At 74.6% G+C, this 57,671-nt stretch carries 50 protein-coding genes (2 of these 50 running past the window's edge); 34 read left to right on the forward strand and 16 right to left on the reverse strand.

Annotated elements, in window-relative coordinates; translation table 11 throughout:
• Together ACF068_RS05640 and ACF068_RS05645 are read right to left on the reverse strand one after the other, a co-directional pair.
• Positions 1–906, reverse strand: the 5' portion of a protein-coding gene (locus tag ACF068_RS05640; protein ID WP_392272867.1) for a DUF418 domain-containing protein. 324 nt of this gene lie to the left of the window's left edge; only the first 906 of its 1,230 coding nucleotides appear in the window; it begins with the start codon at positions 904–906; its stop codon lies beyond the left edge, outside the window.
• Positions 903–1,964 carry an alpha/beta hydrolase family protein gene (locus ACF068_RS05645; RefSeq protein WP_392272868.1) on the reverse strand — a complete coding sequence of 354 codons (1,062 nt, stop codon included), beginning with the start codon at positions 1,962–1,964 and terminating at the stop codon, positions 903–905. The genes ACF068_RS05640 and ACF068_RS05645 overlap by 4 nt, the downstream gene beginning before the upstream one ends.
• A gap of 122 nt (positions 1,965–2,086) precedes the next feature.
• Between ACF068_RS05645 and ACF068_RS05650 the strand changes: the two genes are divergently transcribed.
• The 21 genes from ACF068_RS05650 (at position 2,087) to ACF068_RS05750 (ending at position 24,138) form a co-directional block, all read left to right on the forward strand.
• Positions 2,087–2,725, forward strand: a complete 639-nt coding sequence (locus ACF068_RS05650) for a GNAT family N-acetyltransferase (protein ID WP_392272869.1) — start codon at positions 2,087–2,089, stop codon at positions 2,723–2,725.
• 125 nt (positions 2,726–2,850) lie between these two features.
• A complete protein-coding gene (locus tag ACF068_RS05655; RefSeq protein WP_392273268.1) occupies positions 2,851–3,681 on the forward strand; it encodes a PaaX family transcriptional regulator C-terminal domain-containing protein in 831 nt (276 codons plus the stop codon).
• Between the two features lie 831 nt (positions 3,682–4,512).
• Positions 4,513–5,448: a nucleoside-diphosphate kinase gene (locus tag ACF068_RS05660; RefSeq protein ID WP_392272870.1), complete on the forward strand. Its 936-nt coding sequence runs from the start codon at positions 4,513–4,515 to the stop codon at positions 5,446–5,448.
• Positions 5,441–6,196: a YqcI/YcgG family protein gene (locus tag ACF068_RS05665; RefSeq protein WP_392272871.1), complete on the forward strand. Its 756-nt coding sequence runs from the start codon at positions 5,441–5,443 to the stop codon at positions 6,194–6,196. Before ACF068_RS05660 ends, ACF068_RS05665 begins: the two co-directional genes overlap by 8 nt.
• Positions 6,193–7,314, forward strand: coding sequence for a GNAT family N-acetyltransferase (locus ACF068_RS05670; RefSeq protein ID WP_392272872.1), 1,122 nt, complete (start codon positions 6,193–6,195; stop codon positions 7,312–7,314). Before ACF068_RS05665 ends, ACF068_RS05670 begins: the two co-directional genes overlap by 4 nt.
• Positions 7,311–7,832: a hypothetical protein gene (locus tag ACF068_RS05675; protein WP_392272873.1), complete on the forward strand. Its 522-nt coding sequence runs from the start codon at positions 7,311–7,313 to the stop codon at positions 7,830–7,832. The genes ACF068_RS05670 and ACF068_RS05675 overlap by 4 nt, the downstream gene beginning before the upstream one ends.
• A 7-nt stretch (positions 7,833–7,839) precedes the next feature.
• Positions 7,840–8,433, forward strand: a complete 594-nt coding sequence (locus ACF068_RS05680) for a thiamine pyrophosphate-dependent enzyme (protein WP_392272874.1) — start codon at positions 7,840–7,842, stop codon at positions 8,431–8,433.
• Complete coding sequence (locus ACF068_RS05685; RefSeq protein WP_392272875.1) at positions 8,430–10,445, forward strand: alpha-hydroxy-acid oxidizing protein; 2,016 nt, start codon at positions 8,430–8,432, stop codon at positions 10,443–10,445. The genes ACF068_RS05680 and ACF068_RS05685 overlap by 4 nt, the downstream gene beginning before the upstream one ends.
• Positions 10,442–11,131 carry a class I SAM-dependent methyltransferase gene (locus tag ACF068_RS05690; RefSeq protein ID WP_392272876.1) on the forward strand — a complete coding sequence of 230 codons (690 nt, stop codon included), beginning with the start codon at positions 10,442–10,444 and terminating at the stop codon, positions 11,129–11,131. Before ACF068_RS05685 ends, ACF068_RS05690 begins: the two co-directional genes overlap by 4 nt.
• Positions 11,128–12,399, forward strand: a complete 1,272-nt coding sequence (locus tag ACF068_RS05695; protein ID WP_392272877.1) for an MFS transporter — start codon at positions 11,128–11,130, stop codon at positions 12,397–12,399. The genes ACF068_RS05690 and ACF068_RS05695 overlap by 4 nt, the downstream gene beginning before the upstream one ends.
• On the forward strand, positions 12,396–13,241 hold the full coding sequence (locus ACF068_RS05700) for a hypothetical protein (protein WP_392272878.1): 846 nt from the start codon (positions 12,396–12,398) through the stop codon (positions 13,239–13,241). Before ACF068_RS05695 ends, ACF068_RS05700 begins: the two co-directional genes overlap by 4 nt.
• 2 nt (positions 13,242–13,243) lie before the next feature.
• Entirely contained in the window at positions 13,244–14,119 is an 876-nt protein-coding gene (locus ACF068_RS05705) for a hypothetical protein (protein ID WP_392272879.1), read from the forward strand.
• A 17-nt stretch (positions 14,120–14,136) separates the two neighbouring features.
• Positions 14,137–15,198 carry an amidohydrolase family protein gene (locus tag ACF068_RS05710; protein ID WP_392272880.1) on the forward strand — a complete coding sequence of 354 codons (1,062 nt, stop codon included), beginning with the start codon at positions 14,137–14,139 and terminating at the stop codon, positions 15,196–15,198.
• Positions 15,199–15,215: 17 nt separating this feature from the next.
• Positions 15,216–16,388, forward strand: a complete 1,173-nt coding sequence (locus tag ACF068_RS05715; protein WP_392272881.1) for a hypothetical protein — start codon at positions 15,216–15,218, stop codon at positions 16,386–16,388.
• Positions 16,381–17,655: a hypothetical protein gene (locus ACF068_RS05720; protein WP_392272882.1), complete on the forward strand. Its 1,275-nt coding sequence runs from the start codon at positions 16,381–16,383 to the stop codon at positions 17,653–17,655. The genes ACF068_RS05715 and ACF068_RS05720 overlap by 8 nt, the downstream gene beginning before the upstream one ends.
• Positions 17,652–18,431 (forward strand): inositol monophosphatase family protein, encoded by a 780-nt coding sequence (locus tag ACF068_RS05725; RefSeq protein WP_392272883.1) that lies wholly within the window; start codon positions 17,652–17,654, stop codon positions 18,429–18,431. The genes ACF068_RS05720 and ACF068_RS05725 overlap by 4 nt, the downstream gene beginning before the upstream one ends.
• A complete protein-coding gene (locus ACF068_RS05730; RefSeq protein ID WP_392272884.1) occupies positions 18,428–19,741 on the forward strand; it encodes an ATP-dependent carboxylate-amine ligase in 1,314 nt (437 codons plus the stop codon). Before ACF068_RS05725 ends, ACF068_RS05730 begins: the two co-directional genes overlap by 4 nt.
• Before the next feature lie 77 nt (positions 19,742–19,818).
• Positions 19,819–20,586 (forward strand): metallophosphoesterase family protein, encoded by a 768-nt coding sequence (locus tag ACF068_RS05735; protein WP_392272885.1) that lies wholly within the window; start codon positions 19,819–19,821, stop codon positions 20,584–20,586.
• A gap of 246 nt (positions 20,587–20,832) precedes the next feature.
• Entirely contained in the window at positions 20,833–21,924 is a 1,092-nt protein-coding gene (locus ACF068_RS05740; RefSeq protein WP_392272886.1) for a sugar ABC transporter substrate-binding protein, read from the forward strand.
• A 130-nt stretch (positions 21,925–22,054) separates the two neighbouring features.
• Positions 22,055–22,834: an ATP-binding cassette domain-containing protein gene (locus ACF068_RS05745; protein ID WP_392272887.1), complete on the forward strand. Its 780-nt coding sequence runs from the start codon at positions 22,055–22,057 to the stop codon at positions 22,832–22,834.
• A complete protein-coding gene (locus ACF068_RS05750; RefSeq protein WP_392272888.1) occupies positions 22,831–24,138 on the forward strand; it encodes a sugar ABC transporter permease in 1,308 nt (435 codons plus the stop codon). Before ACF068_RS05745 ends, ACF068_RS05750 begins: the two co-directional genes overlap by 4 nt.
• 48 nt (positions 24,139–24,186) lie before the next feature.
• Here ACF068_RS05750 and ACF068_RS05755 read toward each other — a convergent pair whose 3' ends face one another.
• Genes ACF068_RS05755 through ACF068_RS05770 form a run of 4 tightly spaced genes read right to left on the reverse strand, consistent with a single transcriptional unit; the run spans position 24,187 to position 29,373 of the window.
• Positions 24,187–25,218 carry a DUF5914 domain-containing protein gene (locus ACF068_RS05755; protein ID WP_392272889.1) on the reverse strand — a complete coding sequence of 344 codons (1,032 nt, stop codon included), beginning with the start codon at positions 25,216–25,218 and terminating at the stop codon, positions 24,187–24,189.
• Positions 25,215–26,246: a phytoene/squalene synthase family protein gene (locus ACF068_RS05760; protein ID WP_392272890.1), complete on the reverse strand. Its 1,032-nt coding sequence runs from the start codon at positions 26,244–26,246 to the stop codon at positions 25,215–25,217. The genes ACF068_RS05755 and ACF068_RS05760 overlap by 4 nt, the downstream gene beginning before the upstream one ends.
• A complete protein-coding gene (crtI, locus tag ACF068_RS05765) occupies positions 26,243–27,829 on the reverse strand; it encodes a phytoene desaturase family protein (protein WP_392272891.1) in 1,587 nt (528 codons plus the stop codon). The genes ACF068_RS05760 and crtI overlap by 4 nt, the downstream gene beginning before the upstream one ends.
• A complete protein-coding gene (locus ACF068_RS05770; RefSeq protein WP_392272892.1) occupies positions 27,826–29,373 on the reverse strand; it encodes a polyprenyl synthetase family protein in 1,548 nt (515 codons plus the stop codon). The genes crtI and ACF068_RS05770 overlap by 4 nt, the downstream gene beginning before the upstream one ends.
• 238 nt (positions 29,374–29,611) lie before the next feature.
• On the opposite strand from ACF068_RS05770, the gene ACF068_RS05775 reads away from it, so the two are divergent.
• From ACF068_RS05775 to ACF068_RS05790, 4 genes are all read left to right on the forward strand, one after another.
• Positions 29,612–30,907 carry a lycopene cyclase family protein gene (locus ACF068_RS05775; protein WP_392272893.1) on the forward strand — a complete coding sequence of 432 codons (1,296 nt, stop codon included), beginning with the start codon at positions 29,612–29,614 and terminating at the stop codon, positions 30,905–30,907.
• Positions 30,908–30,961: 54 nt separating this feature from the next.
• A complete protein-coding gene (locus ACF068_RS05780; protein ID WP_392272894.1) occupies positions 30,962–31,732 on the forward strand; it encodes a methyltransferase domain-containing protein in 771 nt (256 codons plus the stop codon).
• Positions 31,729–33,291, forward strand: coding sequence for an FAD-dependent oxidoreductase (locus ACF068_RS05785; protein ID WP_392272895.1), 1,563 nt, complete (start codon positions 31,729–31,731; stop codon positions 33,289–33,291). Before ACF068_RS05780 ends, ACF068_RS05785 begins: the two co-directional genes overlap by 4 nt.
• A 151-nt stretch (positions 33,292–33,442) precedes the next feature.
• Positions 33,443–34,687 (forward strand): NAD(P)/FAD-dependent oxidoreductase, encoded by a 1,245-nt coding sequence (locus ACF068_RS05790; RefSeq protein WP_392273269.1) that lies wholly within the window; start codon positions 33,443–33,445, stop codon positions 34,685–34,687.
• 133 nt (positions 34,688–34,820) lie between these two features.
• On the opposite strand, the gene ACF068_RS05795 is transcribed toward ACF068_RS05790, so the two are convergent.
• From ACF068_RS05795 to ACF068_RS05805, 3 genes are all read right to left on the reverse strand, one after another.
• The gene (locus ACF068_RS05795) at positions 34,821–35,084 is read right to left on the reverse strand and encodes an HU family DNA-binding protein (RefSeq protein ID WP_392272896.1); all 264 of its coding nucleotides are present in this window, start codon (positions 35,082–35,084) and stop codon (positions 34,821–34,823) included.
• A 267-nt stretch (positions 35,085–35,351) separates the two neighbouring features.
• On the reverse strand, positions 35,352–36,209 hold the full coding sequence (locus ACF068_RS05800; protein ID WP_392272897.1) for a hypothetical protein: 858 nt from the start codon (positions 36,207–36,209) through the stop codon (positions 35,352–35,354).
• Positions 36,206–36,556, reverse strand: coding sequence for a hypothetical protein (locus tag ACF068_RS05805; RefSeq protein ID WP_392272898.1), 351 nt, complete (start codon positions 36,554–36,556; stop codon positions 36,206–36,208). Before ACF068_RS05805 ends, ACF068_RS05800 begins: the two co-directional genes overlap by 4 nt.
• A 106-nt stretch (positions 36,557–36,662) precedes the next feature.
• On the opposite strand from ACF068_RS05805, the gene ACF068_RS05810 reads away from it, so the two are divergent.
• A complete protein-coding gene (locus ACF068_RS05810; protein ID WP_392272899.1) occupies positions 36,663–39,689 on the forward strand; it encodes a CHAT domain-containing protein in 3,027 nt (1,008 codons plus the stop codon).
• A gap of 18 nt (positions 39,690–39,707) precedes the next feature.
• Here the strand turns inward: ACF068_RS05810 and ACF068_RS05815 are convergent, their stop codons facing one another.
• From ACF068_RS05815 to ACF068_RS05830, 4 genes are all read right to left on the reverse strand, one after another.
• The gene (locus tag ACF068_RS05815; protein ID WP_392272900.1) at positions 39,708–40,373 is read right to left on the reverse strand and encodes a DUF5825 family protein; all 666 of its coding nucleotides are present in this window, start codon (positions 40,371–40,373) and stop codon (positions 39,708–39,710) included.
• A gap of 73 nt (positions 40,374–40,446) precedes the next feature.
• Positions 40,447–42,396 (reverse strand): RiPP maturation radical SAM C-methyltransferase, encoded by a 1,950-nt coding sequence (locus tag ACF068_RS05820; protein WP_392272901.1) that lies wholly within the window; start codon positions 42,394–42,396, stop codon positions 40,447–40,449.
• A gap of 144 nt (positions 42,397–42,540) precedes the next feature.
• A complete protein-coding gene (locus ACF068_RS05825; protein WP_392273270.1) occupies positions 42,541–44,367 on the reverse strand; it encodes an alpha/beta hydrolase family protein in 1,827 nt (608 codons plus the stop codon).
• Positions 44,368–44,429: 62 nt separating this feature from the next.
• A complete protein-coding gene (locus tag ACF068_RS05830) occupies positions 44,430–45,671 on the reverse strand; it encodes an MFS transporter (RefSeq protein ID WP_392272902.1) in 1,242 nt (413 codons plus the stop codon).
• A 595-nt stretch (positions 45,672–46,266) separates the two neighbouring features.
• Here ACF068_RS05830 and ACF068_RS05835 point away from each other — a divergent pair.
• Positions 46,267–46,629 carry a hypothetical protein gene (locus ACF068_RS05835; RefSeq protein WP_392272903.1) on the forward strand — a complete coding sequence of 121 codons (363 nt, stop codon included), beginning with the start codon at positions 46,267–46,269 and terminating at the stop codon, positions 46,627–46,629.
• Positions 46,630–46,762: 133 nt separating this feature from the next.
• A complete protein-coding gene (locus ACF068_RS05840) occupies positions 46,763–48,571 on the forward strand; it encodes a serine/threonine-protein kinase (protein WP_392272904.1) in 1,809 nt (602 codons plus the stop codon).
• A 25-nt stretch (positions 48,572–48,596) separates the two neighbouring features.
• Here ACF068_RS05840 and ACF068_RS05845 read toward each other — a convergent pair whose 3' ends face one another.
• Positions 48,597–49,580 carry a LuxR family transcriptional regulator gene (locus ACF068_RS05845; RefSeq protein ID WP_392272905.1) on the reverse strand — a complete coding sequence of 328 codons (984 nt, stop codon included), beginning with the start codon at positions 49,578–49,580 and terminating at the stop codon, positions 48,597–48,599.
• A gap of 209 nt (positions 49,581–49,789) precedes the next feature.
• Here ACF068_RS05845 and ACF068_RS05850 point away from each other — a divergent pair, with 209 nt between their 5' ends.
• Positions 49,790–51,202 (forward strand): aminopeptidase P family protein, encoded by a 1,413-nt coding sequence (locus tag ACF068_RS05850; RefSeq protein ID WP_392272906.1) that lies wholly within the window; start codon positions 49,790–49,792, stop codon positions 51,200–51,202.
• A gap of 99 nt (positions 51,203–51,301) precedes the next feature.
• On the opposite strand, the gene ACF068_RS05855 is transcribed toward ACF068_RS05850, so the two are convergent.
• Positions 51,302–52,291 (reverse strand): cholesterol oxidase substrate-binding domain-containing protein, encoded by a 990-nt coding sequence (locus ACF068_RS05855; RefSeq protein WP_392272907.1) that lies wholly within the window; start codon positions 52,289–52,291, stop codon positions 51,302–51,304.
• Positions 52,292–52,912: 621 nt separating this feature from the next.
• Between ACF068_RS05855 and ACF068_RS05860 the strand changes: the two genes are divergently transcribed.
• Genes ACF068_RS05860 through ACF068_RS05880 form a run of 5 tightly spaced genes read left to right on the forward strand, consistent with a single transcriptional unit; the run spans position 52,913 to position 57,127 of the window.
• Positions 52,913–54,319, forward strand: a complete 1,407-nt coding sequence (locus ACF068_RS05860) for a sensor histidine kinase (protein WP_392272908.1) — start codon at positions 52,913–52,915, stop codon at positions 54,317–54,319.
• Between the two features lies 1 nt (position 54,320).
• A complete protein-coding gene (locus ACF068_RS05865) occupies positions 54,321–54,728 on the forward strand; it encodes a roadblock/LC7 domain-containing protein (RefSeq protein WP_392272909.1) in 408 nt (135 codons plus the stop codon).
• Positions 54,725–55,081: a DUF742 domain-containing protein gene (locus tag ACF068_RS05870; RefSeq protein WP_392272910.1), complete on the forward strand. Its 357-nt coding sequence runs from the start codon at positions 54,725–54,727 to the stop codon at positions 55,079–55,081. Before ACF068_RS05865 ends, ACF068_RS05870 begins: the two co-directional genes overlap by 4 nt.
• Complete coding sequence (locus ACF068_RS05875; RefSeq protein WP_392272911.1) at positions 55,062–55,685, forward strand: ATP/GTP-binding protein; 624 nt, start codon at positions 55,062–55,064, stop codon at positions 55,683–55,685. The genes ACF068_RS05870 and ACF068_RS05875 overlap by 20 nt, the downstream gene beginning before the upstream one ends.
• On the forward strand, positions 55,682–57,127 hold the full coding sequence (locus ACF068_RS05880; RefSeq protein ID WP_392272912.1) for a cytochrome P450: 1,446 nt from the start codon (positions 55,682–55,684) through the stop codon (positions 57,125–57,127). Before ACF068_RS05875 ends, ACF068_RS05880 begins: the two co-directional genes overlap by 4 nt.
• Positions 57,128–57,187: 60 nt before the next feature.
• Here the strand turns inward: ACF068_RS05880 and ACF068_RS05885 are convergent, their stop codons facing one another.
• Positions 57,188–57,671, reverse strand: partial view of a hypothetical protein gene (locus ACF068_RS05885; protein ID WP_392272913.1) — the 3' portion only. 545 nt of this gene lie beyond the right edge of the window; the window shows 484 of its 1,029 coding nt (coding positions 546–1,029); its start codon lies off the right edge, out of view; it ends in the stop codon at positions 57,188–57,190.

Below are 57,671 nucleotides of genomic sequence, written 5' to 3' on the forward strand. Positions count from 1 at the left end.
CGCGGCGGCCAGCAGCGGCGCGGTGACCACGTCGACGCCCACGGCGAGGAGGTGGTAGGCGCTCCCGGGGCGGGTCGAGGCGGCGTGGGCGTAGACCGCGCCGCCGCCCAGTCCCACGGTGAAGCCCCAGACCTGGAGGCGTTTCAGCACCCGGGTGTGCGGGGCGATGCCGTCCAGCGCCCGGTGCTTGCCCGCGGCCAGGCCGAGGAGGAAGGCGGCGAGCGCCGCCGGCGCCTGGAAGAACACCAGCATGAGCACGACGTCCGGCAACTGCTCCAGGTGGGCCGCGACGACCGAGGCGGCGTCCCCGCGCAGGGCGTCGGTGGCCGCGGCTCCCTCGGCCGCCGCCGCGGCCCGGTCCGGGCCGCCGCCACCGGCCGCGCGCAGGGCCATCGCGAGCAGCGCGAAGGCGGCGGCGGTGACGGTGAGCAGCGCCACCGCGAGACGTACGGCCGTACGCGGTGCGATGCGCCGGAGCGCCAGCAGGACCAGGCCGAGGACGGCGTAGGTGGTGAGGATGTCGCCGGGGAACAGCAGCACGGCGTGGGCGACGCCCAGGAGGAACAGCCCGGCCAGGCGGCGGAGGAAGCGGGGGGCGAACCGCGCCCGGGCCCGCGCGGCGGACGCCAGTTGCAGGGTGAAGCCGTAGCCGAACAGGAACGAGAACAGCAGGAAGAACTTGGCCTCGAAGAACATCGCCACCAGTGCGCGTACCGCGTGGTCGACGGGGCCGTCGAAGCCGGGGTCCTCCACACCGGTGCCGTGGTGGGCGGAGGCGAGGTAGGTGATGTTCACGATCAGGATGCCGAAGAGGGCGAAGCCGCGCAGCGCGTCCACCGCGGCCAGGCGCCCGGTGGCCGTCCCCGGGGCGCCGGCCGGGGGAGCGGTGCCGGTGGTGCTGGTCATGCCGCCCCCTTCCGGACGCCCAGGCGCGCGACGTACCCGGACTGGTCGGCGAGGAACCCGTCGGTGTACAGCTTCCTGGGTGCGAGGACGGCGGTCAGCGTCAGACGCCACTCGGACCCCTCCACGTCGTGGTCCACCAGGGAGTGGGTGGCGCCGGGGTAGCGGGCGACCCGGAGGGAGGCGGCCGGCAGGACCCGGCGGTAGACGGCCTCGGTCTCGGCGACGTCCACGTTGACGTCGTGGCCGGCCAGCACCAGCAGGACGGGTGTGCCGCGCATGGCCCGCAGGTCCGCAGTGGCGTCCGACGTGAAGTTCCGGGCGATGAAGGACCATCGCGCGGCTGTCATCCCGTCCCCGTCGCCGACCGTGTCCCGGTACTCGGCGAAGGGCGCGCCCCGTTCGAGCAGGCGCAAGGTGGTCTCCCGGCGGCGCAGCGCCGCTCGTGCCTCACGGGGCGTGGCGCCGTCGCGCCGCAGCTCGGCGAGGAGGTTGTACCGGCCCTGGCGCAGCCAGTTGACCGCCGGGGAGACGGCGATGACGAACTGGAGGCGCGGGTCGCGCGCGGCGACCTTGGGCAGCACCCAGCCGGCCTGGCTGGCGCCCCACAGCCCGACCCGCCGCCCGTCGATGTCCGGGCGGCTCCGCGCCCAGGCCACCGCGGCCAGCGTCTCCGACGCCCGGTCCGCCATGCTCTGGTCCAGCCAGTCGCCCTCGGAACCGCCGGTACCGGGCTTGCTGAACGACAGCGAGGCGTACCCGGCCCGGGCGAAGGACTCCCACATCGGGCGGTAGAACGTGTCGTGCGTGGCGTCGACCGGTCCGTCCCCGTGGACGAAGACGACCACGCCGAACGGCCCGTCACCCGTCTCGGGAAGGGCGAGCACGCCCTGGAGCAGTTTCCCCGCGTGCCGCAGCGACACCTTCTCCTCCCGTAGCGCGTAGGTGTTCTGCCACACCGTCACCCCGGCGAGCCCGGCGGTCACCACCAGGGCGGCCACCACCGCCCGCACCGTCCAGCGCCACCGGCGTCGTTCGGGCATCCGCAGTCGCACCGACATCCCCACCCCTCAAATCGTTCGTGTTTGAAACGCTCGTTGTCAGCATGAACGTATTACACTCGACCATGCAAGGGCGATCCGCGCAAGGGCGCCCGTGGAGAAGGCGGAAGGGGAGGAGCGGCATGGTGTCGACGGAGGGCAGGAGGCCGGCGGCGGTACGCAGGGGCGTGCCCGAGGGTGAGGAGGAGCGGGTGGCGGCGCTGTACTGGGAGGCGTTCGGCCGCAAGCTCGCCCCCGCCCTCGATCCGCCCGAGGTGGGGCGCCGGTTCATCGCGGACCACCTGCGGCACGACCGGGGCGTGACCGCCCTCGTCGGGGGCCGGGTGGTCGGAGTGGCGGGATACCGGCTCGGTGACCGGGCGCTGACCGGCGGCGGCGTGAAGGACGTGCTGTCGGCCTACGGCCTGTTCCGCGGCCTGCCCCGCCTCGCGGTCCTCGCCCTGTTCGAGCGGACGCCCGCCGAGGGCGAACTGGTGATGGACGGCATCGCTGTGGACGCCGCGCACCGCGGCGGCGGCATCGGCGGTCTGCTCCTGGAGGAGATCGCGGCGGTCGCGGCCGACCACGGCTGCCGCCGCGTCCGGCTGGACGTCATCGACGTCAACCCCCGGGCCAAAGCGCTGTACGAACGGCACGGGTTCACCACCGTCCGTACCGAGCGGACCCCGTACTTGCGCGGCCTGATGGGGTTCGGCGCGGTCGCGACGATGCACCGCCCGGTCACCGGAGCGGACGCCTCCGCGACGGGAGGGTCCCGGTGAACGCCCGCCCCACCACCCCGCGGACCACCGCGCCGGGCGGTTCGGACGCCGCCGCGCCGGGCGGCCCGGACGCCGCCGCCCCGGGTGCCGCCGACCCGGCCGGCGGTCCGGAGATCCCCACGCGACTGCTGGTGCACGCCCTGGTCCGCGAGGACGGCACCGTCGACGCCGGCGAGCTCTACACCGTCGCCGGGCTGCTGGGCATGACGGACCAGCAGGTCAGACTGTGCGTCAAGCGCCTCGTCGGCGAGGGTCGATTCACCCAGGAGGGCCGTGGCCGCAAGGCCGTCCTCCGTGCCGTCGCCGACGTCACCGGGGCCCTGGCGCCGGACGCCGCGTACGTCCGCCACGCCTACCGGCAGGACGCCGGGCTCGCCCCGTGGGACGGAACCTGGCACCTGTTCGCCTTCGCCGTCCCCGAATCCCGCCGCGCCGCGCGCGACGCCCTGCGCGAGCACCTCCTCCACCTCGGTGCCGCCCCCATCCAGAGCGGGCTGTACGTCACCGCCCACGCCGTCACCGAACTCGTCCGGGCCCACGCCGCCCACCTCGGCGTCCTCGACTCGCTGAGCTGCCTCAGCAGTACCGACCTGCGGATCGGCGACACCGCCGAACCGCGAGCACTGGCGGCCGCCCTGTGGCCACTCGACGAGATCGCCGACCGGCACACCCGTCTGGCGGCCTTCGCCGAGACCCGCCTCGCCCGGCTGACCCGGGGCCCGGAACCCTCGGACGCGGAACGGCTCACCTTCACCGTGGAGCTGGCCGCCCACTTCACCACGGCGATGACCCCCGACCCCCTCCTCCCTCCCGAACTGCTGCCCACGCCCTGGCCCGGCAGCCGGGCCCGCCGTCTCACCGCCGAGTGCTGGCGCCGCCTCCGTACCCCCCGACCGGCCGACGAGGCCCCTGCCTTGCGCCTGTTCGCGCTGTACGCCGACGCCCTGGACACCTGACACAACACAACGCAACGCGGCGCGGCACACGCCACACCACGCGGCGCAACGCAACACGACGCAACACGACACGGCCCTACCCCGGCACCGATGGAGTACGCCGGGTGGAATCGGCCCCGTCGATCGGGGCCGATGTGGGCGATCTTGTATGCATAAGGCCGCGCACATATGGCGCTTCCGCTCCGGGGGCGCGGGGGAGAGGTGTCCGGATCCGTACCCCCGCCCCCCGGCAGCGCGCGAATGCGGCCACCGGACATCTCGATAGAAGGCCCCCACGGTGGTGCGAAAGCCCCGGGGATCGGCGGCCGCGGGATCGGGACGGCGCATATTCAGCCGTCAACTGTTCGGACGCTGGAAACCCTATAAAAGGGGCATTTCCGAGTGAAGATCGCCTCGCGCGCCCGTTCGATGGCGAGCGAACCCCCGGTCGACACCGTACGAAGTCGTGTCAAACAGGACGAGAGGCGCCGGTGAGGCACCGTGGCCGGTCTGCCCCGGTCGCTCTTCTATTTCATTGACGCCCCTGGTGCGGCTACTTAGCTTGTTGTCGGTGGCCGGCACATCCAGCGAAAACAGGATGGCGGTCCGGTGAAATCGGCACTTCCGGCACGGGAAGGCCGTGAGCGGTGCGAGCGAGGGTGGTCACCATTCCTCCACACGCCCTTCACCGATCGCACGGACGGGGCTGTCGCCCATACCGGCGGCCACCGTGGTCCGGCACGTCCGGCACGTCCGACACATCCGACCGCAACGTCCCTTCTCCGCTTCACCTGCCTCGCGAACGAATGCTTCTGGAAGCTGTTCATGCATGCGTGAAAGGAAATAACAACGGTGGACTGGTCCCGCTCAGCAGTAGTGGTGGTGAGCCCTGATTCCTTCGTCCGGGGCCTGGGGCGCCGCATCGTCGACGAATTACTGGGCACCGGCTGCGAAGAAGTCGCGGCCAGGGTGGTGCAACCCGGAAGTCTCCTGCTGGACACCATCTACGACGACCTGGCGGCCAAGCGGATCCATTTCGGGACCTACCGGTACCGGGCGATCGACGCGCTGTACGGTCTGGGGCCGTCACTGGCCCTGCTGCTGCGCGGATCGCCCGGCATCCACCAGCGGTTCACCGACCTGAAGGGCTCCGGCCCCCTGGAACGGGCGCCCGAGTCGTCGCTCCGCCGCCGCTACGGCGCCGTGAACACCATCCTCGGTCTCCTGCACGCCTCCGACAGCCCGGAGGAGGCCGAGCTGGACTGGCGGACCTTCTTCGCGCGGGAGTGGAACAACCTCGGCCGCAGCGAGCTGCCGGAGAGCCACACCCGGCCGGCGACCCCCGGGGCGCGGGTGCTCGCCGGACTGCTCGACCGGCCCCAGGGCGCCCGTGAGGGCCGGGGATTCCTCCAGGTGCGCGACCAGTTCCGGCGTACCGTGATCGCGCACCTCTGGGAGCTGCTGCCCCCGTCCGAGGCCGCCCCCCTGGCCCGTGACCTGGAGCTGCTCGGCGACGGGCCCCTGGACGACCACCTCGTGGCCCGGTTCGCCAAGGGGCTGGACGGTGCCGCGGACCTGCTCGTGCGGCGGGCGCTCGCCTCCCGCTTCACCCCCGAGGACCCGCCGCTGGACACGCACCGGTTGTGGACCTCGCTGCGGGGACACGGCATCGAGGTCGACGACTGGTCCCGGGCGGTGCTCTCGACCTCCCAGTACTTCCCGCCCGTCGTGCACTCCGGGGCGGACCCGGCCCCCGCGGCGACCCCGGCCGGCAGCACCCATGGGTGAGACGAGGACGCCGAGGCTGTGGACGAGCGGTCGGGCCGTCCCCGCCACCGTGCCCGGGTGGGCCGCCCGCGAGCACCGGCGGGTCCGCGACACCCTGCTGGAGACCCGGCCCGCCCCGTACCCCTGCCATTTCGGCGTCATCGGCGAGAGCGGGAACTCCAACCACTACACGTACTGGGACCTGGGGCGTGATTCCGGTGCCGAAGCGGAAGCCGTGGCACGGGACCTGGAGGAATTCATCGCCCTTCAGCGCGGTCTCCCGGAGGAACGTCTTTCGCTCCTCATCATGGTCGGCCCGCCGGCCCCCGGTCGCGCCTTCTCCTGGTACCGGGACCTGTTCTGGCAGGTGCTTTCCGGACTGCACGCGTGCGACCGGGATGCACAGCCCCCGGACGTGCCGGACGACCCGGACGACCCGAAGTGGGAATTCACTTTCGCCGGAGAAGCGCTCTTCACCTTCGGTACCTGCCCGGCCTACGGCCCCCGGCGCAGCCGCGTCCTCGGCGAATGCCTGGTGATAGGAGTGCAATCGCGCATGGTCTTCCGTTCCATCAGCGGATCCACACCGGCCGGACGGGCGGCGAAGAAACGCATTCGCCGGAGCCTGGCCGCCTACGAGAACGTTCCCCTGCTCGCCGACTCCGGCGACGGTACGGGTTCCACCACGGAGAAATGGAAACAGTACTTCCCCGAGATCGACGGCCGGCCGCTGACCGGTTCGTGCCCCGTCCGGTGGGGGGCGCGGTGACGCGTACGGAAGCGGACGTACGCACGGCGCCCGCCCGGACGCTCGTCGTCGACCGGTCCCTCCCCCCGCGGTGGCCGGACCGGACGTTCCTGACCTCCCCCGCCTGGCTGACGATGATGGGGGACCGGCCGCCGGGCACCGCCCACTGGTTCCGGCTCGTGCAGGACGGCGTCACCGTCGCCGCCACCACCGGATACCTCATCGAGGACCCGCACTGCTACGAGGCGTTCAACATCCACGACCTCCTGTTCCGCGACCCGCCGGTCTTCCCCGACCAGCACAGGACGGCCGTCCCGCCACCCGCCCGGGCGGACCTGTTCCCCTTCCTCGCGATCGTTCAGCCCGGCTACGACGCCGAGGTGGTGACCGCCGGGGAACCGGCCGCCGAAGCGGTACGGGACCTCCTGGACGCCGTCGTGCGCTGGGCCCGGGACGCCGGTGCCGTGTGCGCCGCCGTGCTCTACGCCGCCGGGCCCGTCCTGCCGGCCGTCCTGCGCGCCGATCCGGGCTGGCACCACGTGCCCGGAACCGTCCGCTCCCTCCTCGACGTCCCGCCCGGCACCTTCGACGACTACGTCGCGGGCCTCACCAAGACCAGCCGCCAGAAGGTCCGGTGGGACGTGCGCGACCTGGCCCGGGCGGGGGTCCGCACGGCACCGGCCGAGGCGGCCGGACTCGGCGGGACGGAGCTACGGCTGCGGCTGCGGCTCGTCGGGAAGTACGGGGGCTACAGCACGGAGGACATCGAGCGGTCCCGGCTGGAGAGGCTGACGTCGCTCTTCCCCGCCGACCGCCTCCGGCTGTTCCACAGCACCACGGCGGACGGCGACGTGGTGGGCTTCAGCCTCTTCATCGGCCACGGCGAACAGTGGCACGTGTTCTGGTGCGGCTTCGACTACGAGAACCCGGCCTCCCGAAGGACCTACTTCGACGCCATGTTCTACGCCCCGGTGCGGGCGGCGCAGCGGGAGGGCGTGCGGCTCGTCGACTACGGCCTCGGCTTCGAACGGAGCAAGAAGTGGCGGGGCTGCCGCGGAGCGGCACGGGACATCTGGGTCCGGGACCTCAAGGGGAGCCCGGCCCTCACCGGCGGACGGGAGGACCGGTCGTGCACATGAACGCCGCACAGCGGGCGGAGGAGGACTCCGCACTGGTCGAGGAGGTGTTCGCGGCCGGGTACGACTTCATCACCGGCGTGCCCGACTCGTATCTGGGCGGGTTCCTCGGAGCACTGGAACGGCACGGGCGCGCGGCCGAGTGCTACGTCCCGGGCACCCGCGAGGACAACTGCGTCGCGCTCGCCGTGGGCGCCCACCTGGCGGGCGCGACCCCCCTGGTGTTCATGAAGAGCGCCGGCCTGGGCACCTGCGTCGACGCCCTGACCAGCCTGGCACTGGTGTACCGGACGCCCCTGGTCCTCCTGGTGTCCTGGGCGGGCCACGACGGGCAGGACGTGCCCCACCACAACGTCATCGGCGTACCGGCCCCCGCCGTGCTCGAAGCGCTCGGCATCCCGGTGCTGCGCTGCCGGTTCGGCGACCCCGCCGGCGTCGCGGAGCGGTTGCGCACCGCCCGCGCGACGGCGGCCGGCACCGGCGGACCCGTCGCGGTGCTCTGCGCACCGGAAGGAGAGTGAGACTCCCGTGCTGACCAGAGACGACGCACTCGCCCGCATCGCCCGGGCGGCCGGGGCCGAGGACGCCGCCGTGTTCATCGGCAACGGGCTCAACCCGCGGGCGCTGTACGCCCTGGAGGACCGCGCGCGGAACTTCTACATGATGGGCAGCATGGGCCTCGCCCTCCCGCTGGCCATCGGCTTCTCCCGGCGGTCCGGCATCCCCGCGCTGGCGGTGGAGGGCGACGGCAACGCCCTCATGGGCCTCTCCGGGACGGCACTCGCCCCGGCGGCCCGCGGGACGCTGGTGCACATCGTCCTGGACAACGAGGCCTACGAGAGCACCGGCGGCCAGCGGACCCCCGCCCCCGGCTTCTCCTTCACCACGGCGGCGCGGGCCGCCGGCTACACGACGGTGGTGTCCGTGACGGACGGCGACGCGCTCTCCGACGCGCTTTCCGGGGTGATCGCCGGGAAGCGCACCGGCTTCATCCACGTGCGGACGGCCGTCGACTCCGGACCGCCCCCGCCCCGGGTGCCGTTCCACCCGGCCGAGATCACCCGCAGGTTCACCGCCAGTCTTCGCACGAGCGACACCGTCCGGAATGAGGTGGCCTTATGAACGAGTTGCGCATCGGCATAGGTGTGCACAGCCCGATCACCGCGCTGCTGGCGGAGGAAGCCGGCGCCGACGTCCTGTGGCTGGGCAGCCTGGAGATGTCCACCAGCCGCGGGGTGCCGGACCGCGAGGTCCTGGAGCCGCACGAGATCGCCGGGATCATCCGCTCCGTACGGGCGGCGACCTCCCTGCCGATCTACGTCGACGCCGACACCGGCAGAGGCTCCGACGAACTGGCCGTCCTGGCGACGAAGCTCTACGAGGAGGCGGGCGCCGACGCGATCTGCGTCGAGGACAACCTCTTCCCCAAACGCAACTCGCTCGACGACAGGTTCGGCGGCCGCGCGCTCATGGACCCCGAGGCGTTCGCCGGACGGATCTCCGCCATGGTGGCCGCCCGCCGCTCGATCCGGGTGATCGCCCGGACGGAGGCACTGGTGGCCGGGCACGGCGTGGACGCGGCCGTCGACCGGTTGCGCCGGTACGCCGACGCCGGCGCGGACGCCCTGTTCGCCCAGGCGAACCGGGCCAGCGCCGGGCAGTTGCTGCCCGTCGTGGAGCGGATCGCGCCGATCCGCCCGATGGTGCTCGCGCCCACCGTCCTGCCCGGGACGGACGCCGAGGCCTTTGCCGCGCACGGGCCGGTGACCGTCATCTTCGCCAACGTCGTCATGCGCAGCCTGGTGGCGCAGACCTCGCGGGTGCTGCACGAGGTGGTGGCGTCCCGGCGCCTGGACGCGGTGTCCACCGAACTGGCCGGTGTGGAGCGCCTGTTCGAGCTCGCCGAGCGGAGCCGGGCCCTCGACGAGGAGCCCCCGCCGGCACGGACGGAGGCCTCCCGGACGACCCGCCCCGCACCCCCGGTCCCGTCCGCCGCCCGGCCGGCGCCGCGCCCGGCGGCCGACACGGCGACCCGGGCGGTGGCGGAGTCGGTACCGGGCCGGGAGCGGGCCCGCGCCCTGATGACCGAGGCGGCCTTCGACTACTGCGCCGGCGGTGCCGGTGACGAGGCGGGGATGCGCCGCAACACCGAGCGCCTGGACGCGCTGACCCTCACGCCCCGGGTGCTGCGCGACGTCTCGGAACGCAGCACCGGGACCGAACTGTTCGGCAAGCGGCTGGCCGCCCCGCTGCTCGTCACCCCGATGGGTCTCCAGGCCCTGTGCCACCCCGAGGCCGAGCGTGCCACCGCGGCCGCCGCGAGGTCGCTGGACCTGGGCTTCACCCTCTCCATGTTCGCCTCGCGCACCGTCGAGGAGGTCGCGGAGGCCGCCCCCGACTGCTGGTGGCAGCAGGTGTACCTGCTGGGGGAACGCGCCATCAGCTGGTCGATGGTGCGCCGGGCCGAACAGGCCGGTGCGAGCGCCCTGGTGTGCACCGTGGACGTCCCGCTCGTCGGCCGCCGCACCAGGGACGCCCGCAACGGCTTCCGGCGGTTCGACGCGGCGCCCCCGGCGATCGTGCGGGACCCGGTCTTCACCGACGTCCTCGCACACCGCAGGCGCCGGACGCCCTCCCTGACCGAGGAAGGGCTCCTCGCGGAGGTGTTCCCGGACCCGGCGGTTTCCTGGCGCGACCTGGCGGAGCTGCGCTCACGCACCCGGCTCCCGCTGGTCGTCAAGGGAGTCCTGCACCCGGAGGACGCCGTGCGCGCCGTGGACGCGGGCGCGGACGCGATCCAGGTGTCCACGCACGGCGGGCGCCAGTCGGACCGCCACGTGGCGGCGGTGGACGCCCTGCCGCACGTGGTGGCCGCCGTCGGCGACCGCGTACCGGTCCTGTTCGACTCGGGTGTGCGCAACGGCACCCACATCGCCTCGGCGCTGGCCCTCGGGGCGCGCGCCGTACTCGCCGGCAGGCCGGTGCTGTGGGGCCTGGCCGCGAACGGCCAAGAAGGGGCGGCGGCCGTGCTGCGGTCCCTCGTGGAGGAGCTGGACCACACGATGGCCCTCCTCGGCACCCCCTCCGTCACCGACCTCGGCCGCGAACTCGTCAGCATCCAGGAGCAGGCATGAACCACACGCCCACCGACAGCACCACCGCACACCGCCACTGGGACGAGGTGTGGAAGACCAGCGGGGGACGCGCCGACTGGTCCACGGTCGACCCGTGGGTCGCCGGAACCGTCGACCTGCTGCGCGAGCGCGGGGTCCGCCGGGTCCTCGACCTGGCCTGCGGCGTCGGCCGGCACGCCGTCTTCCTCGCCGGGGCGGGCTTCGACACGTGGGCGGTGGACGCCAGCGACACCGCGATCGAGCACACCCGGGCGGCGGCCGGCGAAGCCGGCGTTGACGTCGACCTCCGCGTCGGGCCCATGGACCGGTTGCCCTACGAGGACGGCCACTTCGACTACGTGCTGGCGTACAACGCCATCTACCACGGCGACCGGGAGGCGGTACGGGCCACCGTCCGGGAGATCCACCGGGTGCTGAGGCCGGGAGGGCTGTACCAGGTGACCATGCTGTCGCGCCGCAACCACGGCTGCGGCAAGGGCGTCGAGGTCGGCGAAGGAACGTTTGTGCAGCCCGATGCCACCGACGACAAGGTCCATCCGCACCACTACTGCGACGCGGCCGAGCTGATCTCCCTGCACCGGCCCGCGGCCCTCCTCATGGCCCACGACCACGAGCACACGGCCCCCGGATCGTTCCACTGGCACTGCCTGTTCGAGCTGGCCGAGGAGGCAGGGGGCCCCGCGTGACGCACGGACGACGGGCGGCACTGCTGTCGCGTCTGGCGGACCGGCCCCAGCTCCAGCCGTTCCGCGACCGGAACTTCAGGCTCCTGTGGGCCGGGTTCGCCTCCTCCCTGCTCGGCGACGGCATGATGTTCGTCGCCCTGCCGTGGCTGGTGCTCTCGCTCAGCAACACCACCTCCGCCCTGGCCACGATCGGCGTGGTGATGGCGCTGACCGCACTGCCCGTGGCGCTGGTCGCCGGAGCGTGCGTGAACCGGTACGGGGCCCGCCTGGTGATGCTCACCGGTGACCTCGTGCGGGCACTCGTGCTGGCGGCGATCGGTGTGCTCGGCATGCTGGACCTGCTCACCACCTGGCACCTGCTGGTCGGGCTCGCGGTGTTCTCCGCCGCCGAGGCCGCCTTCGTCCCGGCGTTCAACACCATGGTGCAGTCCCTGGTGCCGGCCGAGTACCTGGTCGGTGCCAACGCCGCCGACCAGGTCGTACGCCCCCTGATGTGGCGGCTGATCGGTCCGGTCGCGGGCGGCGCCCTGGTCGCCACGACGGGCGCGGAATGGGTGTTCGTCCTGGACGCGGCCACCTTCCTCGTGTCCTTCGGCTTCCTGCTCGCCGTGGGGGCCGAACGCAGGCCCCAGGGCGAACGGACACCGGCCGGCCTGCTGGCGGAAAGCCTCGACGGCCTGCGGTACGTCCGGGCGCACCCGTGGCTGCTGTACGCCTTCACCGCCGGCGCGGTGACCGTCATCTGCGTGATGGGACCCTGGAACGTCCTCGTCCCCTACGTCCTGCACAACGACATGGCCCGGGGCGCCGGGGCCTACGGCCTCGTCCTGGCCGTCGGCGGGGTCGGCCAGATCGCGGGGGCACTCGCCGTCGGCGCGAAGTCGCTCGACGGCCGCGCCCTGGTCTCGCTGTACCTCGCCTGGGGGGTCATGGCGGGCGGACTGGTGGGCTTCACCTTCCACTCCTCGCTGCTGCCCGCGCTGATCGGCAGCTTCGTGATCAACGCGGCGCTCGCGGTGTCGGCGGTGCTGTGGGGCGCCCTCCTCCAGACCGCCGTGCCCCGGGCGTACGTGTCCCGCATGTTCGGCATCGACTGGGCGTTGTCCCAGGTGCTCGTGCCGCTCTCGTACTCCCTGACGGGGGCGTTCGCGAGCACCACCTCCACGAGCACCGCACTGCTCGTCGCCGCCCTAGGCGGCCTGATCGGCGTCCCGGCCGTCCTGCTCGTACGGCCCGCCCGCCGGATCCCGGAAATGAGGACCCGATGACCGACGAACTCGCCGGCCCGCTGGCCCGGCGCTTCTCCTGGCCCGCCGGCAGCGGGGTGCTACTGGCGGGCTCCACCGCTGAAGGCGTCGCCATGCGCGGCTCCAACGTCAACGTCCTGGTGATCGGCGCCCCGGACGACTGGGCACCCGCCGGCGGCCCCGAGGAGCCGGTGCTCCGCCCCATGGGCCTGGCCCGCAACTACCTCTACGAGCACGACCCGGCCGTCAACATGGACGTGCTGCGCCCCGACCGGATGGACGACCTGGCCGGCCTCGCGAGAGGGATGGCCCGCCTCCAGGACCCAAGCACACCCGACCTCGAACTGCCCGTCCTGGACACCCTGGAGATCCGCTTCCTCGCCCGGCTCCGCGCCGGCCGGATCCTGCACGGCGACCGCGTCGTCGCCGAGTGGCGCGACCGGATGGGACTGCGCTGGCTGCCCGCGTTCCACTGCGCCACCACCTACCTGACGGCGGTGCACTTCCACCGCAAGGCCGTGACGGCCCTCGCCGACGGCCTGCCGCTCGACGCCTCCGTCCTGCTGCGCCTGGCGGTCGAACACCTCCTCGTCAGTGCCCTGGCCGCCGGCGGGCGCGTGCTGCACGAGGTGAAGAACCTCGGCCGCAACGTCGGCGCCGCCCTGGCCGCCGACCCGGAGGGCCCCCTGCTGCTCCGGGAGGCGCGCACGCTGCTCGGCGGCGGCACGGAACCGCGGCCGGAGACCTTCGCCCTGATCGAGCGGTACTCCGCCGACCTGCTGCACCGGCTCCCCTCCACCGCACACGGCCGGCCGGCCGCCGCCTATCTCGCCGGCCAGGGCCACGCCCCCAAGGGAGAGTGACCGTGACCACCGACCACAGCCCCCGCGTCCCCGACCTCCCCCCGGCCGTCCGGCAGGTCGTCGACGGCCTGGCCGGGCTCCCCACCGTGCGGTCCGTCCGCGTCGGGGGCTCCCGTGCCCGGGGCGGGCCCACCCGCCCCGACAGCGACTGGGACCTCCTCGTGTACGTCGACGACCTGCCGGCCCTCACGGAGCTGCGCCCCCTGCTGCCCCCCGACCAGGACCGCCACGGGCCCGTCGAGTACGCCACCGCCAACGAGGACCACCCACTGGAGGAGGCCGAACTCTCGATCCCCCTCTCGCCCCGGATCGACGTCTGCTTCCGCCCCATCGCGCGGCTGCGCCACGAGGAACGGCGCGCGGCCCGGGGGACGTTCACCGTCCACGCGTACCCCAAGACCGCCGGCGGTGTGCCGTCGTACATCCTGCTGAGCGAAGCGGCGCTGTCGGCGCCCGTGCACGGCGACGTCGGCGCTCCGCCCTGCCCGGCGGAACTCGTCCGCACCGCCGTGCCGTGGTGGCGGGGGCGCGCCGCGTGCGCTCTGCTGCTGGCGGTCGACCACGTCACGGCGGGGGAGCGGGTTGGGGCCCTCGGCCACGTACTCGCCGCGGCCACCTCGGCCGCCCACGCCGCGCTGATCGCCCGCGGCCACTGGTACCCCATCACCAAACGCCTGCTGAACGAGCCCGCGGCCCTGGGCGACGAAGCCCGGCGCACCCTGGACGGCCTGTCGCCCGCGACGCTGACCACCGACGTGGTGCGGCGCGTCGCGGACGACCTGGGGACCGACCTGGAGGCCGGGCTCGACTGGCTCGCCGGCGGCGAACACCTCACACCGGGAGCGGGCCCTCGTCGCACGCACCCCGGAACCCACTGAAGAGAGGCGGAGACACCGTGCCGGACAACCACCTGTACGACTGCGACACCCACTTCACCGACCACCTGCCCGAGCTCTGGACGGACATCGGGTTCACCCCCGCCGAGGCCCCCCAGGTCGTCACCGAGGCGGGAGTGACCCGGCTGCGCCTCGGCGACCGGCTGTTCCCCCGGCCCGACGGCCGCGGCCACGGCAACCCCAAGGGCCTCGGCCACCTCATCGGACCCGGCGAGGACGCGGACCGCGCCGACTTCATGACCAAGCACTCCATCGCCGCGGCCGTGCTCCAGCCCGGCTTCGTCGGCCTCTCGGTGCAGGCGGTCGACGACCCGGAGACCCGTCTGCGGCTGCTCGACGGCTACAACCGGCTCGCCTCGCGGTCCTGTGCCCGGTCCTCCCTCCCGCTCACATGGGCCTTCCTCGCCTCCGTCGAGGACCCCCGGTGGAGCGAGGAGACGCTGCGCCGGTACGCCGACGACGACAACCTGGTCGGTGTGGTGGTCCGGCCCACCGGCCGCACCCCCTCCGTACGGCTCAACGACCCGGCCGTGACACCGCTGCTGGAGACGGCGGCCCGGCTCCGGCTGCCGCTGTTCGTCCACGGGGGCACCGGGTGCTACCAGTGGTCGCCGCTGGCCGACGCCTACGAGGACTACGCCATGACCCACGCCTTCGGGCACATGGGCGAACACATGATCGCCCTCGCCGACCTGGTCACCCGGCCCGACGGGCTGCCCGACGGGCTGAACGTGGTCATGCTGGAATCCGGCATCGCCTGGATCCCCAGCGTGCTGGGCCGGCTCACCAGCCACACGAAGAGGCTCTCCGGAGGGACGACGAACCCCACCGACATCTTCCGCGAGCACTTCGCCGTGGTGCCCGACCCGGGGGAGGAGCACGTGACCTGGGCGGTACGCCGACTGGGCGCCGACTCGGTGCTGTTCGGCTCCGACTACCCCCACTGGGACACCGTCGAGGCCGACGGCTGGCTGGCCGGGTTCGAGGACCTCGCCCCCGCCGCCAAGCTGGCCGCCAACACCTCCCGGCTCGTCCCCCGCCTCACCGGGCGGCCGTCATGAACGGGGGAGCGGACACGATGACACCGAACCATCCCCCACGGGACGACGGCCGTCCCGTCCGCATCCTCGTCGTCGGCTGCGGCGACCTCGCCGTCCGCGTACTGCACGGACTGGCCGGACCGGCCGGACCGGCCGGACCGGGGTGGTCACGGCACCTGGGAGTGCTCGGCCGCACGGAGGACCTCGTCGTCCGCACGGCCAACATGGTGTCCCTCTCGGCCGCCCAACTGGGCCGGTCCTGCCCCGTCGAACCCCTCGTCCAGGACCTGGACGACGTGGCCGGCACCGCGGAGGCCATCGCCCGGTTCGCCCCGGACATCGTCTTCGCCGCCGCCAGCCGGCAGTCCTGGCACGTGCTGTCCCAGCTACCGCCGGACCGCTTCGCCCGTATCAGCGCCGCCCACTTCGGTCCCTGGCTGCCCATGCACCTGGACCCGGTGCTCAAACTGATGAGGGCGGTACGAGCCGCCGGCAGCCACGCCACCGTGGTGAACGCCGCCTACCCCGACGCGGTGCACCCGGCCCTCCACGGAGCCGGACTCAGCCCGCACCTGGGCATCGGCAACGTGGCCAACTCGGTCCCCGCGCTGGCGGCCATCGCCGCGGAACACCTCGGCTGCGCACCGGCCGACGTCCAGCCCCGGTTCGTGGCCCACCACTTCGTCAGCCACCGGATCTCCCGCACCGGCGACAGCGGCGGGGCGGCCTTCGACCTGACCTTCCGGCGCGGCACCGACGACGTCACCGCCGCCCTGCCGACGGACACCCTGTTCCACCGCATGCGGACCGACTACCGCCGGACCGGCGGCCGGGAAGGACAGATGATGACCGCCGCTTCCGCCCTCAGCGTGCTCGAACCGCTCGCCACCGGCACCACCGCGACCGTCCACGCGCCCGGCTGGCACGGGCTGCCCGGGGGCTACCCGGTGCGCATCACCCCGGATGGGACCGCGCTCGACCTGCCGCCAGGACTGGACCGGCGGGCCGCCGTGGAGATCAACCTGGACGGCCAGCGCCACGACGGGATCGCCCGCATCGGGGAGGACGGCCTGGTGGAGTTCACCGAGGAGGCGGTGGAGGTCATGCGCACCGAACTCGGCCACCACTGCAAGGAACTCGCCCTTGCCGACGTCGAGGAAGCGGCCGTGGAGCTGGCCGCCCGGTACGCGGAGTACTGCCGCCATGAGTGACCGGATCAGAGACGTCCTCGTACTCGACCACATCGGCTACCGGTACTACCGGGACACCGACGGCCGCCCCTTCCTGCCGGCGGACCGCAACCGCGTCCGGCTGGTCACCGACATCCGCAAGGTGGACCAGGCCCACGGCGACGAGCTGGCCGCGATCACCGGCGTCCCGCGCGGTGACGAAGCGCTCCTGGACGCGGCGGCTCGCTTCCACCACACCACGGCCGGGAACGCCCTGGACGGTGTCGTCGCCATCAGCGAGGGCCTCCTGCTGGCCGCCGCCCGGCTGCGGGACCGCCTCGGCGTTCCGGGACCCACCGAACGCCAGGTCCTGCGGTACCGCGACAAGGTGACGATGAAGGAGCACCTCCGCGACCACGGCGTACGCGTCCCGGACTTCGCGCCCTTCACCGAACCGGACGCACGGCGGCTGCTGCGCCGGCACGGCCGCGTGGTGGTCAAGCCCCGCCGCGGCGAGAGCTCCGCCGGGATCACCTTCCTGGACGACGAGGACGCCCTGCACCGCCTCCTGGCCACGGCACCGCCGGACCCGGCCGGGTACGAGGTCGAGGAACGCGTCGGCGGCGACCTCTTCCACATCGACAGCGTGGTCCGCGACGGGGTGCCGCTCGCCGCCACGGCCGGGCGGAGCGTGCAGGAGACGACGTCCTACCGCCGGCTGGAGGCCTTCCGGGACGTGGCCGTCGGTCCCGGAAGGACGCTGGACCGCCTGCTGCGGTTCAACCGCGACGTCCTGGCCTGCTACCCCGACTTCAGCGGGGTCACCCATCTCGAGGTCTTCCTCGACGCCGACGAGGTCTGCTTCTGCGAGATCGGCGGCCGCCCCGGCGGCGGGGGCATCATCCCCGGCTTCCAGTCCCGCACGGGCGTCAACCTGGACGAGATGACCATCAGGGCCCAGCTCGGGGACACCGTCCCCGAACCCCCGCCGCCGGCGGCGCACCTGACCGGCTACGCCCTCGTCTACGCGCCCGCCGGGCGGCTGACGGCCGACCTGACACCGCCGGCCGCCGACTGGATCATCGACACCCAGCTCCGCTTCCGGGTCGGCGACGTCATGCCCCGGCCGGCCGGCTGGAACCAGGCGGCGGCCATCGTGACCGTGCGCGGCGCCTCCGAGGCCGAGGTCGAGTCACGGCTCGACCAGGTCATCGAGGCGGTCCAGGACCGGCTGCGCGGGAGCGCCCGGAGTGACGGCCCGGGCGCGGTGGCCGGTACGGGCCCGGGGACCGGCGGGGTGGCCGGATGACCGTCGCGGACATCGAAACGCTCGCGGTCACCATGGCCCGGCACGCGGCGGCGGAGATCACCGCCGTGGCCCGCCGGGGCTACCGGGTCGACGAGAAGAGCGGGGCCCACGACCTGGTGACCGAGGCGGACCTCCGGGCCGAGTCCGTCATCACCGGCCTGCTCGGCCGGGCCAGGCCCGGGGACGCGGTCCTCGCCGAGGAGTCGGGCTACCGCGCCGGGCACACCGGCGTGACCTGGATCATCGACCCGCTCGACGGCACCGCGAACTTCGTCCGCTCGTCGCCCCACTACGCGGTGAGCGTCGCGGCGCTCTCCGGTGGCGACTGCCTGGGCGCCGCCATCGTCCGGCCGGCCGACGGGCAGTGGATGGCCCTCCGCGGCGGCGCCCCGGACGGCCACGTCACCGACCCGCCGCGCCCGCCGGGCGACACCGCCCGGGTGGCCGTCGCCCTGCCGTACGGACCGGAGGAGCTGGACGAGGCCCACGGGATCCTCCGCCTGGTCGGCCGGCGCTACGAGGTGTCCCGGACCGGATCGGCCGCGTGCGACCTCCTCCGGGTGGCGACCGGCGCGCTGGACGCCCACATCGCGGTGGCGCTCCCCTGGTGGGACACGGCGGCGGGCCACGCCCTGGTCCGGGCACGCGGCGGGACGGTGCTGCACCGGCGGTCCCGCCGCCGCACGAGGATCGACATCTCGGGCAGGCCGGGTGTGGTGGAGGAGCTGGCCCGGCTGCTCGCCGCGCACCACGGGGTGGACGGGGGCGGCCCATGACCGCCCCCGCCCCCGGCCCGGCCGGCGGACCCGCTCGTGCAGCCCGCCCCGCCCCCGCCCCGGCTCCCGCACCCGGCCCGGCCCGGGCTCCCGGTGCCGGCGGCCGGCCCGTACTGGCCCTGGTCGTCAGCCGGCGCCGCCGCTTCACGCGGCACGTACTGGACCGGCCGGACATCGACACCGTCCTGCTGCGCCCGGAGGGCTCACCGGTCGGGGCACCCGGCGACCGGCCCGTCTTCGTCCTCCGGGACGCGGCACCGCCGGACCGGGAGGCGGCCCGCTTCCGCGCGTGGTGCGCCGCCCTGGGGCGGCGACCGCGGTACTTCTGCAACCCGGACGAGGCCGCCCAGCCCTCGATGCACCGGTTCGCCGCGGCCGCCGGGCTGCCCCACCTCTCCCCGGAGCAGGTCCGCCGCGCCACCGACAAGACCGCGATGAAGGAACTGTTCGCGGACGCCGGACTGCCCGCCGCGCGGTTCCGGGTGGTCACCTCCGCGGCGGAGGTGAAGGACTTCGCGGGCGGCCACGGATGGCCGGTCGTCGTGAAGCCCGCCCTCTCCGGTTCCTCGGTGGACACCTGGAAGGCCGGCCCCGACGACCTCGCCGCCATCGACCGCGCGCTCGCCGCCCCGCCGGAGCGGACGTGGATCGTGGAGGAGTACGTCCGGGGCACCGAACACCAGTTGTGCGCCCTGGTGCACGGCGGGGAGGTGCTGGACGCGTTCATCGCGGTCAACCCGGCACCGCTGCTGGACGCCCTCAGCGGCGCCATGAACGCCGACATCACCCTGGCGCCGTCGGAACCGGAGCCCGTCGACGGCCGCGAGGTGGCGCGGCGCGTGGTCGACGCGCTCGGATACCGCGACGGCTACCTGCACGCCGAGTTCTTCCTCCGGCCGGACGGCTCGTTCGTGATGGGCGAGGTCGCCGCACGGCTGGGCGGGGCCGAACTGCCGGTCAGCCACGGCCTCTCCCGGGGCTTCGACATGCTGGCCGCCGTCGCGGACGTGTACGTGGGCCGCCGGCCGCCCCTGGAGTACACCCGCTCCCGGTCGGTGGGCGAGCTGCTCCTCCCCGCGCGCCGGGGGGTCGTCACGGAGATCACCCCGCTGGAGGAGCTGCTGGCCATGCCGGGGGTGCTGTCCGGTGAACTCACCGCGTCCGTGGGGGACCGCCTCGACCCGCCCCGCGCGTCCAGCGCCTGTGCGGGACATGTGCACATCGAGGGGGAGAATTCCGGAGTCGTCCTGAACCGCATGAGGGAGGTGCTGTCCTCCTTCACCCTGGAGGTGTCCGAAGCCGCCCCCTGATCACCCTCACCCCTCACTCCTCGTCCGGCGCCCGGCGCACGGCCGCCGGACCGACACGAACCCCCGGAAAGGCCACCATGGTTGCGAGTGTCGCTGTTCTGTCCGACATCCACGGAGTGCTGCCCGCGCTCGAAGCGGTACTGGCGGAGCCCGGCGTACGGGCCGCCGACCTGATCGTCGTCACCGGCGACCACGCCGCCGGGCCGCAGCCGGTGGAGGTGCTCGACCGGCTGCGTGACCTGGGGGACAAGGCCGTGCTGGTGCGCGGGAACGCGGACCGCGAGCTGGTGGCGATGGCCCGGGGGGAGTGGCCGGAGGCCGACGAGGCGTGGGAGATCGACCTCTGGGCCGCCGGGCAACTGCGGGACGAGGACGTGGAGTTACTGGCGGGCCTGCCGCACCCGGTGACGCTGGAGGTCGACGGGTTCGGCCCGGTGGTCTTCTGCCACGGGACCCCGCGGGACGACGAGGAGGTGGTCCTGGTGGACACCCGCCTGGAGCGCTGGGCGGAGGTGTTCGCGGAACTGCCGGACGAGGTGCGGACCGTCGTGTGCGGGCACACGCACATGCCGTTCATGCGGCTCGTCGACCAGCGGCTGGTGATCAACGCGGGGAGCATCGGCATGCCCTACGGGCGCACCGGCAGCCCCTGGGTGCTGCTGCGGGACGGTCACGTACACCTCAACCACACCCCCTTCGACGTCGACGGTGCCGTCGAGGCCGTGGTGAAGGGATCGGGGTTCCACGACTGCCGCTCCTGGGCCGAGCACTACGTCCGGTCGGTCACCACGGACGCCGAGGCGGTGCGCACCTTCGGCCCCCGGGACGGCCGGCCCACGTCCTGACGGTGGTCGCGTGGGTCGGGGGCGGGGGCCCGCCGCCGGATCCCGTGGGTCCGGCCGGGCCCGCCGCCCGGCTCCCGGTGGGAGTCCTCCCTGCTCACAGGGGGTGCGGGCGGGGCGGCGGCGGGCGCCGGCCGGACGCCGGGAGGCCCCGCCCAGTGGATGAGTTAATGTCGATATAAGGCCATTAGTGCACGTTTGCTCCCACACCCTCCCGGTAAGGAAGCGGCCGCACGAAAGGAGCCTGCCATGGCTCATCCATTGCGAGGCGCGATAGTGCTTGCAGGAGCCGCAGCCCTGAGCCTGGGCGCGGTGGCGACCACCGGTGCGGCCCAGCCGCCCGCCGGCACCGCGCCGGGGGACGACGTCAAGATCGGTCTGCTGCTGCCGGAGAGCAAGACCACGCGGTACGAGAAGTTCGACCGGCCGTACATCGAGTCCAAGATCAAGGCGCTGGCGCCCGGCGCGCAGATCGACTACTACAACGCCGCCGAGAGCGCCACCACCCAGCAGCAGCAGGTGAACACCGCGCTCGCCAAGGGTGACAAGGTACTGATCCTGGACGCCGTGGACGCCAAGTCGATCCAGTCCTCCGTGCAGAAGGCCCGGGACGCGGGCGTGAAGGTCGTGGCGTACGATCGCCTCGCCCAGGGCCCCGTCGACGCGTACGTGTCGTACGACAACCGCAAGGTCGGCGAGCTCCAGGGCCGGGCGCTGCTGGAGGCGCTGGGGGACAAGGCGGAGAACGGCCAGATCGTCATGCACAACGGCTCGCCGACCGACCCGAACGCCGCCGAGTTCAAGGCCGGCGCCCACTCCGTCCTCGACGGCAAGGTGAAGATCGGCAAGGAGTACGACACGCCGAACTGGGACCCCAACAACGCCAACCAGCAGATGTCCGGCGCCATCAGCGCCCTGGGCAAGGACAAGATCGTCGGTGTCTACTCGGCCAACGACGGACTCGCCGCGGGCATCGCCACCGCCCTCAAGTCCGCCGGCATCAACGTGCCGCTGACCGGCCAGGACGCCCAGCTCGACGCCATCCAGCGGATCCTCCTCGGCACCCAGACGATCACGGTCCAGAAGCCGTACAAGCCCGAGGCCGACATCGCCGCCACGATGGCCGTCAACCTGGCGCAGGGCAAGCCCGTCCCGGAGAACCTGGTGCCCACCACCGTCACCAGCGGCAGTGACGACAAGGTCCCGGCCACGCTGCTCACCCCGATCGTCGTCCACAAGAACAACATCAAGGACACGGTCGTCAAGGACGGCATGTACACCGTCAACGAGATCTGCACCCCGACCTACGCCGCGGCCTGCAAGGCGGCCGGTCTCCAGTAACCCCGGAGGCGACCGCGGAGGGTTGCCGCCCTCCGCGGGGCGCCCACCGGCCCGGCGGGGGCGAGGCGTTCCACGCCGGCGGGGGTGAGGGGGCCCGCGCCGGCGGGCGAGCGGAGGAGGCGGTTTTACGTTGCCGGAAACACCTGTGCTCAGACTGCGGGGCATCTCCAAGCGGTTCGGCGCCGTCCAGGCGCTGTCCGGCTTCGACCTGGAGGTCCACTCCGGTGAGGTCGTCGCCCTCGTCGGCGACAACGGCGCCGGCAAGTCGACCGCCGTCAAAGCTATCGCCGGGGTCAACCCGCCCGACCAGGGCGACATCGAATGGGAGGGCCGCCGGGTCGGCATCAGCCGCCCCCACGACGCCCAGAACCTCGGCATCGCCACCGTCTACCAGGACCTCGCCCTGTGCGACAACCTCGACGTGGTCGGCAACCTCTTCCTCGGCCGGGAACTGCGCCGGTTCGGCGTCCTCGACGAGGTCCGCATGGACAAGCGCGCCCGCGAACTGCTGGAGACGCTGTCCATCCGCATCCCCAGCGTCCGCATCCCGGTCGCGTCGCTCTCCGGCGGCCAGCGGCAGACCGTGGCCATCGCCCGCTCCCTGATCGGCGAGCCGAAGGTCGTCATCCTGGACGAGCCCACCGCCGCCCTCGGCGTGGAGCAGACCGCCGAAGTGCTCGACCTCGTCGAGCGGCTCCGCGACCGCGGTCTCGGCACCATCCTGATCAGCCACAACATGGTGGACGTCATGGCGGTGGCGGACCGCATCGCGGTCATGCGCCTCGGCCGGAACAACGGCTTCTTCGACAAGCGCGCGACCAGCACCGAGGAGATCATCTCCGCCATCACCGGGGCCACCGACAGCGCCGTCACCCGCCGCCAGGCCCGCAAGCTGGAGGACGAACGATGAGACGGGAGAAAGGGCGCCACGACCCCTCCGCCCCGGACACCTCCGCCCAGGACACCTCCGTCCAGGAGCCGGCCCGCGGCGCCGTGCCGGCCGTCGACACCCGGCTGCTCGTCCGCGAGGAGGGCCTGCGGGGCTACCTCGGCGAGTTCCGCCGCAAGCTGCGCAGCGGTGAACTGGGTTCCCTCCCCGTCGTCGTCGCCGTCATCATCATCTGGACCGTGTTCGGCAGCCTCAACAGCACCTTCCTCTCGGCGCAGAACCTCTCGGACCTGAGCCAGCAGATCGTCGGCACCGGCATGATCGCCGTCGGGATCGTCTTCGTCCTGCTGCTCGGCGAGATCGACCTCTCGGTCGGCTCCGTCAGCGGCCTGTGCGCCGCGATCTTCGCCGTGCTCAACGTCCTGCACGGGATGAACCAGTGGCTGGCGCTCCTGGTCGCCGTGGGCGGCGGAGCCGCCGTCGGCCTGCTGCACGGCTTCTTCTTCGCGAAGGTCGGGGTACCGGCGTTCGTCGTCACCCTCGCCGGCAACCTCGCCTGGAACGGACTGATGCTCCAGGTGCTCGGCACCACCGGCACGGTCAACATCCCCAGCGAGAGCGTGGTCTCCAAGCTCTACTCCACCATCTTCGACAGCCCCTTGGTCGCCTATGTCACGGCGGCGGTGGGAGTGGGCCTGTTCCTGGCCGCCTCCCTCCTGGACGCCAGACGCCGCCGGGCGGCCGGCGTGCCGTACCGGCCGGTCGCGGAGATCGTGCTGCGCACGGTGGTCATCGCCGCGATCGCCTTCGCCGCCGCGTACATCCTCAACCAGTACCGGGGCCTGCCGCTGGCACTGCTGATCTTCCTGGTCCTGCTGGTGGTCCTGGACTTCGTGCTGCGCCGCACCACCTACGGCCGGCGGGTCTTCGCGGTCGGCGGCAACATCGAGGGCGCCCGCCGGGCGGGCATCAGCGTGCCGTTCGTCCGCATGAGCGTCTTCTCGATCGCGGGCACCATGGCAGCGATCGGCGGCATCTTCCTGGCCGGACAGATCCAGTCGGCGAGCCAGACCTCCGGCGGCGGCAACCTGCTGATGAACGTCATCGCCGCGGCGGTCATCGGCGGCACCAGCCTCTTCGGCGGCCGGGGCACGGTCTGGTCGGCCCTGCTGGGCGCCCTGGTGATCGGTTCCATCCAGTCCGGGATGAACATCATGGGCCTCAGCAACGCCATCCAGTTCATGATCACCGGAGCGGTGCTGCTCGCCGCCGTGGTCGTCGACTCCCTGTCCCGCCGGACCCAGAAGGCCGCCGGCCGCGCCTGAACCAGCACGCCGGCCGAACCCCCCGCGGGCCGGCCGGCGGCGGGAACCTCAGCCGGGGAACCGCCCCGTGGAGCGCAGCGCCCACCGCCGCTCCGCGTAGGCCAGGTCGTCGCGCCACAGCCGCCCGGCCGCGGTGCGCACGAGCGGGCGCAGCAGCGGCGCCGCCCGGCGCGCCACGGCGAACCCCGGCCGGTCCGAGGCCGCCACCACGGCTTCCACCACCGCCGTACGGGGGCGTCCCCGCGCGTCCGGCCCGAGCGGTGTCGCATGGGTCTCGACGACGGACCCCGCGCCCTCCCCCTCCGTGATGTGCATGACGACCGTACGCGGCTCGGGAGCGGTGAACACCGCCCGGACCGGCACGACCAGCCGCCCCGCCACCTTGAAGGAGACGTCGACGGTGAACCCGTCCGCCCCGCCTCCGCCCTCGTCCCCGCCCTCGCTGCCGTCCGGCGTGCCGACCACGGTGAGGTCGACGAACGAGTACGGGTGGAACCACGCCCCGTGCCACGGATCGAGCCGATTGGCCACGATGTCCTCCGGCTCGCACGTCCCGGTGGCGACGTGGACCGCCGACAGCGAGCGTGCCCCCTCGGGCCGCCGGGGGACGACGGGCGCGTCCAGCGGCGGCTCCCCGCCGGCCTCGTCCAGCCGCACCCACACCAGGACGCCGTCGTCGTGCACCGGCAGCGGCGCCCAGCCCGCGAACGGGGCGCCGTCCAGCGCGAGACCGTGCCAGTGGCACACCAGGGTGCCGCAGCGCACCGGGCTGTCCCGCAGCGGCGCCCCGAGGTGCGGGCACACGCCGGGGCCGCCCACCGGACGCCCGTCGGGGCCGCGCCACACCACCACCTCCCGCCCGGCCACGGTCGACGCCAGCGGACGGTCGCGGCGCAGGGCCAGGGACGCGCCCACCACGTACCAGTTGCCGGACGGCCGGGCCTGGGCCCGCTTCAGCGCCTCGGCGATCAGCGAGGGCCTGGCGTCCCGCCAGGTGGGCGGCTGACGGTCCCACGGGACCGGGCGGCGGCGCAGGGCGAGCGGGAGACGGGCGCCGCGGCGCGGCGGGCGGGGGCTCACGCGACCTCCTCGGCGACCGGCCGGCAGGGCGCCCCGGGCACGGCGCTGGACGGGGCGCCGCCCGGTGCGACGGGCCCGCCCCGCCCGCCGCCGCCCCGGGCGCGCAGGCGCGCGGCCACCACCCGCGCCAGCCCGTCGGCGGCCACCACCGCGCGGCGCCGGCGCGGCACCACGGCACGGCGGTGCAGCACCGTGTAGCCGTCCCGGGCGACGGCGTCCAGGATCCCCCCGTACAGCACCGTCGCCGTACGGATGCACGGCCGGGACACCGGGTCCAGCATGTCCAGCCCCGGCGCCGCCTCCCGGTACACCCCCCGGGTCAGCGCCTCGAACTCCCGCAGGGCCGCGGTGACACGTCGGTCACGGCGGCCGGTGTCCCGGCACCACCGCAACAGCTCCCGGCCGGCACCGTGCCCGGCGAGCAGGTCCGCCGGCAGGTACACCCGGCCGCGGTCGAGGTCCTCGCCCACGTCCCGCAGGAAGTTGCTGAGCTGGAACGCCACGCCCAGGGCGGCCGCGTGCGGCGCGGCCTCCTCGCGCGGGACCACGGTGCCCAGGACCGGCAGCATCTGGAGCCCGATCACCGCGGCCGAACCGTGCGTGTACCCGCGCAGGTCCGCGTAGGTGGGGTAGTCGGTCACCACCAGGTCGGCGCTCATCGAGGCCATGAAGTCGCGGAAGTGCGCGTGGTCGATGGCGTAGCGGCGCGCGGTGTCGGCGAGGGCCCACACCACCGGCTCGCGACCGTGCCCGTCCCGCAGCCCCCGGCGCAGGCTCCGGTCGAGCTCGGCGAGCGCCGCCGCCGTGCGCTCGGTGTCCGCGTCCGGCCCGGGCGCGTCGACGATGTCGTCGGCCCAGCGGGCGAAGCCGTACAGCGCGTGCACCGCCGGCCGGCGCTCCACCGGCAGCAGCCGGGTGGCCAGGAAGTAGGTCTTCCCGTGCCGCGCGTTGAGGGCGCGGCAGTGGCGGTACGCCGCCCGCAGCGCCGGATCGGAGATCCCCGCCGCGTCGAGTTCCCGGTCGGTCATACGGGGGTCTCCTTCGTGGTGGGCGGTGCCGGGGCGGCCGGTGCCGGGGCGGCCGGCGCGCCGCGGCGGGCGGCGGTACGGGGGCGGGCGGACGCGCGGCCCGGGACGCCGGTGATCCGGGCCGCGGCGAGCTTCCCCGACACCAGGACGGTCGGCACCCCCACGCCCGGGGTGGTGCCGCAGCCGGCGAGGACGGCGTTCCCGGTGCCCCGCACGAGGTTGCGGGGCCGGAACGGGCCGGTCTGGGCGAAGGTGTGGGCGGCCGAGAACGGCGTGCCCGCGGCGTGCCCGAGCGCCTGCCAGGTGGCAGGGGTGACCAGGCACTCCTCCTCGATGGCGGCCTCGAGACCGTCGAGACCGCGCCGCTGAAGTTCCCGCAGCAGCGAGTCCCGGTAGCGCGGGGCGAGATCGGTCCACGCGGCCGCCCCCGGCCCGATCGTCGTGTTGGGGCAGGGCGCCAGGACGTAGTGCAGGTGGCGGCCCGGGGGAGCGAGACCGGGGTCGGTCGCGGTGGGCCGGGTGATCAGCAGGGACGGGTCGCTCATCAGCCGCCCGCTGCGCGTCAGTTCGTCGAACGTACGGCTCCAGGCGTCGCCGAACCAGATCGTGTGGTGCGCCAGCTCCGGCCAGGTGCGGTCCGTCCCGGCGTGCAGGACGACCGCCGACGGCGAGTGCCGCAGCCGCAGCGGCCGCCGGGGGGCGCGGCCGAGGAGCCGGTAGACGACGGGCAGGTCCGGGGTGAGGACGACCGCGTCGCACGAGATGCGGTCCCGGTCGGTGACCACGGCCGTGACGCGCTCGCCCGACCGCTCCAGCCGGACCACCTCCTGCCCGAACCGCAGGTCGGCGCCCGCGTCCCCGGCGGCGTCCGCCATGGCCCGCGGCAGGGCGTGCATGCCGCCCCGGGGGAAGTACACCCCGGCCACCGTGTCCATGTAGGCGATCACGGCGTACGCGGCCAGCGCCCGGGCCGGCGGGACGCCCGCGTAGAGGGCCTGGAAGGAGAAGACCCGGCGGAGCCGCTCGTCCGACAGGAAGCGGCCGATGCGCGCGTCCAGCCGGCCGAAGCCGCCCAGCGCGGCGAGGCGGGCGAGGTCGGCGTTCAGCAGGTCCAGGGGCGAGTCGAAGTTGGCGTCGATGAACCGGCGCATCTGTGCCCGGTACAACCGCTCCAGCCAGGTGCGCAGCCGCCGGTAGCCCGCCGCCTCCCGGGGCCCGGCGAACCGTTCCACCTCGGCGGCCATCGCGTCGGCGGCGGTGTGCACGTCCAGCGTGCTGCCGTCCGCGAAACGCGCCTTGTACGCCGGGTGCAGCGGGATCAGGTCGACCCGCTCGCGCAGGCTGTCGCCGACCGCCGCGAACGCCTCGTCGGCCAGGTCGGGCATGGTCAGTACGGTCGGGCCGGTGTCCATCCGGTAGCCGCCCAGGTCGAGCCGCCCGGCCCGGCCGCCGGGCAGCGCGTCCCGCTCGACGACGGTGACCCGGCGTCCGGCGCCCAGCAGGTGCAGGGCCGCCGACAGCCCCGCGAGTCCGGCGCCCACGACCACCACGTGGTCGGTGCGGCCCGGCAGCGTGCGGGTCATCGGAGGACCTCCCCGGCGCCGGGGACGACCGCCAGCGGCTCCTGGCCCGTCGCGCAGGTCAGGACGGGGCCGGGGTGACCGGCCGGACCAGCGGATCCGGCGGACGCGGTGGACCCGGCGGGCCCGGCGGACCCCGTGGGCCCGGCGGACCCCGTGGACCCGGCGGACCCGGCGGTGGACGTGCCGCCGGCCGTCGCGGTCAGCAGCCGGCGGAGCCGGTACTCGCCTGCCGGGGCCAGGGCGGCGTCGTCGAGCCGGCGGAGACCACGGGTGACGAGCCGGTCGATCCGGGTCTCGACCGTGGCCCGGGCGCCCGTGCGGTCCAGGACGTCCCGGACCTCGTCCAGTTCCGCCCCGGTCAGCGCCGCGTTGCCGAGGGACCGTTCCAGCACGGCCAGCGCATGGTGGTCGGCCGACGCTTCGGCGCGGGCCCACGCGAGGGCGGTCAGGCAGGTGGGTTTCCCCTCCCGGATGTCCCCGCCGCACGGGCGGCCGGTCAGCCGCGGGTCGCCGAAGACGTCGTCCAGGTCGTCGCGGAGCTGGAAGGCCGTACCGACACAGCGGCCCGCCGATGCCAGCGCCCGCGCCGTGGCGTCGTCCGCGCCCGCCAGGGCGGCCCCCAGGGCGAGTGGCCGTTCCACCGAGTAGCGGGCGCTCTTGAGGCAGGCGGTGCGCAGCGCCCGCGCCAGGGAGCGCGACCGCGTCACCTGGCCCTGCACGTCCAGGTACTGACCGGCCACCATCTCCAGGCGTATGTCGCTCCACAGGCGCCGCACCGCGACCGCCGTCCCCGGGCCCAGGGGCGTCTCGGCCACCAGGTCGTCCGCCCAGGCCAGCGCCAGGTCACCGGCCAGGACCGCGGCCGCCTCCCCGAAACGTCCGGCACGGGCGGCGGGCGCGCGTCCCGCGTACTCGGCGGCCACGTCGGCGTGGAGCGCGGCGCGGCCGCGCCGCCGGACCGATCCGTCCATGACGTCGTCCTGTACCAGGGCGCAGGTCTGGAGGAGCTCCAGCGCCGCGCCGATCCGCAGCACCGCCGAGGCCGCCGCCCGGTCACCGCCGCCACAGGCACGCCAGGCCCACCAGACCAGCCGGGAACGGCCGCGTTTGCCGCCCGTCCGCGTGAAGCGCGCGACCCGCCCGGCCAGCTCCCGCGCGAACAGCGGGTCCACGGCCCGGGCACGGGCGACCCGCTCGTCCAGTACGCCGGCCAGGACCCGCCCGACGGCCGCGGGCACGTCGGCGTCGACGGCGCGCGGGTCCTCGGCCCCCGGCCGGAGCACGCCCGCCCCCTCCGGGAGCACGCCCGCCCCCGCCGGGAGCACGCCCGCCCCCGCCGGCAGGACGCCCGCCCCCGGGAGGCAGCCCGCCCCCGCCGCGCCCGAGGCCCCCGCCGCGCCCGCCCCGGCCGCCGCCCCGTCGCGTGGGGCACCTGTCGTTGCGCCATCCGGCCGCACCCGGACGGGGGTCACCGGCAGGGTGAGCGCACGGACGGCGGGTGGCGGCGCGGCCGCATGGTGTTCCCTCGCCTGAGTGGGACGCATCCAGGTTCCTCTCGTCGTGCTCGCTGATCGCTCCGTCACCGACGTTCTTCGGCGCGGGTGCCGGTCACGGATGCGCCGGGGGCCACAGCGCACGGGCCGGCGTCGCAGGTTGTCCCTTCCACGGTCCGCCGCCCCGGCGGCAGCCGCCCGTCACGAACGAGTGATGTGCATCCGTTCGGGCACCGGGACGGGAACATCAGCGAAGTGCGCCGACCGGCGCGGGAGGGAGGGAGCCGTCGTGCTCGACGCCGACGTGGCCGTCGTGGGGGCCGGAGCCGCCGGGCTGTCCCTCGCCCACCGCCTGGCCGGTCACGTCCCCGGCGCGCGGACGCCGTCGGTGGTCCTGGTGGACGCCCCGCCCGGCCCGCTGCGGCCGCCGCGCCGCACCTGGTGCTACTGGGGGCCCGGCGGCGGCCGCTTCGACGCCGCCGTGACGGCCGAATGGGAGCACCTGCGGGTGCGTCCGCCGGCCGGCGCCCCGGTGTGTGCCGGAATCGCCCCGCTGCGGTACCGGATGATCCGGTCCGACGACTTCGAGCGCCTGGTGGCACGGGACCTGGCGGCCAGCCCCAACGTGCGGCGCCTGGAGGCGACCGTCGACACGGTGGAGGACGTCCCCGGCGGCGCCCTCGTCCACCTGCGCGAGCCGGACGGCCCCACCCGGGCGTACGGCCCGTCCCCGGCGTACGACCTCTCCCGGCCCCACGGCCCGTCCCCGGCGAACGGCCCGTCCCCGGCGAACGGCCCCAGCCCGGCGCACGGCCCGTCCCGGGTGCTGCGCGTGCGCTGGGTGTTCGACTCCCGCCCCCTGGGCAGTCTGCCCGCCGCCCGCACCACCCTGCTCCAGCACTTCCACGGCTGGTTCGTCCGCACCGACCGGCCGGTCTTCGACCCCCGCACCGCGGACCTCATGGACTTCCGCACCCCGCAGCCCGCCGAGGGCCTCTCCTTCGGCTACGTCCTGCCCACCGGACCGCACGAAGCGCTCGTCGAGTACACCGAGTTCTCCCCCCGCCTCCTCACCGCCGACGGCTACGAGTCGGCGGTACGCGGATACGTCGACGACGTCCTGCGGCTCGGCGACCTCCGGGTGCTGGCGACCGAGACGGGGGTCATCCCCATGACGGACGCCCCCATGCCCCGCCAGGTCGGGGAGTCGGTGTTCCGCATCGGGGCGGCGGGCGGCGCCACCCGCCCCGCCACCGGCTACACCTTCGCCGGCCTGCAACGCCAGACCCGGGCCGTCGCCGGCGCCCTCCGCCGGGGGCGCCGGCCCGTACCGCCGCCCGCCCACTCCGCCCGCTCCCGCGCCATGGACGCCGTGCTGCTGCGCGCCCTGGACAGCGGCCGGGTCGACGGTCCCGCCCTGTTCTCCCACCTGTTCGCCCGGGTACCCGCGCGCCGGCTGCTGCGCTTCCTCGACGGAGGCACCCACCTGCACGAGGACCTCGCCGTCGGACTGCGCACGCCGGTCGGGCCGATGCTCCGTTCGGCGCTCGAACTGCCCCTCCTGCCCCGCCGCCCCTTCGACTGACCGGCCCGGACGCCCCGTACCCCCGCCCGCTCGCCCCCGGCCCCTGGAGACCGCATGACCCTGCTGCGCGACGAGGACCTCGCCGCCGCGTTCGACCACGCCTCCCGCAGTTACGACTCGCTGGTGGCCGCCAACCCCGGCTACCACGCGCACCTCCGGCGCTCGGTGCGCCGCCTCGGCCTGGCCGGCGGCCAGGGGCTCCCGGAGGACGGCGCCGGGCTGCGCCTGCTGGACCTCGGCTGCGGCACCGGCGCCTCCACCGCCGCGCTCCGCTCCGTCCTGCCCGGCGCGGACGTCACCGCCGTGGACGCCTCGGCCGGGATGCTGGAACGGGCCGCCGCCAAACCCTGGGCGGACGGGGTGTGCTTCGTGCACGCCCCCGCCGAACACCTGGCGGAGGCCGGGGTGACGGGACCGTTCGACGCCGTGTTCGCCGCGTACCTCTTCCGCAACGTCACCGACCCGGACGCCGTCCTCACCTCGGTACGCGGTCTGCTGGCCCCCGGCGGACGGCTCGGCGTGCACGAGTACGCCCTCAGCGGCCGCCGCGCCGACCGCGCGGTGTGGACCCTGGTGTGCCGGGGCCTCGTGCAGCCCGCGGCGACCGTCCTCGGGGACGGCGCCCTCTACCGCCACCTGTGGCGCAGCGTCGTGGAGTTCGACACCGCCGGCCGCTTCGCCCGCCGCGTCCGCGCCGCCGGGTTCGACCGGGTCCGCACCCTTCCCCTGCCGGGCTGGCAGACGGGCATCACCCACACCTTCGTCGCCCGCCGGGCGGACACCCTCCCCGGCCACCCGGACACCACGGCGGAGGCCGGGCGATGAGGGGCGTCCCGTACCGCCCCGACGGCACCCGTCACGGCCGGGACCGGCGGGCCCGCGTACTACCGGCGCCCCCCGGTGCCCGGCGCGCCGACCCCGCCCGCCGCCCCACCACCGCGGTCGTCGGGGGCGGCATCGCCGGCCTGGCCGCCGCCACCGCGCTGGCCGAGCGCGGCGTCGCCGTGACGCTGTACGAACGCCACCCCTACCTCGGCGGGCGCGTCGGCGGCTGGACCGTCCGGCTCCGGGACGGCACCACCGTGACCATGAGCCGGGGCTTCCACGCCTTCTTCCGCCAGTACTACAACCTGCGCGGGCTGCTGCGCCGCACCGACCCCGGACTCGACCGGCTCACCGGCCTGCCGGACTACCCGCTGCTGCACGGCGGCGGCATGCGGGACGGCTTCCGCCACGTCCCGCGCACCCCGCCGTGGAGCGCGCTCGGCTTCGTCGCGCTCAGCCCGTCCTTCGGCCTGCGCGACCTGCGCGCCATGGACCCGGTCGCGGCCCTGCCGCTGCTCGACGTACGCGTCCCCGAGGTGTACGACCGCCTCGACGGCACCAGCGCCCAGGACTTCCTCGACGCCGTCCGCTTCCCCGACAGCGCCCGCCACCTGGCGTTCGAGGTGTTCTCGCGCAGCTTCTTCGCCGACCCCCGCTTGCTTTCGGCGGCCGAGATGGCGCTGATGTTCCACATCTACTTCCTCGGCTCCGCGGAAGGCCTCCTGTTCGACGTCCCCGCCGCGCCCTTCCCGGCCGCCCTGTGGGACCCCCTGGCCGACCATCTGCGGCGGCACGGCGCCGACGTACGCACCGCCACGCCCGTCGAGCACATCGCGCCCACGGAGGACGGCGGCCACCGGGTCGTCACCGCCCGGGACGAGCGGCGCCACGACGGCGTCGTCCTGGCCCTGGACGTCGCCGGGCTGCGCTCCCTCGTCGCACGCTCGGACCTGCTGGGCGACGCCCCGTGGCGCGAGCGGGTCGCACGGCTGCGCAACGCCCCGCCGTTCCTGGTCAGCCGGCTGTGGCTGGACCGGCCCGTGGCGCCGGGCCGGCCCGGGTTCCTGGGCACCAGCGGCTTCGAGAACCTCGACAACATCAGCGTCCTGGACCGCTGGGAGGACGAGGCCGCCCGCTGGGCCGCCCGCACCGGAGGGTCCGTCGTGGAGCTGCACGCCTACGCGGTGGCACCGGAGGCGCCCCGCGACGTCGAGGAGAAGCGCCTCGCCGCCCAACTGCACCGCGTCTACCCGGAGACACGTACCGCCACGGTCGTCGACGCCCGCCACGAGTGGCGCGACGACTGCCCCCTGTTCCCGGTGGGCGGCTACCGCGACCGGCCCACCGTCCGCACCCCGCACCCCGGCCTGGTGGTGGCGGGCGACCTGGTCCGTACCGACCTGCCCGTGGCGCTGATGGAACGCGCGGCGACCACCGGGTTCCTCGCCGCCAACGCCCTGCTGGAGCAGTGGGGCGTCCAAGGGCAGACGCTGTGGACGGTGCCCGGCCGCGGACGCAGCGCCCTGCTGCGGGGGCTGGCGAAGTGGGGGACCGGATGAGCGGCCCCCGCGGGCGCCGGCGCCCCCGGGAGTGCATCCGCCCGTACGGGCCACCCGGAAGACGAACGGCAATGAGGTGCGCCGCGGCGCACCACCGCCGTCCCCGCGCCCGCGGCGGACGGCACGGACGTGGCAGTGGAAGAGGTGGGTCATCGTGTCCGCTCCCCGGGGCGCAACGGACGTACTGGTCGTCGGAGCCGGCGCCGCCGGCCTCGCCTGCGCCCGCGACCTGCTCGCCGAGGGCGTCGGCGTACGGGTCCTGGAGGCCTCCGACGCGCCCGGTGGCCGCATGCGCTCCGACCGCGTCGACGGGTTCGTCGTGGACCGGGGGTTCCAGGTCTTCAACACGTCCTACCCCCAGGTCCGGCGGCGCCTCACCCTCCGCGACCTGAGGCTGCGGCCCTTCACCCCCGGCGTGCTCATCCACACCGGGTCCGGCCGGCTGCGCTTCACCGACCCCACCCGGCGGCCCGGTACCCTGCCCGACCTGCTGCCGGGCCGCCTCGCGGGCCCCCGCGACCTGGCCGCCCTGGGCGTGCTGTCGGCCAGGGACGCGCTGCTCCCGCCGCGGCTGCTCAAGAGGTCGCCCGACACCACCACCCGGACCGCCCTCGCCGCCGCCGGGGTCTCGGACGCGCTCGTCGAGCGGTTCTTCCGGCCGTTCCTGTCCGGGGTGTTCCTGGAGGACGAACTGGAGACCTCCGGGCGGGTGTTCCACCTGGTGTGGCGGAGCATGCTGCGCGGCACCCTGTGCCTGCCCATGGAGGGCATCGGCGCCGTCCCGCGCGCCCTGGCGGCCGCCCTGCCGGCCGGAACGGTACGCCTGGAGGCGCCCGTGGAGCGGCTGACCGAGGACGGCGTGCTCACGGCGGACGGCGAGGACGTGCCCGCCCGTGCCGTGGTGGTCGCGACCGGCCCCGCGACGGTCGCCGCCCTGCTGCCGGACGTGGAACTCCCCGCCTACCGGGTCGTGACCACCTACTACCACGTCGCCCCCCGCTCCCCGGCCGGTGAACCCACCCTGCTGGTGGACACCCGGCGCCGGTTCCTCAACACCTGTGTGCTCAGCGACGTGGCGCGCGCCTTCGCCCCGCCCGGACACGCGCTGGTCGCCACCTCGGTGCTGGGCGAGGACACCCGGGGCCGGGAACGCGAGGTGCGCGCGGCGCTCGACGAGGCGTACGACACCGGCACCGGCTCCTGGGACCTGCTCACGGTCCGGACCGTCCAGGACGCGCTGCCCGCCATGCCACCGCCGCAGCCGCTCAGCCGCACCACCCGCGTGGCGCCGGGCCGGTACGTGTGCGGGGACCACCGGGCCACCGGGTCGGTGCAGGGCGCCCTGGCCTCAGGGGCGCGCGCGGCCCGCGAGGTGCTCCACGACCTGGGACGGTGACGCCCGCCCCCCGCCCCGTGCCGCCCCGGCCGCCGCCCCAGGGGGCCGGGGGCGCCGGCGCCGGGTGGCCCGCAGCGTCAGCTCCGCCATGGACACCTGCCGCCGGGACGCTCCGGTCCGCCGGCCGGCGGGCTCACCGCACCTCGCCCTGGAGGAACTCGGTGAGCGCCTTGCCCGGACGGAAGGAGGTCGTGCCGCCGTCGCCGTGAAAGCTGCCGAAGCTGCCGAGGACGACCGTCTCACCGTTCCGCAGCGCCCGGGCGATCGCACCCGGGTGCTCCACGGTGCCGAAGAGCGCGTCGACGATCCGTTCGACGTCCTCCCGGGGGAGCCCGGCCCCGTCGCCGTGCCCGCCCGCCCCGGCGGCGGTCGTCTCGATGAGCTGCGCCTTGTCCATGAGCCGTACCCGTTTCCCGTGAGGTCGGAAAGACCGAAGAACCTGAAGCACCCGAAGAGCCCGGAGAACCCGGAGAACCCCGGAGATCCGGAGAACCCGGAGATCCGGAGATTCCGGAGACCAGCATCACGGCCGCCCGCCGCCCCCGCACGTCGGAGCCACCGGGCTTGCCGCCCCGCGCCCCCCGGACCGCCCCGCGCCCCCCCCGGACCGCCCCACGCCTCTCGGACCGCCCCGCGCCCCCCGGGCCGGGCGCGGCCCCCGTCCTCACGCCCCCTTGCGGAAGCGTTCGCTCAACTGTCTGCCCACCGCCGGGGTGACGCGCCCGGCCGGCAGGTCCACCCCGAGCCGCAGCGCGAGGTCGGCCGCGTACAGGTCGACGGCCGACTCGGTCAGGTCCGCCAGCCCGGCCGCCGCCTCACGGCCGCGCCGCCACCCGGCCAGCACCAGCGCCGTGCCCGCCAGGGCCGCCGGCCACCACTGGACGGCCAGGCACAGGTAGAGCAGCCCCCAGCCGCCGAGCGTCGCCGCCTCGGCCATCGCCCCGCGGGCGGCGACCAGATCGGCACGGCACGGTTCGGGCAGCAGCGTCCACAACCGGGGCCAGGCGTACGGGAAGTCCAGCCCGTACTGGCCGTGGACCCGGACCCCCACGCCCCGCAGCCGGTCGCCGATCCACGTCGGCCTGGCCGGCCGGGTGAGCGCGATGGCGTTGCGGGCCTCCGCGAGGGCGGCCCGGTCCGCGGCGGCCGCCCGCCCGAAGGCCACGACGGCACGGTCCCACCGGCCCTGCCGGCGGCGGACGAGCCGGCCGGTCAGCCACCCGGGCCCGGACGCCAGCCACATCCGCTCGACCGCCGTGCCGAGCCCCCGCGCCACGAGCCCCGCCACCGCGGCCGCCGCCAGGAACGCCAGGGACAGCAGCACGGCCGACACCGGACGGCGGTCGTAGTGCGCGGCGAACCCCTCGACCGCCCGCACCAGCAGCCGCGGGTCGAGGGCGTGGCGGTGGCCCAGCACGGCACCCGCGGCGGCGACGGCCGCGAACAGCGCGCCCGGCAGGAGCAGCAGGCCCACCCAGCGTTCGGCGAGCTTCTTCCCCAGCTCGGCCAGGAAGGCGTTCATCCGAAGGACAACGGCTCGTCGAACACCGCGCACTCCGGCAGCGGGCCACCCGGCTCGCGGGCCTCCACCCGCGAACAGCGCCCGCCCGGACACGAGTAGGACCCGGCCGGGGGCGCCACCGCGTCCTGACCGGGCACCGGGGCGTACCCCCGTGACCGCAGCGGCAGCCCCAGCCGTCCGCAGACCCGCTCCACCACCTCCGTCACCGGCACCGTGCCGGCGCGCAACTCCGCCAGCGACCGGGCCAGTTCGGCCGACCAGCCCTCCGCGCGGGCCTGCTCGCGCAGCTCCGGCAGATCACCGCAGAGCCACCCGAGGCCGTCCGCGTCCACGGCCGTGCTTTCCACCCGTTCCCCTTCCCCCCGGCGTCGCACGGAATAGTCTCATCGTTCGTAGCCGTGAGTCAGGTACAGGGCGGCATCACGCACGGCCGCACGGGGGCTGGGGGGCGGGATGAACACGGAAGACCTCACGTTCGCCATGGAGGACCGGCTCGACGCCTTCTCCACCGGCGGTGACCCGGCGCTGCTCCGGGAGCCGGAGGCACGGCTGCTGGCCGACCGGCTCCACCACGCGGTGGACTGGTTCGCCCCGCGCACCGGACCGGCCGACACCGCCCGGGCGTTCAACGTCGCGGTGCTGCTGGCGACCTTCCACTGGTACCGCTTCCAGCAGGACGGGACGCGCGCCGACGCCGAGCGCGCCGCCCTCTTCTTCAAGCTGGTGCACCCCGTGGCCGCGCACTGCGTCCCCGCCGTGCTGCTGGAGGCGTTCGCGGGGCAGGGCGGCCGGCCGGGCGGCGCGCTCACCGCGACCGAGGCCGCCGCGTACACCGCCCTCGCCGTCAACCTCCTGAAGGACGCGGAGGCGAACGGCGACCCGCGCCTGCTCGACGACGCCGTCGAACTGTGCCTGTTCGCCGCCCGCGCCCACCCGGAGCAGGACCTGGTGCAGGCCGAGGCCCTCGTCACACTCGGGAACGTCCTCACCCGCCGCTACGAGTACACCGGCGATCCGGACTCGCTCACCCGGGCCTGCACGGTGACCGTCAAGGGCGGGCAGCGGATCCCCGAGGGGCACCCCTACCGCCTCACGCTGTGCTCGGGCCTCGGCCACACCGCGATCCGCGTGTACGAACGCGGCGGCGACCCCGGCACGCTCGACCTGGCGATCCGGGCCCTGCGCGAAGCGGCGTACGAAGCGCCCCGCGACCACCCGCACCGCGCCGCCTTCCTCACCAACCTCGCCTCGGCACTGAGCCGCCACTACGCCCACACCGGCCGCACCGAGGCCCTCGACGAGGCGCTGGAGGCACAGTTCGAGGCCGCCAGGACCACCCCCCGTGACCACCCCGACCTGCCGAGCCGGCTGGTCAACCTGGCCGCCGCCCTCGAAAGCCACCCCGGCCCCCTGCCCGGGCGCACCGACGGGGACGACCTGGTGGTCACCCTGCTCCGGGACGCGCTCTCCCTCCTCACCGAGGGCCACCCCGACCGGCCCGGTTGCCTGTACCTCCTCGCGGGCGCGCTCCTGGCGCGGTTCACCCGCACCCGTGACCCGCGCGACCTCCTCGACGCCGTCGAGGCGGCCCGTACGGCGGTCGGCACGGTCCCCGCCGGGGACCACCGGCGGCCGAGGACGCTGAGGGGCCTCGCCCGTTCCTTACGGGAGTACGCCGGCCACTTCGCGGCCCCCGACGCGCTCGCCGAGGCCATCGGCGCACTCCGGGAGGCGGAGGCGCTCCTGCCCGCCGACCACCCCGAGCGCACCGAGACCCTGAGCGCGCTCGGCTTCGCCCTGGCGGAGCGCCACACGGCCACCGGCGACCCGGCCGACCGCGAACGGGCGGTCCACCACCTCCGCGAGGCGTCCTCCGTACCCTCCGCCCCGGCCCGGGCCCGCGCCCGCGCGGCCGCCGGCGCGGGCCACCTCGCCGCCGACGCGGGGGACTTCACCACCGCCCTCGGCTCCTTCGCCCTCGCCCTCGAACAGCTTGAGCTGACCGTCTGGCGCGGCCTGGAGCGCGACGACCGGGAACGCCTGATCGCGGAGTACCCGGGACTCGTCCCGCACGCCGCCGCCGTCGCCGTACGCGCCGGAAAGCCGGAACGCGCGGTGGAACTCCTCGAACAGGGCCGGGGCATCCTCCTCGCGCAGTCCCTGGAGAACCGCACCGAGCACACCGGGCCCCGCGCCGTGGCCCCGGAACTCGCCGACAGCCTCCGCCGGGTCCTCGACGAACTGGACCGGCTGCCCGAGGCCCCCCACGCCACGGCCGCCGGGGACGCGCGGGGACGCCGCCACGTCAACGAGCGGCGCGTGGCCCTGGCACGGCGGCGGGAGGAACTGCTCGCCGCGATCCGCGCCCTGCCCGGGCTCTCCGGCTTCCTGCGCGCCCCGTCCTTCGCCACACTGCGCGCCGCCGCCGACGACGGCCCGGTCGTCCTGCTCGTCCCCAGCCGGTACGGGTGCAGCGCCCTGCTCCTGACCGGCGAGGGCGTCCGCGCCCTCCCCCTGGACGTCGACGACAGCGCCCTCGGCGCACGGGTCCTCGCCCTCACCGGCGCCCTGGGCGCGGGCGGCTCGCCCCTCACGGCCCGGCGGGTGCTCGTGGAGACCCTGTCCTGGCTGTGGGACACGGTCGCCGGACCGGTACTGGCGGCGCTCGGCCACACCGGGCGGATCGCCCCGGACGCCCGGGGGCCCCGCCTGTGGTGGTGCCCCACCGGCCTGTTCACCCTGCTCCCCGTGCACGCGGCGGGCCGCCCCCTCCCCGCCGGCGACGGGACGCCCCGCCACACCGACACCGTGCCGGACCGGGTCGTGTCCTCCTACGCCCCGACCCTGCGGGCCCTGCTGCACGCCCGCGAGCGGCACGGCCGGCCGGCCCCGGCGGCGCACGCCCGCGGCCTCATCGTGGCCATGCCCGCGACCCCCGGCCGGCCCGACCTCCCCGCGGCCGGCGAGGAGGCCCGCGCCCTGCGTCGACGGCACCCCGACGCCGAGTTCGTCACCGGGCCCGCCGCCACCGCGCCCGCCGTACTGGACGCCCTGACCCGCTGCTCCTGGGCCCACTTCGCCTGCCACGGGGCACAGGACCTGGCCCGCCCGTCCCGGGGCGCGCTCTTCCTGCATGATGGTCCGCTGTCGCTGCGGGACATCGCCGGACTGCGGCGCACCGGGGCCGGGTTCGCGTTCCTGTCCGCCTGCGAGACCCACCGCGGCGGCATCGTCCTCGCCGACGAGGCGATCACCTTCGCCACCGCGCTCCAGCTCGCCGGCTTCCGTGACGTGGTCGGCACCCTGTGGTCCATCGACGACGCCTTCGCGGCGACGGTCGCCGGCCTGGTCCACGACCGCCTCGCCGGGCCGCCCAGGACGGACCCGGCCGCCGCCCTCCACACGGCGCTGCGCACCGTACGGGAGCGGCGGCCGGAAGCCGTGCTGAGCTGGGCGCCGTACGTTCACGTCGGCCCGTGAACGTCCGCGCCCCCGGCCTCAGATGGTCATGGACTCCTGGAGCCAGCGGCTGATCCGGTACGGCACCCACCAGGCGAGCGGACCGACGTCCAGCACCAGCTTCTCGCTCCGGAAGTCGTCGAGGACGGCGGCCGGGACGGAAGCGGCGGGCGCTCCGTACGCGAGACGCTCGATGGTCCGCTCGTACTCCGGTTCGTCGGCGGTGAAGCGGCGCAGCTCCCCCCAGCGGCGGTCCCGGATCTGCACGAAGCCGGGCCCCTTCCGCCACAGGCACTTGCACAGGTAGTGGCCTCGCCGCCAGGCGCGCAGGGCCTCGTCGCAGCCGTCGGGCCCCGCGAGGGTCCGGGGCGGCTGGAGGTGGCTGAGGACCTGCCAGGCGCCGGCCGGCTCCGCCGGGTCGAGGACGAGGTCCCACTCGACGAGGACGGCCCGCGCGGTGAGGTCCCGCACCAGGCTCAGGGCGGCCACCGTGCCGGCGGCCCGCCCGGGACCGGCGTCCCCCCTCAGGTCGACGGCACCGGGCAGCCGCACGCGCCGGGCGCCGAGCTGCCAGAGCCGTTCGCTCTCGCCCTCCAGCGTCCCGGGGAGGGCCAGTTCGCCGAGGAACATCCCGGGCAGCTCGCAGGCGTCGGGGTCGTAGTCCCGCCAGGCGAGGACGGCGGGCGGGCTCAGGGTGGTGCTCATCGGGCGTGCTCCTCCTCGGGTCGGACGCGGTGGGCCGCGGAGGTGCCCGCGCGGGCGCGGTCCTCCGGCACGGTCATACGCGGACGGGTTCGGCGGACGCGGCCGGAGCGGCGGGCCCGTCGGGTTCGGCGGGTGCGGCCTCGGCCGCGTACGCGTGACGCATGAAGTCCAGTCGCAGCAGGTCCTCGTTGACGGCGGCCGGGGCGACGTGGACGTACTGCCCGCCGTCGGTGAAGACCAGCCCGAGGGCGACCCAGGAGTCGAGGAGCCGCTGGACACCGTCCTCGTCACGGGCGGCCCCGGGCGCCTTGCGCGCGGCCTTCCTGGCGAGGGCGGCGGGAGTGTGCGGCTGGTCGAGGAGGCGGAAGACGGCCTGCTCGAACGGGTCGGTGAGCTCCATGGTCCGCCAGCCGAAGGCCCGCCGGCGGGAGACCAGCACGATCCGGTCGCCCAGGTCGTCGTGGGTGAGCCGGGCGTCCGCGTGGTGCTTCTTCCAGGCCGCCAGCGCGTCGTTGAGCGCGGTGACGGTCGGCTCGCCGATGCCGCGGGCCGGTGCCTCGAAGACGTACGCCAGGTCGTACAGCTCCGGCTCCGGCAGGTCGTAGGTGAAGCGGTAGTGCTCCTCCGGCCGCAGCCCGGTGAAGCCGAGCTCGGGGCGCTCGAAGTACGGGCTGAAGCGTTCGATGGCGATCCGCGCGGACAGGTCGACCGGCGGGTCGAGGTGCTCCAGGGCCGGGATCTGGGCGATCACCGGTTCGTAGTCCCGGGCGGTCTCGCCGGGGAAGCCGTGGAGGTAGTTCCAGGCGACGGACAGTCCGGTCTCGGCGCCGTCGCGGAGCATCCGGACGTTCTGGCAGCCGCTGACGCCCTTGTCCATCAGGTCCAGCACCCGGTGGTTGAGCGACTCGATCCCGGGCTGGACGTAGATCATGCCCGCCTCGGCGAGCGTCCGGAGCTGTGGCCGGCGCATGTTGGCCTTGATCTCGATGTGCAGCCGCAGGTCGTACTCGCTCTCGATGATCCTGGGCAGCACGGTCGTCAGGTAGCCCATGTCCAGGATGTTGTCGACGACGTACATGTCCAGGACCCGGTGGCGGCGGGCCAGTTCGATGATCTCGTCGTAGAACGTGTCCGGGCTCTTGGACCGGAACTCCATGAACGACCCGTTGAGGCCGCAGAAGGTGCAGTGGTGCTTCTCGCCCCACCAGCAGCCGCGGGCGCCCTCGACGACCAGTTTGGGTTCGACCCAGTTGCGGGCGACGGAGGCGGCCAGGCGCTCGAAGTAGCCGCTGTAGTCGGGCGGCAGGATCGCGGCGGGCGGCAGCGGCCGGGTCGCCATCGGGTTGGCCTCGCTCTCCCCGCCGGGGCCGCGGTGGCACAGGCCCGGCACCCCGGAGAGGTCCGACCCGTCGGCGAGGGCGGTGAGCAACTGCGGGAAGGCCGCCTCGCCCTCACCGCGTACGACGTGGTCCACGAACGGGAAGTTGCGGTGCACGGCGGCCCCCTGCGCCCCGTCGCAGTTGGCCCCGCCCATGACGGTGACGATGTGCGGGGCGAGCTGCTTGACCCGCCGCGCGGCGGCGAGCGCCGCGGTGTTCTGCTGGAACGTGGAGGTGAACCCGACCACGTCGGGGGAGTGGTCCACGATCCGCCGCGCGATCTCGTCGACGAACTCCGGCACCACCCGGTGCAGCGCCCGGGTCATCTCCATGCGCGACTTCTTGAGCTTCCCGCGCATCACGGCGGTGAACTCCTCGTCGCGCCAGTGCGGGTCGTCGTGGAGCGCGGAGGAGAACACCCAGTCGCCGCAGCCCATGAAGTAGGACGACAGGGCGTAGTACTCGTAGTCGTCACCGGTGAACCCGGTGCGCGCGGTGATCCAGTCGGTGAACTCGAGATTGGCGTGCAGGACCTCGGCCTCGGCGCCGGGCACGCGCTCGTCCACGCTCCGTTTGAGGATTCCCAGCGCGAGGGACGGAAGGTCGATGGGCGACCAGGGCATGTTGACCAGCAGGACACGCATGTCGGCTCCTCGGGGATGGGGGACCGGCCGGCCCGGCGGTGCACCACCGGGCCGGCCGGCGGCGGTCAGTCCTCTTCCGCGTCCTCGGCGTTGCGGAACGGGACGGTGACGGTGATGCCGACGCTCGGCTTGCGGTTCTCCTCGTCACCCGCGAGCGGGTCGTTGTGGATGATGTCCTTCTGCATGGGACCTTCTCCTCTCCGTGGTGCGTTCGGCGGTGCGGTGCTCCCCGCTCCGGGCGGAGCGGGGCGTCTGGGGGCGGCGGACGGGGCCGCGCAGTTCCCGGTCGAGGAAGACCACGGCGCGGCGCAGCACGGTGACGTGGTCGCCGCCGTCGTAGCCGTCGTGGCCGGAGTCGAGCCACAGGGACTCGTACGGGACCCCGGCGGCGCGCAGCGCGGCGAGGTAGCCGCGTACCTGGCCGGGCGGGCATTTGGCGTCATGGGTGGCGGCGGCCACCAGCACTGGGTCGCGCACCGAGGCGGCGTAGTGGATGGGCGAGCTGCGCGCGTACCGGTCGGGCACCTCGTCGGGCGTGCCGCCGAAGAGCCGTTCGTCCAGGGCGCGCAGGGCGGGGGTGGTGGTGCGGTGGGCGGCCACGCAGTCGGCGACCGGCTTGACCGCGACCCCGGCCCGCCAGAGGCCGGGGCGGGTGCCGAGGGCGAGCAGGACCAGGTAGCCGCCCCAGGAGGTGCCCCACAGCCCCACCGCGTCGGCGCGGACCAGCCGCCGGGCCACCAGGTCGGCCCGGACGGACGCCAGGTCCGCGACCTGGGCGAGGCCGACACCCCGGTCGGCCCGGTCGGCGCGGCCGTTGGGGCCGGGGTCGTCGGCCGTCCCGCCGAAGGCGCGCCGCCAGCGGGGCCCGTAGCCGGTGGAGCCGCGGTAGTTGACGCGGGCGACGGCGAAGCCGGAGGCGACCAGGGAGTGGACCACGCCGTCGTAGGCGTCGCGGTCGTGGTCGGCGGGACCGCCGTGCACCAGGAACACCGCCGGGGCCGGACCGCGCGGCGCGTCGGGCAGGCTGAGCAGGGTGTGCACGGGCCCGTCCGGGCCGGGCGTCCACACGTCCCGGTGGGTGCCGGGCACCCGGTCGGCGACGGTCGGCAGCGGAGGTAGGGGGGTGCCCAGCGACGAACGCAGCCGGGGCGGCTCGCCGGTGGACGTCCAGAGGCAGTGGAGGTCGCCGCCGGGCCGGGTGGCGGCGTCCAGCAGGGTGCCGGGCGGGGTGGGGACGGCGGTGACGGTCCGTGCGGTGAGGTCGGCGCGGTGCAGGGTGGAGCGGCCGTGGCGGTCCTGCCGTACGAGGACGCGGTGGCCGCCGGCGTCCCAGCGGGCGGTGATCTCGGTGTCGAAGGCGCACCATTCGTGGGTGGTCAGCCCGCGGTCGGGCCGCCAGGTGGCCAGGACGTAGCGGTCCTCGTACTCGCGGACGAGGAGGAGCTCCTCGGCGTCGCCGGCGGGGGCGAAGCCCAGGGACCACAGCCTCCCGGTGTCGCCGCCGCCCGGCAGGACCGCGACCACGGCGCCCTCGCCGGTGAGGACGGTGACGGCGCCCGCGCCGGCCAGGGCCAGCAGCCGGCCGCCGGGCGTGATGCCGGTGAGGGTCGCGTGACCGGCGGCGCGGGTCACCGTCCGGGCGGCGCCGCCGCGCGGGCCGACGTGGACGGTGGTGGCGTGGCCGTCGCCGAGCGCCACCGCCACGGTGGCGTGGTCGCTCACCGCGAGGCCCCGGGGCCGGCCGGGCGGGACGCCGGTGAGGCCGGGCCGGTCGGGGCCGCCCGTGAAGGGCTGGAACCGCCAGAGCCCCGACCCCCGGGCGTCCTCGTCGAACCACCACACGTACGCGTCCCGGTCGATGGCACCGTGCAGGGTCCCCCGGGGGCGCCGGGTGACCTGCCGGGCGCGGCGGGCGGCGGCGTCCCAGGTGAACACCTCGCAACGGCCCTCGGCGTCGGCGGTGAACACCATCTTGGCCGGGTCGGCGGCGCACACCTCGGGCAGGGCGGCCCGGTACACCTGGTAGCCGCCGCTCACCGGACGGCCTCCGCGGCCAGGGCGCCGCGCACCGGGCGCCGGGAGGTGTGGGCCGCGAGGACGGCGAGCGTCACCCCGCAGGCCAGGGCGGGCGCGGTGGTGGAGACCCGCTCCGCGAGCGCCCCGGCCAGGACGGGGGCCAGGGCCGCGGCGCCGGTGGTCGCGGTGGCGAGGACCGCGCCCGTACGGGCCTGGAGCGCGGGGGCGGTGGCCCCGATCGCCCGGGCCTGGAGGATGACGGAGGCGAGCGGCATCAGCAGGCACACCAGCCCGAACAGCGCCCCGTACGCCCACGCGCCCACGACGGTGGCGAGCGCGGCGGTGAGCGGGACGAGCAGCCAGGTCACGCCGGCCACCACCCGAGGGGCGCCGAAACGTTTCGCCACCCTGGGCGCGGCCAGCGCCCCGGCCAGGCCGGCGGCGCCCGAAGCGGCGAGGACCGCGCCGAGCACGGCGCCGCCGTGGCCGCCGCGCTGGAGCGTGAAGACGGCCCCGTAGTAGAGCGCCACCACCACGAGGTTGACCGTCGCGCTCCACACCAGCACCAGCCGCAGCAGCGGTGACGAGCGCACCAGCCGCCACCCGGCCGCCGCCTCCCGCACCGGCCCCTCGCCCCGCTCGCGCGGTGCCGGCGCGGTGAGGTCCGCGCGCATGGCCCGTACGCACAGGGCGCCGACGACGTAGGAGAGGGCGTCGGCCAGGAACGGCAGGGCGCGGGCGGCCTGGTAGAGGACGCCGCCGAGCGCGGGCCCGACGATCAGAGCACCCTGGTCGGCCGCGGTGAGCCGGGCGATCGCCCGGGGCTGCTCGGGCCCCGGGCAGACCAGGGCCACCGTCCCGCGCGCCGCCGCCTCGAAGCAGGCGGTCGCGAACCGCTCGACCAGCACGGCGGCGAGGACCAGTCCCAGCGGCGGCTCGCCGGCGGTCAGGGCGACGGCCACGCCGCCCATCGCCAGGGCGGACACGGTCGCGGACCCGAGCATCACGCGCTTGCGCGCGCCCCGGTCGACGGGCACGGCGACGAGGGGGCCGAGCAGGAGGCCCAGGGCGGTGGAGACGCCTGCGACCAGGCCGACGGCCTGGGGGGAGTGGCCCAGTCCGAGCAGCAGGAGCGGAAGGGCCGCACCGGAGGCCTGGCTGCCGATGCCGTCGGCGGCGTTGGCCCACCAGAAGAGCCGTAAGTCGCGCGATCCCGCCCGGTGGTGGGACGGTCGTGCGGTTGACGCGGGCCGTTCCACGCAGCACCTCACCGATTTGGCGAAACCGTGCAGAAAGTGTGTGGGAAGCGAAACGAGCGGGAGCTTAATCACGCTCGAACAAGCGCCACAAGAGCCCGTCGTGGGTGGCCGAATTCCTTCAACGGGGCGCCCTCCGGGGCGTGGTGGGAGGAGAGGGCAAGTGAAGGGAGATCATTCCGCCGGCGGTGCGGACACCCCGTGCTCCCTCCAGGCATGACGCGTGTCCGCGCGCCCGCCGTCGCCGCCGCCGGGCGGCGGACGGGCGGCCGCGTCCGGCGATCGGCTCCTGCCCCACCGGGCCGGGCCGCGCGGCGCTTTCGGCCGAGAATGTTCGCTGACGCCGGTCCCGCTCCCCGGCCGTCCGGCCCCCGCACGCCGCCGCCGGCCGTACCGACCCCCCCATTCGGGTCATTGCGGTGCCGGGACGGAGCCCCGACATTGGTGAGGGACGGTGCGGCCGGTCCGTACCGCGGACCACGGGGGGCTCGTGATGGACAGGTATCGGCAGACAGCGGGGATGTGTCGCGGAAGCGGCGTCCGCCCGGAGGGCGGGGCCGGGCGGTCCGGCGGGTCCCCCGGGACCCGCCCCAGGTCCGTGACGCCCGCACGGCGGCGCCTGGCGGCGGTCACGGCGGCCCTCGCCGCGGCCTGTGCCCTGGGAGTGCTGACGGCCCCGCCGGCCGCCGCCGAGGTCAAGTCCACGTGCGGCAGGTACATCTGCGTGGCCACGGCCTACCAGGGGCGCGACTACGTCCAGGACATCACCGTGACGACGAGGGACGGACTGCCCGGGACGCTGCGCGCCTTCGTGGGCGACTTCCGCGACAGCAAGGCCGGTGTGTCGCGGTGGCGGTTCGTCGTCAACCGCGAGATCAGGGCCTATCCGCGCTTGGCCGTCTGCGGCGGCCTGGACCGCAGCGGCAGGTTCATCGAGAACCACTGCGTCATGATCCCCTGACCTCCCGCGCCGGGGCTCCGGGCCCGGTGCGTCCCGGTGCGGGCGGGGCGCCGGGGGCGTCCGCCTCTCCGGGTAACGGGTTTGGGGTACCTGCGGCGCGGGCAGGAGCATGGGCCGCCTACGATGACCGCCCATGAGCATGAGCGAGAGCGGCAGACCCCTGGTCGACGCACGGTTCGAACTGGTCTCCCGCTTGGGCAGCGGCGGTATGGGCACGGTCTGGCGGGCGCGTGATGTCGCCCTGGACCGGGAGGTGGCGCTCAAAGAGGTCCGGCCGCCCGACCCGGCCGTCGAGGAGGCCAACCCCGGCCTCGCCGCGCAGATGCGCGAGCGTGCCGTCCGTGAGGCCCGGGCGCTCGCCCGGCTGTCGAACCCGCACGTCGTGACGATCCACCACATCGTGGAACCGGCCGACGGCTCGCACCCCTGGATCGTCATGGAGCTCGTCGAGGGCCGGTCCGTGTACGACCGGCTCCTCGAGGGCCCCATGCCCGTGCCCGAGGTCGTCCGGCTCGGCCTGGAGGTCCTGTCCGCGCTGCGCGCCGCGCACTCCGCGGGCATCCACCACCGCGACGTCAAGCCCGCGAACGTGCTGCTGCGTCCCGACGGGGGCGCCGTGCTCACCGACTTCGGCATCGCCGCGCTCTCCGAGGCGACGTCCCGCCTCACCTCGACCGGCGACCTCATCGGCTCGCCGGAGTTCATCGCGCCCGAGCGCGTGCGCGGGGAGGAGGGCAACCCGGCCTCCGACCTGTGGTCGCTGGGCATGCTGCTGTACGTGGCGGCCGAGGGCCACCACCCGTTCCGCCGGGCGACCAGCCTCGCGACCGTCGTCGCCGTCCTGGACGACCCGCTCCCGCCGCCGGTCAGGTCGGGTGCGCTCACGCCCGTACTGGAGCGGCTGCTGGTCCGCGACCCCGCGCGACGCCCCGACGGCGCGGGACTGGAGCTGCTGCTGCGCGAGGCGGCGGGCCGCGCGGGCACGGCGGCACCGGCGGACGCCGCGCCGGAGGACTCCCGCCCGGCTGACCGGCCCGCGGGCCCCGCCCACCCGCACGCCCCGTTCCCCCCGGCCGGCCCGCCCACCGCTCCCGGCCACGCCCCGCACCCGGGCGCCGACCCGGGGCCGTACGGGCCGTACCCCGGGTACGCGGGGCCGGGGGCCCACCACCCCACCGGGACGCCGCACGGCACCCCGCCGCACGGGACGTTCGGACCGCCCGTGGCGCCCACCCGCCGGCCGGCGGGCCGCCGCGCGGCCGTCGTGTCCCTCGCCGCCGCCGCGACCGCCACCGTCGTGGTCGCCGCCGCCCTGAACTGGCCGCTGGGCAAGGACGCCGCGGACGAGGGCAAGAGCCCCACGCCGTCGTCCAGTTCCGCCCGGCGCACGCCGGTGGCCGACACCGGGGGCACCACGCCCGGCACGGGAACGCCCGCCGGCACCGGCACCGGCAACGGCTCGGGCACCGGCGGCGCCCGGACCACCGGCACGCTGCTGACCCCCGCGAACGTCCGCACCGTCCTCGCCGCGTTCCGCGAGGCGAGCGGCAACCAGCAGGTCAAGGAGGTGACGGTGTACGAGAACTACGCGATGGCCGACATCCCCACCAAGCCGGGCGCCAAGACGTACGACAGCTACCGGTACAGCGACGGCATCGCGACGCGGACCGGACCGGGCGGCACCATCGACCCCGACTCCCCGGACGACCAGACCTTCGACCCGGCGGCCGTGGCGTGGGACACCCTGCCCGCGCTCATCCGGCGCGGGGAGAAGGAGCTCAACGTGGAGAACCCGAACCTGCGTTACCTCGTCCTCCACCGGTGGACGTTCAACGCCGACCAGCCGACGCTGCACTTCTACCTCACCAACGAGTACATGGCGAGCGGCTACCTGGCCACCGACGTGCGCGGCAAGGTCGTGTCCTCCCACCCGGCGTCCTGAGCCGCCCGGGCCGCCGTACCGGTCGTCACAGCCACCCGTTGCGTTGGGCGTGCAGCGCCATCTGGAAGCGGTTCGCGGCGCCCAGCCGGGCCATCAGGACCTGTAGGCGGCGGTAGAGCGTGCGGCGGCCGATCCCCAGCTCGCGGGCGATGACGTCGTCGCCCGCGCCGCCCGCGAGGAGCCACAGCAGACGGCGGTCGTCCGGCGGCAGCCCGCCGGGGCGGGTGGTGCGGCCGTGGAAGGGCAGGGCGTTCTGCCAGGACTGCTCGAACAGCGCGGTGAGCGCGGAGAGCAGTCCGCACGGCTGCACCACCAGCATCGTGTTGTGCACGTCCGCCTCCCTGATCGACAACGACACGAGCGCGTACGCGTCGTCGATGATCACCAGCTTGACCGGCACCGACGGCAGCACCCTCGCCTGCTCGCCGGCGGCGACGCACGGCTCGATGACCTCCTTCAGATGGCCCGGGTGCTCCAGTGACTCCCGCGAGTACACGACGCGCTGGGTCACCCCACGGGCGAGGGTGGCCAGGGCGTCGTCCGTGGCGCCCGGCAGGGGGAAGTACGGCGGTGACTCGAACTGCCGGATCTGCTCGCGCGCGCTCGCCCACGCCTGCCGGATCCGCGGGCCCACGGCCTCCCCGGTGACCACCTCGACGAGACCGTCGTTGTACGCGGCCAGCCGCTGCCGCCGGAACGACTCGAAGGCGCCGCCGACGGCGATGCGCGACTCCTCGATCTCGGTCGCCCGGTGCCGGGCGAGGACCTCCAGGCCGGCGGCCGGCGGCACCGGGGCCACCATGTCCCCGCCCTCCTCGGCGGCGCTGGCCAGACCGGCGTCGACCAGAGTCCCGTACGCCGTGGCCAGTTCGGCCTCGCCCAGCCCGGTCGCGGCGGCGATGGCACGCAGCGGAGCGGGAGCCAGCTCCAGCAGCGCCAGGTACACCCGGGCGGCTGCCCCGTCGATGCCCAGGAGCCGCAGGGCCTCCCCGAGTTTCGCGTTCCTCATGCCCCGCATTATCGACGCCCCGGCGCGGCCCGTGGCCGATCCGTGCCAGTGGCACGATCCGGCCCCGGGGGCGTCCCGGGCACGCTACGGTGCGCGAGCCGCCGGCGACCGGCGGCGGCGAGGGCGGCTCCGCGCCATACCGGAACGATCCTCGCCACCAGGACACCCCCGTTAACCCACCAGACCCCCGACGGAAGAAGGTGCACGCCGTGGCGAAAGGCCGGAAGAACGGTCTCTACTCAGGGATCTCCGAGGAACTCTCCGCGCTGATGCGGACGGGGTGGGCGGACACCGAGCGGCACGACCTGCGGCTCGACGCGCAGGCTCCGTACGCGGCCCGCCGCCGCGCCCGGCTCTCCGCGCGCTTCCCGGGCGAACGCCTGGTCATTCCCTCCGGCAACCTCAAGGTCCGGTCGAACGACGACACCTACCCGTTCCGTCCCTACTCGGGCTACGTCCACATGACGGGCGACCAGGCCCGGGACGGCGCCCTCGTCCTGGAACCCCGCGCGGACGGCGGCCACGACGCCTACTGCTACCAGTTGCCGCGGGACGGCAGGGACACCGACGAGTTCTGGACCGGCGCCACGGCCGAACTGTGGATGGGCAGGCGCCGCTCCCTCGCCGAGTCGCAGCGGGTGCTGGGACTGCCCTGCCGGGACGTCCGCACCGCGGCCGACGACCTGGCCGGGGCCTCCGGCGTGCCGACCCGGATCGTCCGCGGCGTGGACCCGTCCCTGGAGGCCGCCGTCACCACCGACGAGGAACGCGACGCCGGGCTGGAGGAGGCGCTCGGCGACCTCCGCCTCGTCAAGGACGAGTGGGAGATCGCCGAGCTCCGCAAGGCCGTGGACTCCACGGTGCGCGGCTTCACCGACGCGATCGGCGAGCTCTCCGGGGCCGTCGCGTCGTCGGAGCGGTGGATCGAGGGCACCTTCTTCCGCCGGGCACGCCTCGAAGGCAACTCCGTCGGCTACGGCTCGATCTGCGCCGCCGGCGAACACGCCACGATCATGCACTGGACCGACAACGACGGCCCGGTGCGCCCCGGGGACCTGCTCCTGCTCGACGCCGGCGTGGAGACGCGGACCCTCTACACCGCCGACGTCACGCGCACGCTGCCGATCAGCGGCACGTTCACCCCGCTGCAACGCGAGATCTACGACGCGGTGTACGAGGCCCAGGAGGCCGGGATGGCCGCCGTGAAGCCGGGAGCCGCCTACCGCGACTTCCACGAGGCGGCCCAGCGCCACCTGGCGGCCCGGCTGGTGGAGTGGGGCTTCGTCCCGGGCCCGGCCGAGCGCGCGTACGAACTCGGCCTCCAGCGCCGCTTCACCATGGCCGGCACCGGGCACATGCTCGGACTGGACGTCCATGACTGCGCGCAGGCCCCGAACGAGGAGTACGTGGACGGCGTGCTGGAGCCGGGCATGGTGTTGACCGTCGAGCCCGGGCTGTACTTCCAGCCCGACGACCTCACCGTGCCCGCGGAGTGGCGCGGCATCGGTGTCCGGATCGAGGACGACCTGGTCGTCACGGACGACGGCCACGAGAACCTGTCGGCCGGCCTGCCCCGGTCGGCGGACGCCGTCGAGGAGTGGATGGCCCGGCACGCGGGGTGAGGCCGTCGCGGCCGTGGGGACCCGGCAGGAGGGCGGGTCCCCACGCCGCGGTCGCCGCCGCGCCGGGGGGATCCGGGCGCCGCGGTCACCGGCCCGGCGTCAGGGCAGCAGGGCGTCCAGCAGGGGTGTGCTGAACACCCGGTGCGGGTCGAGGCGGTTGAGCGTCTCGCGCGCGGTGTCCCAGCCGGGCCCGCCGCCGGCCCGGTGGCTGTCCGGGACGGCTCCGGTGAGGATCTCGGGCGCGGCCCACGCGGCGCTGTCGGTGTAGGCCCACCCCTTGGACCATTCCACCCGGACGGTGGCGCGATCGTCGTCGAGGTCCTCGAACAGGAAGCGCTCGACGTCCCGGCAGAAGGCGTGCAGGCCGGGTGTGGACGGGTCGGTCAGGACGTCGAACCACACGGCGGTGTCGAAGTCCGGCCGGTCGGGCCGGGCCCGTACCGCCGACAGCAGCGGCGGCCGGGCGCCGGGAACCATGGGGACGGCGGGGTCGTCGGTGCCGGTGACCCGGATCTCCACCTGCCCGTTGACCGGGTACCGGCCGCGGGCGGCGTACTCGTCCAGCAGGCGCCGGTAGTGGCTGGTGAGCCGGTGCACCACCCACTGCACGTCCTGGCGCCGGGTGAGGACGGCGTACCCGTTGGCGGTCTCGCGCAGCGTGGTGGGCCTGATGTAGAGGAGCAGGTCGCGCGAGGCGCCCCACAGGTCCGAGCGGAGCCCCCCGGCCAGCAGGTGCGTGAGGACGTCCGCGGTCAGCAGGTCGCGGATGACGGTGGGGGAGGTGAGCACGTCGGTGAGGTCACCGGTCAGGCCGATCCTGGCGATGAGGTACTGGAGCCGGCCCAGCAGCGGGGCGCTCGCCCAGGACCCGGCGAAGACCTGGCCGGCGAGCCGGGCGACCGGCTCGGGGACGTTGTCGGAGAAGGGGTAGTTGTAGGGCTCCCGCACCTCCCGGGAGGCCAGGGGCCGGTTCGGGCAGACGCTCCAGGTCTTGAGCCAGGGGCGGTCGGTGAAGGCGAACCAGATCGCCTCCACCCGTCCGGTGGCGTCGAGGGGACCAGCCCCGCTCGACAGCGTTCCGCGCCCCACCGGACATGACGGTCCCCTCCTCCACGCGCTCATCCGACCCGGCAGTATCGGCAGACCCCGGCGGCGGTGGCAGCACGAACGATCCATGCTCACTCTTTCGAATGGCATGTACGTGGCGGACCTGGTGGGAGCGGCCGGCCGGGCGTGGTGGGACGGGGGAGGCCCCGGCGGGGGCGTGGGGTGAACGGACGCCGCGATGTGATCAGTTCATTGCATTTTCGGTGCGGTGATTGGTCGTTATGTAGGGCCGGAATGACCGGTGGAGGTTGTCCTTCCAGCAAAGTCACATGGCGAACCCGAACTGACTATGCTCCCCGATGTGTTGCGCCGCGCTCACAGCGAGTCATGGACGCTGTGGTGCGCTCGGACGGAGCACGGCTGTGAAGGGTGGCGACCTCGGCGCGACCTCGAAGCGACCCCGCCGGGGCCCGGCCGGACACCCCTGGATGTCCGAGCGACGGTCCGGCTCGTCCCTTCCGGCGCATCGCACCACCTCAGTCCGCTCATTCCAGATCGTTTAGGGACCTCCTGATGGTTCGTGCAGGTGAAGTTTCCAGAGCCCGGCCCACCGCGGTTGCCCGGGCATGGCTCCTCCCTCCCGGAGTTCTGGCCGGAGCCGCGGTGATAGCGCTGCTCCTCTGCCCCGCACGGATACGGACACCGGTCGCCTGGTGCTGCCTCGGCGCCGTCGTGCTGACGGCCGTCACCTCCGCCGTGACCGCGCGCCGGCAGCGAGCGGCGGAGGCCGCCCGGCACGCGCGGGCGAGCGCCTGGGCGGAGGAGTACTACGCGCGGCGCGAGGCGGCGCTGCACGCGCGCCTGGCCGACCAGCGGGCCACCACCGTCTGGCTGTCCGAGGAACTCCTGCCCGCGGCGGTCGCCCGCCTCAAGAGGGGCGACCCCACCTCGGAGATCCTCCAGGCCGTCCGCTTCGGGGAGCACCTCGACGCCGAGTTCACCGAAGCGCTCAAGGGAGCCCTGCGGACGCTCCTGGAAGCGGTGGAGGCCGAGGAGCACACCAGGGACTCCTCCCAGCGGGCCCTCGTGGCGGTCGCGCGCCGGGTCCAGGCGATCGTGCACCAGCTCGCCAAGGACCTCCGCTCCATGCAGATCCTGCACGGCACGGACGTGATCGTCTCCCGCGGTCTCCAGGACATCGACCACCGCAACGCCCTGATCGGCCGCCTCGCGGCGAGCATCGCCGTCCTGGGCGACGCCCGGCCGGGCCGCCAGTGGTCCAAGGCGATCCCGCTCTACGACATCCTGCGGGGAGCCATGTCCCGCATCGTGGACTACCCCCGCGTCAAGCTGCAGTCCGTGGCGGAGGTCGCGGTCACCGGCCCCGGTGCCGAGCCGCTGATCCACCTGCTCGCCGAACTGCTCGACAACGCCACGACGTTCTCCCCGCCGCACACCCCGGTGGAGGTGACCGCCTGCGAGGTGCCCTCCGGCATCGCGATCGAGATCGAGGACCGTGGCGTCGGGCTCACCGAGGAGGTCCGGCAGCACGTCGAACGCGTCATGGCCCGCGCGGTGAACGGGGTCCCCCTGTCCAGCCTGGGCGACGTGACCCAGCTCGGCCTGCCCGTCGTGAGCCGGCTGGCCCAGGAGCACGGCTGCGACGTCGACCTGCGCACCTCCGCCTACGGGGGAGTCCGGGCCGTCGTGCTCGTACCCCGGGACATGATCACCACCTTGCCGCAGCCCGTGGTGAGGGGCCCGGAAGCCATCCGCAGGCGCACGGTCGGCACCATCCTGCCCGGCCCCAAACCGGTGCGGCCCGCCGTCACGGACTCCGGCGAGGTCAGGAAGACCGTCAACGGGCTCCCGCAGCGCCGGCGCGAGTCGCCCGTCCCGACACCGGTCGTCCAGACGACCACCACGCCCCCCGCGGCTCCGGCCACTCCCCGGCGGACTCCCGGCACGTCCCGCCAGCCGGGTCTGATGTGGGAGGCGTTCAACGGCGAGAAGCGATCGGTCGCCGAACCTTCCCCTTCCCCCAGCGAACCGTCAGATGAGGTTGAGTGACATGCAGCCACTGCCCAACATGGACTGGATGCTCAAGGAGCTCGTGGGCGGTGTCCCGTACGTGCGGCACGTCGTCGTCCTGTCGTCGGACGGCCTGTGCATCGGGCAGGCGAACACGGCGTCCGACACCGCCGACGCCATCGCCGCCGCCTGCTCCGGGATCCAGAGCCTGGCCCGGGCCATCTCGCAGATGTTCCCGCACGGGGACGGCTCGACGCGGATGGTCGGCATCGAGGCCGACGGCGGCTACTTCTCCCTGATGGCCGCCGGTCCGGGGGCGTACCTCGCGGTGCTGGCCGACCTGGAGGTGGACGCCGGACTGCTGGGCGACCGCATGCGGACGCTGGTGGTCCGGATCGGCCAGCACATGACCAGCCCGCCTCGACAGGACATCGGGCAGGCGATGTGACATCGGAGAACCAGGACCCCTGGGATGAAGGCACCCCCGTTCCCCTGTACGTCATTACCGAAGGCCGGGACTCCTCGGCCAAGACCTTCAATCTGGTCACCCTCATCGCGGCGAGGTCCGAACCCGAACCCGCGATGCAACCCGAGCAGGCGGCCATCCTCACCATGTGCACCTACCCGCTGTCGGTGGCCGAGGTGTCGGCGTACCTCAGCCTTCCCTTCAGCGTCGTCACCGTACTGCTCTCCAAACTCGTCGAGGACGAGCGGGTCGAGGCCATCGCACCCGTGCCCGTGGCGGCGTACCCCGAACGCGGACTGCTCGAGGCGGTGATCCATGGACTACGCAAGCTCTGACGCGCCAGTCGCCGGCCCGCGCGGCACCGACATGCTCCTGCCCCACGGGGCCAGGGGGGTCAAGGTCGTCATCGTCGGCGGCTTCGGGGTCGGCAAGACGACCATGGTCGGGGCGGTGAGCGAGATCCCGCCCCTGACCACGGAAGAGACCATGACCCAGGCCGGCGTCGGGATCGACCACAACCCCGGCGCCGCGGGCAAGAAGACCACGACCGTCGCGATGGACTTCGGACGGATCAGCATCAACCACGAGCTGATCCTCTACCTGTTCGGGACCCCGGGACAGGAGCGCTTCTGGTTCCTGTGGAACGGGATCTTCGAAGGCGCGCTCGGCGCCGTCGTCCTCGTCGACACCCGCCGTATCGAAGTCTGCTTCGAGGTCATCACCCGTCTCGAGGACCGCCGCGTCCCGTTCGTCGTCGCCGTCAACACCTTCCCCGACGCTCCCCAGTACCCCGTACCCGATCTGCGCACAGCCCTGGCCCTCAGCGATTCCGTGCCCCTCGTCACCTGTGACGCCCGGGACCGGGAGTCCTGCCGGGACGCCCTGCTCTCGCTGATGGTCTACCTGTGCTCCCTCGCCGCCGCCCAGGAGAACGCATGACCGTCCCACCCACCGAACACGACACCGCGTGGCCCGGCGAGGCACCGCCCCCGGGCTGCCCGGCCCACTCCGCCACGGGCAAGGGCGGCGCCACCCGCCTCTACGGCCCCGTCGCCGAGACCGATCCCATGGGCCTGTACGAGGAGTTGCGGGCCACCCACGGCCCGGTGGCGCCCGTCCTGCTCGACGGTGACGTCCGCGCCTGGCTCGTCCTCGGGTACAACGAGAACCGCGACGTGGCCAGCCGCCCGACCCAGTTCTCCCGCGACCCGCGCGTCTGGCACGGCTGGCGGAGCGGGGAGATCGACCCGGCCACCTCCCCGCTCGTACCGATGATCGGCTGGCGTCCCGACTGCGTCTGCGCGGACGGCGAGGAACACCAGCGGCTGCGCGGGGCGGTCACGGCCGGCCTGAACAAGCTGGACCACCGCGGCATCCGCCGGCACATCACCCGCTTCGCCCACCAGCTGATCGACACGTTCTGCGAGAGCGGCGAGGCGGAACTGGTGGACCGGTTCGCCGAGCATCTGCCCATGCTCACCCTCACCCACCTGCTCGGCATGTCCGACGAGTCCGGCCCCACGCTCGTGCACGCCGCCCGTGACCTCTTCAAGGCCACCGAGACGTCGCTCGCCAGCAACGCGTACGTGCTGGAGAGCCTCGAACGGCTCGTCGTCACCAAGCGCGCCCGCCCCGGCCAGGACATCGCCTCGGCGCTGATGGCCCACCCCGCCGGCCTCACGGACGAGGAGGTCCAGCACCACCTCCGGCTCATCCTGCTCGCCGGCTACGAGACGACCGCCAACCTCATGTCCAACGTGCTCCGCATGGTCGTCACCGACCCGGGGTTCCGCGGCTCGCTGGCCGGCGGACAGATGACCCTGCCCGAAGCCGTCGAGCAGGTCCTGTGGGACGAGCCGCCCCTGATGGTGTGCCCGGGCCGCTGGGCCAACGGCGACACCACCCTCGGCGGACAGCAGATCAAGGCCGGCGACATGCTCCTGCTCGGCCTGGCCGCCGGGAACGTCGACAAAGCGATCCGCCCCGACCCCTCGGCCCCCGTGCACCACAACCGCGCACACCTGTCCTTCAGTGCCGGCAACCACGAGTGCCCCGGCCAGGACATCGGCCGCATGATCGCGGACACCGGCATCGACATCCTGCTCACCCGGCTCCCCGACATCACGCTGGCCGTCCCGGAGGAGAGCCTCACCTGGCGCTCCACCACCTGGGCCCGGCACCTGACGGCCCTGCCCGTGACCTTCGCCCCCCGCGCCCCCCGGGCCCACGAAGACACGGCCCCGCTGCCGGCCCCGCCTCCCCGCAGCGACACGATGCCCCTGGCACCGCCGCGACCCGCGACGGCCCCCGGGCCGGCGGACCGGTCCGACCCCCGAGCCTCGTGGTGGACGCGGGTCCGCCGCCTGCTGCGACGGCGGTAGTCGGGCCCGCGCGGCCGGGCCCGGCGAACGCGCCGGGCCCGGCCGCACGGGTCCGCGGCGCTACTCCTCGAACGGGGCGCCCGCGGCGTAGCGGGGCGCCCCGGTGTACCAGGCGTGGAGGCCGGAGAGGAAACCGCAGGCGCCCCGCAGCCAGGCCGCCAGCTCGGCCCGCTCGTCGTGGCCGAGCCCGGACCGCCGGACCAGCAGCGGCAGTTCGTTGTCGCGGAGGTGCTCGAAGTCCCGCAGCCGGGCGTTGACCAGGTTCAGGGCCGCCGGTACGGCGTCGTCCAGGGAGATGCCCAGGGACGAGCCCACGACCAGCACGAGGTTGTTGACGTCGTACTCCTCGTGCACCTCCCGCTCGTAGGAGGCGATGTCGTTCGCCAGCCCCATGAAGTCCATGAAGGCGTCCAGCAGGGCCCGGACCGTCCGGCTGTTACGGATCCGTTCGGGTATTCGCGCGCCGGTGGCCAGCTCGACGGAGTAGGGGGCGGTGTGGGCGGCGAAGCTGTCCCGCCGGAACGGGGCGTAGTCGATCAGGTGG

It is taken from the genome of Streptomyces sp. NPDC016309, from assembly GCF_043077235.1.
In the GTDB taxonomy this organism is placed as follows: Bacteria; Actinomycetota; Actinomycetes; order Streptomycetales; family Streptomycetaceae; genus Streptomyces.

What these genes read in the sequence shown, in the direction of transcription:
- ACF068_RS05645 (WP_392272868.1), bottom strand. Translation starts at nt 1,964, where the DNA reads ATGTCGGTGCGACTGCGGATGCCCGAACGACGCCGGTGGCGCTGGACG.
- ACF068_RS05650 (WP_392272869.1), top strand. Translation starts at nt 2,087, where the DNA reads ATGGTGTCGACGGAGGGCAGGAGGCCGGCGGCGGTACGCAGGGGCGTG.
- ACF068_RS05665 (WP_392272871.1), top strand. Translation starts at nt 5,441, where the DNA reads ATGGGTGAGACGAGGACGCCGAGGCTGTGGACGAGCGGTCGGGCCGTC.
- ACF068_RS05675 (WP_392272873.1), top strand. Translation starts at nt 7,311, where the DNA reads ATGAACGCCGCACAGCGGGCGGAGGAGGACTCCGCACTGGTCGAGGAG.
- ACF068_RS05685 (WP_392272875.1), top strand. Translation starts at nt 8,430, where the DNA reads ATGAACGAGTTGCGCATCGGCATAGGTGTGCACAGCCCGATCACCGCG.
- ACF068_RS05690 (WP_392272876.1), top strand. Translation starts at nt 10,442, where the DNA reads ATGAACCACACGCCCACCGACAGCACCACCGCACACCGCCACTGGGAC.
- ACF068_RS05700 (WP_392272878.1), top strand. Translation starts at nt 12,396, where the DNA reads ATGACCGACGAACTCGCCGGCCCGCTGGCCCGGCGCTTCTCCTGGCCC.
- ACF068_RS05715 (WP_392272881.1), top strand. Translation starts at nt 15,216, where the DNA reads ATGACACCGAACCATCCCCCACGGGACGACGGCCGTCCCGTCCGCATC.
- ACF068_RS05720 (WP_392272882.1), top strand. Translation starts at nt 16,381, where the DNA reads ATGAGTGACCGGATCAGAGACGTCCTCGTACTCGACCACATCGGCTAC.
- ACF068_RS05725 (WP_392272883.1), top strand. Translation starts at nt 17,652, where the DNA reads ATGACCGTCGCGGACATCGAAACGCTCGCGGTCACCATGGCCCGGCAC.
- ACF068_RS05730 (WP_392272884.1), top strand. Translation starts at nt 18,428, where the DNA reads ATGACCGCCCCCGCCCCCGGCCCGGCCGGCGGACCCGCTCGTGCAGCC.
- ACF068_RS05735 (WP_392272885.1), top strand. Translation starts at nt 19,819, where the DNA reads ATGGTTGCGAGTGTCGCTGTTCTGTCCGACATCCACGGAGTGCTGCCC.
- ACF068_RS05740 (WP_392272886.1), top strand. Translation starts at nt 20,833, where the DNA reads ATGGCTCATCCATTGCGAGGCGCGATAGTGCTTGCAGGAGCCGCAGCC.
- ACF068_RS05750 (WP_392272888.1), top strand. Translation starts at nt 22,831, where the DNA reads ATGAGACGGGAGAAAGGGCGCCACGACCCCTCCGCCCCGGACACCTCC.
- ACF068_RS05760 (WP_392272890.1), bottom strand. Translation starts at nt 26,246, where the DNA reads ATGACCGACCGGGAACTCGACGCGGCGGGGATCTCCGATCCGGCGCTG.
- crtI (WP_392272891.1), bottom strand. Translation starts at nt 27,829, where the DNA reads ATGACCCGCACGCTGCCGGGCCGCACCGACCACGTGGTGGTCGTGGGC.
- ACF068_RS05770 (WP_392272892.1), bottom strand. Translation starts at nt 29,373, where the DNA reads ATGCGTCCCACTCAGGCGAGGGAACACCATGCGGCCGCGCCGCCACCC.
- ACF068_RS05780 (WP_392272894.1), top strand. Translation starts at nt 30,962, where the DNA reads ATGACCCTGCTGCGCGACGAGGACCTCGCCGCCGCGTTCGACCACGCC.
- ACF068_RS05785 (WP_392272895.1), top strand. Translation starts at nt 31,729, where the DNA reads ATGAGGGGCGTCCCGTACCGCCCCGACGGCACCCGTCACGGCCGGGAC.
- ACF068_RS05795 (WP_392272896.1), bottom strand. Translation starts at nt 35,084, where the DNA reads ATGGACAAGGCGCAGCTCATCGAGACGACCGCCGCCGGGGCGGGCGGG.
- ACF068_RS05800 (WP_392272897.1), bottom strand. Translation starts at nt 36,209, where the DNA reads ATGAACGCCTTCCTGGCCGAGCTGGGGAAGAAGCTCGCCGAACGCTGG.
- ACF068_RS05810 (WP_392272899.1), top strand. Translation starts at nt 36,663, where the DNA reads ATGAACACGGAAGACCTCACGTTCGCCATGGAGGACCGGCTCGACGCC.
- ACF068_RS05815 (WP_392272900.1), bottom strand. Translation starts at nt 40,373, where the DNA reads ATGAGCACCACCCTGAGCCCGCCCGCCGTCCTCGCCTGGCGGGACTAC.
- ACF068_RS05820 (WP_392272901.1), bottom strand. Translation starts at nt 42,396, where the DNA reads ATGCGTGTCCTGCTGGTCAACATGCCCTGGTCGCCCATCGACCTTCCG.
- ACF068_RS05825 (WP_392273270.1), bottom strand. Translation starts at nt 44,367, where the DNA reads ATGGTGTTCACCGCCGACGCCGAGGGCCGTTGCGAGGTGTTCACCTGG.
- ACF068_RS05840 (WP_392272904.1), top strand. Translation starts at nt 46,763, where the DNA reads ATGAGCATGAGCGAGAGCGGCAGACCCCTGGTCGACGCACGGTTCGAA.
- ACF068_RS05845 (WP_392272905.1), bottom strand. Translation starts at nt 49,580, where the DNA reads ATGAGGAACGCGAAACTCGGGGAGGCCCTGCGGCTCCTGGGCATCGAC.
- ACF068_RS05865 (WP_392272909.1), top strand. Translation starts at nt 54,321, where the DNA reads ATGCAGCCACTGCCCAACATGGACTGGATGCTCAAGGAGCTCGTGGGC.
- ACF068_RS05875 (WP_392272911.1), top strand. Translation starts at nt 55,062, where the DNA reads ATGGACTACGCAAGCTCTGACGCGCCAGTCGCCGGCCCGCGCGGCACC.
- ACF068_RS05880 (WP_392272912.1), top strand. Translation starts at nt 55,682, where the DNA reads ATGACCGTCCCACCCACCGAACACGACACCGCGTGGCCCGGCGAGGCA.